The following is a 57,671-nucleotide window of genomic DNA, read 5'->3' as shown; positions in this document are numbered from 1 at the left end:
TGGCCGCTACACACCACACGGCCGGTACTCCATCGCCCCGATCCTCCCCCCGGCGAGCGCGTGGGAGGCCGGTGACCGCACCATGCTCTGCGGCGTACAGGTCACCGATGACGACGGCAGGACCATGACGACCCGGGGGCGTGCGGCCGAACAGGACCAGTCCCGGATCTTCCAGCCCGGCGAGTGCGTCAGCATCGACGCCGCCGGAGCGCCCCGCGCCGTGGACTGCGCGGAACCGCACCAGCTGGAGATCACCGCCGTCATCGACCTCAAGCCCATCTTCCCCGAGATCACACCGACGGTCGCGGACCAGGACGCCTTCCTCAAGGACGCCTGCACCCAGGCCGCACGCGACCATCTCGGCGGGGACGACCCCTTCTACTACTCGACCCTGGACTCCTTCTGGACGGCCATCGACGCCAACGCCTGGACCGGCGGCTCCAACACCGTGAACTGTGCCCTGTTCAAGGCGAACGCCGAAGGTGGTTTCGCCACCCTCGAGGGCGCCGCCACCGGCCCGTTCGTGATCGACGGCGTGCCACCTGAGCCCCAACCGGAACGCGACCCCATCCGCCAGTAGAGTTCACCGCACGCGACGAGGCCGACAATAACGAGGACGACAGGACCGTGATCGACGTTTCCGACGAACGCTTCAACGAGCTCGTGGACATGGGGTTCGAACGTATCCCGGATGTGTTCCTGGACAACCTCAGGAACGTCGCCATCCTCATCGAGGACTACAACCCCGACTCGAACACCATCCTCGGGCTCTACAACGGGGTACCCCTACCGGAACGGCTGGCCAACCACACCGGACTCCCCTCCTCGATCACGATCTACAAGGAGGCGCTGCTCGACCACTGCACCAGCGAGGAGGACCTGATCGAACAGGTCCGCATCACCGTCGGCCACGAGATAGGGCACCACTTCGGGCTCGACGACGATGAACTGCACGAGCTGGGGTGGGGGTGAAGCGTCCCGATGTCATCCTAGGTGACAGGACCAGCACGAATTTGCAGTAAGTCCATATCAATGCCACAAGCCATCATCGCATCAAGGCTCGAAGCCAACAAATTAATCCTACAATCGAATTCAAACACCAAGAAGGTGCCACCGTTGCTACACCCTGCCGATTGGCTCAATTCGATAACACACGAATCTCGCATCTTGGTCGCAGGACTTCCCGGCGCAGGAAAGACCACAATATCGAAGGCACTATCAACGTCCACCAACATAGTTTACGTTGAACTCGACGCGCTCTACTACCTGCCCGGATGGAAGCGATCGACCAAATTGAGCATGAGCGCATCCTCGGCACTAACTACACAAAGCTGGATAACGGATTTCCAACACTGGGAAATTTTGAAGCCGTCTTTTTCAAGAGCTACCCATTTACTCTATATCGACCTACCCAGCAGGGACCGCCTCCAGGCACTCCTAAAACGAACACTGGAACGCCGCAGAAAAAACGAAGAAATCTGGACCGGAGTGTACGAACGATCATTCGCGCACGCCCTTCTCTCACCACGGTCAACGTTGTGGTGGAGCATAAGAAACACGGCTAAATATCGGAAAGCAGTAGCGGAAACCCGGAAAAATATCCGCCCGATATACACGGAGATAAACTCCCTTGATCAACGGGACACATTCTTAACTTCCATACGAGGCAACGCAAACATCGTAGACCGCGGCGAAACGACCCAAAAGCAGTAGCCAAGAGATAATCTATAACCCGGACAAGCCAAGCAAGTCGCCCCCTGGGGCGAAAGTGAAATCCAACCTCGACAAGCCATCAACCACTGGCGACACCCCGCAACAAAACCCACCCACCCCCGTCGAGTTACAACGTGCACCATTCCACAAGTCACCACCCCAAAAAGATATGATTAAATATCATAACGGACACTCACGCCCACTGGTTACCTTTACAAAATCAACTGACATCGGTACACTCAATACACCTGCAACAATGAACCTCTAGGAGACTCCATGAACGTCAACTACATTATCGACAACACCGAGATGCTCGGCACCTGCAGTTTCGCAGACACCGAACACACGATTGAGTTCTAGGACTCGGCCCGACCCGTGGCCCCCGACGCCCCCAGCCGATACGGGGGTAGGGGTCATCGGCGTGGCCCTAGCTCCTTCAACCGTCAGATTCTGGAGCATCCACGACGGGGTTGGCGCCACAGTACGTCTAGCCCCAAAAGACGAGATCGACACAGCACGAAAAATCATGTCGGCTGTGCCTCACCTCCCCCCCCCTCTCTCCCGATACCCTTGGGAAAAAATCCTCACTCCCACATACATCGTCAAGCAAGAACAGACACCCCAGGGGAACGGTCCAACGCTCCACGCACCGACCTTCTCAATTGAGCTCGACGACGTACGAGCCGACCAGGTCGAAGTCGAGATGCTCAGAGCCCTGTCAGTCCTCCAGCCTGCACAACGCAGGGAGGCGTTCATCGGCTTAGTAGTCGGACGCCTCGAAATTCTCTACGAAGCGCCTTGGGGGCTGAACACCGCACAACCATGTCAGCTCGAGAATCCTCCGATCTTTCAAGCGAACACTTCCAGCGAAATAGGCCCTCTGGCAGCTGCGGCGAACTACCAAGAACATCTCCTGGAACTGTGTGGCGATCGCAGGTATCTCGGCGTCGCTCCTGTGACAGTCGCATCGGATGGAACATTCTCCCCTTACATCGTTGCTTCAGCATTGGATCAGACTCGAGAACTGGCCAAGATAAAAGCGGTCAGTGAAGCTGCAGAGCGGTCATCCCTCTATCCGAGCACGCTCGAACTCGCGCGCATGGAGGAATGCCCTCGCGCCAGACTGCAGCTTGGGTCTAGCTATGAAGACTATTACCATTTCACCGCCGACCAGATTCAAAGAGATCCCATGAAACGAAATGGCGATCCTAAAGACGACGTTCGGACCATTTTCACGGAAGACACCACCGGACCCATATTTCGCATATGCGATGAAGTACTTTTCCCAAGAGCCCGATTCCAGAGAGGCCGTAGGAGCCTTGTTAATTCTTCCGGAACTGCTGCCCATTTTACCTTTCGAGCCGCTTTTGAAGCCGCCACACGGGAACTTATTGAACGCCACTTCTTCATGAAGTGGTGGACCACCGGAATGGTGACGGGCGAGCTAATAAAATACGACCAGATCCCCTGCAAAACGGCTACCCGGGATAATCCCGAATTAATATTTCTCAATATCGGGAAAATCCGATCATGTAACGAAAGTATCATACTCTCTATCGCTTGGGACACAAACGGACTTGCGGCAGGATTGGCGTCTGGCAAAATCGACTCTCCAGAAGCCGATGAAACCTCCGCATTCCATATAGCACAAGAAGAAGCACTGTTAGGAATAAAGAGAATACCTCTAGACTACGATTTTTCACGCCCCCCAGAAACAGTCCGATCCTCACTCGATCATGCACGTTTTTGGAGAAATGCAGGACCCCGCAGGGTGGAGGAGATACTGAGAATCGTCGACGTTTCGTGCCGTACCCCGCCAAGCATCGAAAAGGCCAACCCGATCGCCGTGAACATACCTGGAGTACGGTCCAATCGCGTCTGCGTGCGGGCGATAGATATGAGCCTAATACCTTGTACATTTGGATATGATAATGCTACATTAGGACACTCTGAGATATTCGGCCAATATTCTCACGAGTCTATGTATGATGACCGAGATATCCTACTTCCCCATATACTGGGATAGGTCAAATTAAATGAATAGGTCGAAATACTTCTACCGGAACACTCATGACGAGGCTAATCGCCTCAATAGCTTAGCGACAATGTACGACCCTATATCCATCCGTCTAGTTTCTAATCTTCCTGACATAAAATGGGGACACTCAATACTCGATCTTGGGGCGGCCACCTGCTCCCTGAGAGACCCTCTGACTGATCTTGGATTAGCCTATTATGGTGTCGACATTCACTTTCCAAAGAAATCTCAATTCATCACCGGAGAAATACGGCGCCACGCGATAGCCGATGTGGAGAATTTACCAATAAAGTCTGGGACATTCCATATCATTCATGCACGACTCACACTTTCACACTGCCGTGACATCAGCAATGCAATATCGGAGATACGCAGAGCAATTCGCCAGGACGGCCACCTCATCGTTATCGAACTCAGCCACACAAGTAGAGAACCCTACTCAAAGGCTTTTGATGCGTATCGGCAGGTAATGAAGACTGTTGTTCAGGATACAAGCCCCTACTCACAGTTCAACGAACCAGTCTTTAAATTACTAAAACGGGATAAACTCTCTAGCTTTCGACAGGTACACCATCAGATCATCCCCCAGATTTCTACCTGTGCCGAAGATCCAGTCCGGTCAATTCATCGGATCCAGATATCTGACTTGACCCTTAAGGGCCTACTGGATCCGAAGACGGGTCGGCGCGCACTAAAAGATATATCCAGGAACGATCCCCTGATATCTTCATCGCTAGAAATCGGGGTATATTCACCTACCTAATCTATGGCTGCATTTCCATGGCTCCCACATCAACTAATTCAATAAGTAATACCCGTCAATGGGCAGATCGACCCCACCCTCTTGCATGTTACGGCGATTCACGTTCTTTCAACCAGTGACCGCAAGTAAATAAGTCGTCAAGCAGGTCAGCGTGTTTAAAATCAACACGGCAAATAATGACACCGCAGCAGAGTTGATATATAATCTTCTTATCCCCATTTTATTTTGCGTTTCAAGAAGTCTATCTAGGCGAAAGGCACGGATACATCCACCTCAAGAATAAAATTTCACTCAATCTATGGAGGCTCAAGTGGAGTACAATGATCCACGACATATCGAACCGCCAAAAGTAGTTCCGCCGGAATCAAAGATCATTTCCGCGATAATACTGATTGTAACGGCAGCATTTTTATATACCCCACTAAAACAGGGCTTTTACGGACTCCCCCCTTTGGTTCGGATTTTCGTCATCGCGTTGGCGGGGATCGTGATGTTTATTTTTATTCGCGGCGGGGACATAATCCAAGGTCTTTATTTCTCGTTTAAAAATCAGGAAACAACAAAAATAATCGACGCCTGGAAACGCTTCAAAAAGGAATGCTCAGATACGTTTTTTGAATCAAAAAATCGCTATTCTCTGCTAGAACCAGAGGCCTGGCTAGGAACCGCAATAATTGCCGCGATTTGTTCTGGAATTATTTTATTCATTACCGCACAAGAAAGGGGGCAGGATGGTATACTTTTCGGTCGAATCGCCGGCGGCCTGATCGGTGGTGGTGGCGTGATGATGTCTGTTTTGGTCGGACAACGCAGCAATCAAGCACGTATTTCTAATGAAAATCGGCGACACAATGAACATATCAAACAGGCACAACGAAGCGCCGAGATAGATAACTTTTTCCGTTACAGAATCGACTTGTCAAAACAATTGTCAACGGCAATAGAAGCCTTGGGGTCACGTTCTATACAGGTTCGATGTGCTGCAATCTATCAACTGGCTCAACAAATAGATAGTTGGTACAATTTAATCAATTCAGAAATTAATTTTTTGAAGAAAGAACCGACACCAGATTATCGTGGAGTAACGCCACAAGATCTGGAATACGAAAGCCGCCAGATTCGACAAGAGTTACTGAATATTATGCTGGAAACCTCACGGCCGGATAACCGACCCTCGGGCAGAAAACGGAAACTTTTGAATAAACTCAACAGGCCGACGGAAGAATGTGGATTAGGCCGATCGACGGCAGTCGAGGAGTCAGCCGCCATCTCCTCGGCGAGGGCGACCGTTTTGAGAAATCGGTTTGAATCGAACAGAAGTTCGGAATGTCACAGCGCGTCCGGCCCAGACGACGGAAGAATTAGACTCTCAAGTCTCGAGTCAAGACTCTCAAGTCTCGAGTCATTGTCTCTTGATAATTCTCGCCTCTTGAAAGCAAACCTTGCTTGTGTGATTTTCCCCGCTTCTACAAAGCTTCAGCACATTAACTGGAGAGGTTCTTTCCTAGCACTAGCAGTTCTAAAGAACGTCAGGATGGCCGACTGTAGGCTTCAAGATACAAAAATCCACGGCACTGATTTTACGGGATCGGATCTGCGTGGAGGTAAATTTGATAATTCAGACGGCTCAAGTTATCCCGTGGAGGGTACTGAAACAGGGAGCGCAATTTTCCGTAAGTGCTGCCTAGCGAACACCTCTTTTAAGGACAGTAGCCTCATAGGCTGCTGTTTCGATGAAGCCAAAATGGAAAAAGCCGATTTTTCCGACTCCGACCTTACGGATGCAAGTTTTCGGATTACCTACGAAGAAGGAGAAGACTCATCCGCATACCTTGCGGGAACGAATTTCACGAATGCAACCTTGAATAACGTCGATTTTCGGGGTGTAGATTTGTCGAAGGCAATCATGCGCAAATCCGACTTTTTGGCCGCCCGGACTGACAATGCTACACGCCCCCCAGCATCGTTCTTATAACCGGCGCGAAATTAAGTAACCCTCACCCTAGTTTTTAGGTTCTCCGAAGAGTGCGGATTTCCTAGTAACACGGTGGGAAGCTTCCTTGGTTTTTCGCGATCAAGTAGATCTTGTAGTCTGCTGGATGATGGAGAGGTTCATCTTTCCGAAATTCGTTTATTTTTAGGCTACAAGTTCCCGAGTAATTCTCAACCTAAGGCGTGATCCACCTCGTGACCACCGTGTCCCATTCCACCCCAACCCACCACGACGCCGTCCTCACCGCGAACCGGTTGACCAGGGTGTTCGGCACCGGTGACGCGCGGGTCACCGCACTCGATGACGTATCGGTGTCCATTCCCCGGGGGCGCTGGACAACTCTCATGGGCCCCTCCGGGTCCGGAAAGACAACCCTCCTGCACTGTCTCTCCGGACTGTCGGTGCCCGACTCCGGAACCGTGACACTCCACGGCACGGGTACGGGGAACCGACGGGAGCGCAACACCGCCCTGAGCTCACTGTCCGAGAATCAACGGGCGAAACTCCGGCGCACCCGGATCGGTGTGATCTTTCAGGAATTCAACCTCGTCCCCGTGCTCACGGTGCGCGACAACATCCGGTTACCGCTGCGCCTGGCGCATTCCCGCATAGACCAAGCCTGGTACGACGAAATCACCGGACGTCTCGGACTCGTCGGACGCCTGAAGCACCTCCCGCATCAATTGTCCGGGGGACAGCGCCAGCGTGTCGCCATCGCCCGGGCCCTGCTCGCCCGCCCGGACATCATCTTCGCCGATGAACCGACCGGGTCCCTCGACTCGGAGGCCGGCTCCGAGGTGCTCTCCCTGTTCCGTCAACTGGTCGACGAGTTCGGCCAGACACTCACCGTGGTGACCCACGACCCGGCAGCCGCTGAGTGCGGTGACCATCTGATCACCATGCGCGACGGACGCGTCACCGGTTCCCACGGCACCCGGCGCCCGGCGTCGTCCGGCCGCCCCCGGCACTCCGCAGACGGAGGTGCCCACGCGTGATCCGCCTCGCCGTCGCGCAGCTCCGCCACCGCGGACTGCGCTATCTCTCACTGTTCTTCTCCATCTTCGCAGCCGTCGCGCTCACGGTGGCGACCGCGGCGATCACCACGACGCTGCAGCGGACGGTCGGGGAGATCTTCGACCGTCCCTACACGAACACGGATGTCGTCGTCACCCTCCGGAACTCCGACGGGGACAACGATCCACTGGCGGCCATCCGCGCCGTTCCCGGCGTCACCGATGCGGTGTTCGACCGGACCTTCCGGGGTGCGGTCGCCGACACCGGCTCGGTGTACCGCTCCACCTACGTCCAGTCCGTCACCGACGGCCCCCTGCGGTGGCGCACCCTCACCGAGGGCAGTTTCCCGACCTCGGACGACGAGGTGATCGCCACCGGTGACGATCACCTGATCGGGCAGGAACTCTTCCTCGAGGCACCGGGGATCCAGGACCCGGCCCGGGTGAGGATCGTGGGACGGGCGGAGAGATCCGCCCAGGAACAGCTCATCGGCTCCGAATCAATCCTCGCCACACCGACCGCCGTCGACACCTGGGCCGGTGGTTCCCGTGTCGGGGAGATCCGCGTTGCTGCGGCACCCGGCACCACGCCGACCGCCCTCGCACAGGCGATTCGTGAAGCTCTCCCCGCATCAACGACCGACGTCACGACAGCCGCGGCACACACCGCCGAGCTCTCCGACCGGTACCTGTCCCAACGCGACCGCTACTTCCTGCTGCTCGCGGTGTTCATCGCAGTGGTCGCCGCCGTAGCCGGACTCGTCATCTTCTCCGCTTTCTCCGTGCTCACCGGCCAACGGCAACGCGAATTCGCACTTCTCCGGTCCACCGGAGCCTCCACCGCACAGATCCTTCTCTCCGTCATCGTGGAGGCCACGATCCTCGCGACCCTGGCGGGGGCACTCGGTGCGCCCTCCGGACTTCTGCTCGCCCGCACCGCAGGTGAACACGCCGACGCGCTCGGTGTCCGGGTGCCGCTCGCGGAGGTGACACTGCCCGGAACCTGGATGGTGTCCATCGTGGCTCTAGGGGTGATGACCGCCGTCCTCGCCGCGCTTCCTGCGGGCAGGTCGGCCGTCCGGCGCCCCGTCACTCAGTCACTCGCCGCACAGGCAGTGAGCCAGCAGGGTGCCCTCCGACGCGTATCCCTTCTTCTCCTCGGCTCGGCCACGACCATCGCCGGTTTCGCCGCCGCGACCGTGGTCCCCGGACTGACGGCGAAACGGGCGGTGATCGGTTCCGTGGGATCCGCCGGCCTCATCGCGCTCGGAACACTCATCGTGCTGGCGGTGGTACTACCGGCACTGGTGAACCGGCTGTCCCGCGTCATGGGGGCACTCCCCGTTCCGACGCTCCAGCTGGGTGCGGCCTTCGTCGGACGACAGGTCCAACGCTCAGGGGCGATCGTGGCGATCATCTTCGCCGGGGTCACCCTCGTCTCCGCCGTATTCCACGGTCAGGACATCATCCGGACCCACCTCACCGAAGGCGCCCACGGAACCGGAGACATCGACGTGACGGTGACGGCACTCGACGAATCGGTCCCTGACGGTCTCGTTGCCTCGATCAGAAACACCGACGGTGTCACCGCGGCGATCGCACCGGCCGCTGCCCGGGTGGTCAACCCCTGGGGTACCGCGGAGAACGTCCTCGCCCTCGACCAGACCGCAGGGGAACAACTGCTCCGAGGCGGAACGGGCGCCGCTCCCGGAGAGATCATCGTCGGTGACCATTCAGCGATCCGTGATCGCGTGAAGGAAGGGCACCAGGTCCAACTGACCATATTCGACGAATCGGTCACCGCCACGGTCCGGTACGGGTCCGGACGAACCACCTTCATCGCACCTGAGCTCGTCGACGCGGCCCGCACCCGTTCACTGGAGGACAAGGGCGTACCGGTGGATACCGCACCGCCGCTCCCCCGCCCGGCGATACTGGTCCGGATCGACGGTCCGGCAAACCAGCCGGCAGACGGCTCCGTACCCACCGCCGTCACCGCGACCATCGCCCAGACCGGGGCGCGGGTATCGGTAGCGGAGAGCTTCTCCGCCCGCCGGGAGATCGCCGCGACAGCTGACCGCATACTGACCATGTCGACACTGATGACACTCGTCGCCACGTTGATCGCGGGCGTGGGGGTCGCCAACACCGTGACTCTCGCGGTCCGGGAACGAAAACGCGACAGGGAACTCCTGGGAGCTCTCGGTATGACCCGTGGCGGACAGATCATCATGCCACTGACAGAAATCACCGTTCTCTCAGTCCCCACGGCATTCATCGCAGCCACCACCGGCGGGGCACTCGGTTTGTGGATCGGAACAACCGTCACCTCACGGGCTGACGGCACGTGGCCACTACTCCGGCCCGACACCGGCACAATCCTCGAGATCTGCCTCGCAGCGCTCCTCGTGACATGTGTGTTCACGCTCACAGCACTCCCCCGCCACAGGCGCTCCCCATGACGCGGTGGCGCCAACTCAAATGGTGGTCTGGAATTCGCGTCTTCCCCGGATCACCACCCCGGGCGACGCGCCGAAAACGAACCACCAGCGTCCCGATGACCGCCACGCCCCACACAGGGTCAAACACATCAAACGAATAGGATGAACACGGCGAGCACTGTAGAATTAAGTCTAATTCAAACCAATATCAGCAGTTTTGATTCCACTTAGTTTCTCAACGGGACCATCAGTGCTTCCAGCAGTCGCCGGGCACCTGGCCCCGCGTGAACCATCGCGCCCCCGGGACATCGACAAACCCCCTCTGAACGGAAAGCCCTGATCTGGATGCACATTCTACTCATCACCCAGTATTGGGAGCCGGAACAGGGAGTTGTACAGCGTCGCTGGCAGTGGATCAATAGAGCCCTCGTGAAAGCCGGGCATGAACTCACCGTCATCTGTCCACCACCACATTATCCGAGTGGAGTCCTGACCTCGAGCGCTCCCGAACACCAGAGTGGCGCGGTCGATCGCTCGACGCCCGGAGTGAACGTCTACCGGACCTCATTCCGCGAGCATGATTCTTCACTGATCAGCAGGATCAAGGACCAGTGGGTGATCATGGTCTCGCAACTCACAACATGCCGTACAGCCGTGCGGGACGCCCGCCGGAATGGCGCGCGGATAGACGTCGTATGTTGCACGGTGCCCGCATTACCCTCGGCGCCCGTAGCCTACGTCCTCTCCAGGGCACTCAGAATCCCACTGGTGGTCGAGCTTCGGGACGCGTGGCCTGAGATACTGGAATATCTGGATGAATGGAAGGACCCGCAACCACGAGAACTTTCAATCATGCGCAAGGTAAAAATAGCGACCTTCCATATGATTCTTTTGACCGCAGGCAGAGCGCTGGGTCACATACTCCGTAGAGCCGACACCATCATCACCACCACGGAATCTCTGGCGGCGATGAAGCGTACCACCGCAACCGGCCATGTCGTGACCGTCCGGAACCGACCCGACACCAGAATCCCCGACTGCTCAACCGAACCGACGCCTTCCGGCCCTCTGAAAGTACTTTATGCCGGAACGGTGGGAAGGGCACAGGGGCTTGAGAACGCCATCGAGGCCCTCAGAATCGCCCGCGAAAAGGGAACATCGTTGGAACTCCGAATCGCCGGCGGTGGTGCCCACCTGAAGAGAATTAAGGAGATGGCCCAACAGCATTCCCTACCGGTGGACTTCCTGGGACGGATACCGTTCGAAGAGGTTTCAGAGCAGTACCGGTGGTGCGACACCGCCCTGGTACACCTGCAGTCCTGGGCCCCCATGAGTGCGACCATCCCATCCAAGTTGTTCGAGGCGATGAAGGCCGAGAAACACATCACCGCAGCAGTTGCGGGAGAAGCCGCCCGGATAGTCTCTGAAGCGCAAGTCGGCCACGTAGTGACACCGATGGATCCGGAAGCGTTAGCCATGCTCTGGACAAAACTCTCCCGGAATCGGGATCTCCTGAGGACTTCAGGCAATGGAACGGCCTGGCTCGAGAACGAGCACACCAGAGAATCTTCGGAACAAGACTGGATCACCGCACTCGAGAGAACATTGAGATGTTGACGCCCCACACAACGCACCTAATCCAGAGCCTCTCCTGTTTTCTCGTGAGCAATGGATCAGCGCTGTATTTCGATCCGGGAGACACCATCTCCAAAGTCCACCAGAGGATAAGAATCGGACCTGTGTGGAAACGCGGAATTTCGCAGCCCACCCCATTGATTCCCAAATGGTTCGCCAAAGGAGTAAACCCCGGCAACCTTGGAATCAAACGGAATATCTTCGCCGGAAATAAAATCAAAACTGAGGTAGACAGCTACATCTTATCCGAAGGGGCGGGCAACAGAAGTGCTCTCGCAGAATGGAAAAAGGGAAACTGCGCCACAGCCATATCCGAATCATGCCATCTACATAAAAAAAAGTATCGCGATGAGTTCAAATTTCTCGAACATTCTGATAGAACCGAAATAGAACCACATGGCCAAACGACGACAACAACGGACGCGCTATACGTACTGACAAGCTGTCAGCCTTTCACCATGTCCGGATATACGATAAGAAGCCACAACATCCTGACATCGCTCCGAGCTGAAGGACTGAGCGTCGCGGCAGTGACCCGAGAATCATATCCGGCCAATATCGGTAAAGTCCCACGAACAAACCCGACGGTCCATGAAGGGATCAGCTACTTTCACCACCTTCCACACCTCCCCTCTAGTTTAACCAGCAAACAGACCCGAGAACACGCGGGAGCGATCATTAAGCTATCCCGGAGACTGAAGCCGGCGGTACTTCACTCAACAACCGACTGGAGAAATGGCACCGCGACCAGGCTTGCAGCGAGGTCATTGGGACTACCCTGGATTTATGAGATGCGGGGCGAGATTGAAAACACGTGGCTGTCAGGTTTTCCAAAAGAGAGCCAACGATCCGTCATGAGGTCAGATAGATACCTGAGTCTCCGAAGAATTGAGAGTGAACTGGCGACGTCCGCGGATGCCGTCATAGTTTTGTCTGAATACCAGGCAGAATCAATGCTGACCAGAGGGGTGGCGTCAAAAAAAATACATGTGCTTCCGAATAGTGTGTCAGAGCGAATAGCAGCAAAAGCCGTAGATAAATTCAGAAGCCAAAGAGAACTCGGTTTACGTCCCGGTTTCTGGATCGGAACCGTAACATCAGTGGTCGACTATGAAGGCCTGGAACTGCTCGTCGAAGCACTGTATCGACTCTTGAAATCCGGACACGACATCAACCTCGCCGTGGTCGGGAGTGGATCAGCGCTCAATTCCCTACGCGCAAAAGCCCGCGAACTGGAGGTGGAGGATCATTGTCACTTCCCGGGGAGAGTTCCGGAAGAAAGAGCACATGAATACTATCACGCGCTCGATCTTTTCTGCCTACCCCGAAAAGACACGGCAGTCACCAGAGTGGTAACTCCTTTGAAGTCGTTGCAGGCTTCGGCTCTGGGAATCCCTGTCATGGCATCTGATCTACCAGCACTGAGGGAAGTCGTTCCCGCCGACCACCTGGACCTGTTGGTCAAACCTGAGGATCCGGCCGCATGGGCTTCAGCCATCGGCTCAGTCAAGTCCGGGCGTATTCGGATCGATCCCGAAAAAGCGAGATCTTTCGCGCGTACAAGAACCTGGGAACACCAGGCGAAAAGGCTTGCTGCACTCTATTCATCTCTATCAGTTTCAGCTGGTTAGCCTGTCGCCGTCCACACCTCTCAGATTCACTGGAGGACGAAGCCGCAACCTCGCCGACAGCCTAACTCACATGGCTGGCCGGTCGGTACGAGTCTCACACTGACACCAGGCATCAGCCTACTTGGATTCTCACCGTGAATATTCAGCAGCGACTTCAGCGAGAAACTCGCTGCTCTTGTCCGAGTCTCCGGCCGAGTGTATTTTTGTCCATTTCTGATACAATGGAGAAATTTGTTTCGTCGGCCCGTCTGCCACGATGACACCTCGATCAAGCCAGATTATCCGGCTACACATCGACCTGACAGTTCCGATGGAGTGGGAAACAAGAAAAAAGGTTCCCGCTTTTTCCCTCAGAGAATCCATCTTCTTTTTGCTCTTTATTTTGAATGAGGCATCCCCGGTGGCCAAGGCCTCATCAATGAGGAGAATCTCAGGCGATGCAGCGGTTGCGATGGCAAATCTCAACCGGGCCGCCATACCTGAAGAGTAGCTGTTCATGGGATAGTCGATTGCTCCGCCGAGACTCGCCAACTCAACCACGGACGGCATGACATCTCTCACCTCCGAAGGACTGAGACCGATGGCAAGGCACCCCAGTCGCACGTTCTCCCTGCCGCTAAGAGTAGGGACCAGTGCCGCGGAAACCCCCAGAAGTACAGGTTGAGCGACAGCGGCCACCGACCCAGCACTTGGCGCCTCCAACCCGGCGATGACACGAAGAAGGGTCGATTTTCCGGAGCCGTTGACCCCGACCAGCCCTATAGCCTCACCGGAATAGCTCGCGAAAGACACATTCTGCAGTGCATTGACCCTCACACGGGGCTCTATACCCAGAATCCTGGAAATGCCGACTTTTCTATCCCTGTTTTCCTTTGACAGAACCTTGTAACTGACCGAGACGTTGTCGACCTTCACCGTGACGGCTGATTCAGTAGCTCCAGTAGATGCCTCAGACGCCACGACTGTACTCAACTTCCCTTGACCAAAAACAAAAGAACCCTACGAGAACCATAAAAAACGACCAAGCACTCAATATCAACCAGTAACTTGTCTGCGGAATTTCTCGGTATACCAACACATCACGAAATGCCTCAAGGAACATATACCCAGGATTAAGTTGAAAGATCTTCAAAATATCGGGATCCGTGACAAAGCGGTCAACAGAAAAAAATACTCCAGATCCGTAAAACCAGAACCGTACCCCGACCTCAATTATAGGCTTTAGATCAGGGACTATATGGGTTATCCAAGATGAAAGAAAGACGACTCCGGTTATGAAAATATAAAGCAGCAGGAACAAAGGTAGAAAAAGAATCCACGTAAGGGAAAGAATTTCACCTTTTGTGATTAGAAGTATCAGAATCGACGTTACAATAACCGGGGGAAGTGAATCGAGAAAACGTCGGACCACGAAAGCCAGGGGTATGGCAGCCCTCGGAAAAGCAAATGCCCTGATAAGGTTACGTTGCTGACGCATCAGTCCAATAGAACCGATAATCGATCTTTGCAGGAAGGAAAAATATGTGACGCCCACGATGAGGAACGGAATGAAATTCTCAATTCCACGAGAGGTTTTCAATAGCAGTCCGAATATGACTCCGTACACAGCGACATTGAGCAACGGATTCACTACCAGCCAAAAGTTCCCCAGCACCATATTCTTCGCCGAGTAAAAAGCCTTTGCCCGGCCCTCGGCGAGGATAAAATAGCGTCTCCGCCACAACTGGTAAGCATACTCAAAAGGGCTAGGTCGGGCGACGACGGGATTCAGGGGACGAGACGAAGTGGAAACACGATCTGAAGTGTACTTTCTTTCAAGCAGATCCTGAACGGCAATTCTCTTACCAGAATTTATACTGTGCTTCACTTTCCAACCTAACTTTACTAGCGATTGGCTTAAATAAGCCCCGCAGTCTAACCAAAACACTTCAAAGTATCATAATTCGCGACACCAACCTAAACAACCCGAACCTCAAAACACAGGGGCAGATATTTTCAGGGTATGGTCCCCACCAGAGAATTTGACAAAACAATCAATCTTTAGCGATCATCTCCGGCTCCAGCTTCGCCGGCAAGTCATCCAACCGATGAAGGAAAGAGAAGAGTATCCGAAGGAAAGCATTTTCCTTTAGCGGAAAATGTCCGCCTTTAATAAAATTCCATTGAGAATATTCGATAAAACGGTGCTTTTTAGGGTCATACTCCTGATACTTACTCAGTTCTGACCGGAAAGCGCAGCACTGAGGCTTATAGTGTTTCTCATCTAATGTATTCTGAAGAACGAGAAATTCTGGAAAGTTACCGGTCCGGACAAAGCGTGAAAGCACGTCAATTCTGTACCTAAGGCTGCTGTCTACCTCTGTGGGATCGTCAACACCGAAGCAGGCTTTAACCGCGAGTTTGACAAACTTACCGATTTCGCCGTCCGCAAGAAGCGTAAGCCGGGGGATATCGACAATAGCCCGGGAACCCGGTAGCTCCGCCGCCATCTGCATCGCGGAGAAACCACCAGCTGACATTCCCACGAAAACCACGTCATCGGGCCCGAGACCGAGTCGAACCATTGTCGTCATAACCATATCAACCGAATCTTGGACGTAGTCCCGCGATTCCGTGCCGATCCACCATCCCCCCTCAAGTTCATCATCCACATATAAGGTGGGGTCATTCAACACCATAACCGACGCGGGAATACGGTGCGACCACTTCCACCGGAAGAAGTAAGGTAGCGGTAACTTCTCTCTGTTGATGGCATCCTGGCAGAAAACGACGAGAAACGGCGACTGCGCACGCAAGTCCGCGAAAAACTCAAAGGGGACCCCACCGATGAAGTTCACCCCGGTATAACGCTCATCCAACGGTGGAAGGAAGACTTCCTGATCGGTCCAAGTATACTTGTTCTTCGGGAATGGAAGCCTGACAGGGGACGCTACATTTCCCTCCGGAAGACCTTTCATAAATCTGTCAAGGTGCGAACTTATCTTGAGAGTGAACTCCCTTTTACTCCTGGCCGGAACGTGGGTTACCGTAAAATTTTTACCTTTGCGGATTTTTCTCGCAAATGGCGAAAAAGCCCAAAGCGTCTGCCCCTCGGGGAGCGAGTTGGCGATATCGACGATGTCTTGATCCCCGTAAGAGTCTCCGTACACCCCTAACGACACTATCCCCTGATCGTCAGTGGCCCCATGGTCGTAGAGAGCCTGCGATTCCAGGCACTGGGAGATCGTTTCCCCTTTAACATTGGCGTTCCGGAATCCCCGAAAGTCTGCGTTACTGAATTTCATGCGGCAAGTATACCACCGGAATCTGCGGATATGAGCCAGCAATACTCGGAGGACACCCTCTAGAGAAACCCGGCGAGCCATCGTTGGCCTGTGGATCCTCGAGGAAACTGTAACCCGAGGTTTCTGTCCAGGCCCACCTCATCGAAGCGCTGATTCCCTTGAAGGGAATGACGAGGGGCTATCCCTTCAGCACCTGCACGAAACTACCGGTATCATAAAAATGTTCGGAATCAAAGATTCCGGAGGCTAAAAGTGGCGCGAATTCGCGATGGGGAACGGTACCTACTACCAGGAGATTAGCTAACCCTGGTAGACACTTGACCAAGTGTACATTGTCCAACCGGGCCAACTCATCCGGTAGTTTATTTACATGTGGATCAATAACGTACAGTTCTTCGATTTCGCTCATTTGAGAAAGTAGGGCGGCAATTCCGGTTGAAGGTGAACCTCTCAGATCATCGACGTCAGGCTTGAATGTGATACCCATTATCGCAAGATATTGGTAACCATTTTCCTGAACAATCTGGCGTATCCTCGCTACACACCATTCGCTTTTGTAATCGTTGACTTCTCTAGCCGTCCTGAGTAGCTTTGCCCTCGAAGGCAGAAGATTGATGAGAAACCAGGGATCGACGGCGATGCAATGTCCCCCAACCCCGGGGCCGGGGTGCAGAATATTTACACGGGGATGCATGTTCGCCAGTTCGATAACTCGAGTAAAGTCAACCTCCATTTCCGACATGAGCATCGAGATCTCGTTCGCAAACGCGATATTGACATCCCGATACGAGTTTTCAACTAACTTACACGACTCCGCGGTAATCGAATCGCAGAGTTCGATTCGACCCCGGGTCGTCTTTCGATAGAGACTTCGACATCTATCGGCAACCTCTTTGGAGTCCGCACCAATTACCCGGTTATTCTCGGTCATCTCCTCGAGCATACGCCCGGGGAGGACTCGTTCTGGAATGTGCGCGAGGGCGGGAGCGGACGATGGTTTCCCCGCCCTGCCACTGTAAGCGCTTTCGAGGAAAGACATCAGCTTACGGATGGTTCCCGGGGGTATCGTCGATTCAACAATGATGATCGAGTTACTTGGAGCAACGTCCGCAATGTTCGAGACTGACTCGTATACCTGTGTGAGGTCGGCTTCGTTACCTTCGGTCACTGGGGTGGGGACAGCTACAATATAGAACTCGGACTCCGGAAGAGCGGAAACAGGAACCAGCCTTCCGGTCCGCAGGTTCTCTTCCAGAAGCTCATCTAATCCGGGTTCCTCAAACGGGAGCCTGCCTTTCCGAATCCCGTCCAGTTTGGTTTCATCGATATCGTAACCGGCTACAACATAACCGGAGTGCGCGAAGACCAGTGCTGTGGAGAGACCGATGTATCCGAGCCCCACCACTGTCACTTCGTATCTACTCATGTTCCGACCCCCGGGACACACCGCCAACTAACCCACCGGTGGCTCCCTCGCTCTCATCACGATCGTGGACCAAGTGAGCGTTCCGCCCCGAAAGGAACGTACGCAACGAGTCAATGACCGCAGCTGTGGCCTCACCGGACCCGTAGGGGGAGAACTTGGTAGCCATACGGGCGTACAGATCGGGATCCCCTACAATTGACGAGAACTCCTGAACAATAGATTCCGCCGAGCTACCGACCAATCTCACGTTTCCCGATTCAACGACTTCCTCACGCTCGGTGTTTTCACGCATACAGATCAGGGGCACCCCCAGTGCCGGCGCTTCTTCCTGTACTCCGCCGGAGTCGGAAAGTACAATCCGCGCTGCCGACATCAGCTTTATGAAGTCCGGATACGGAACAGGATCCAGCAGTAGAATCCTCTCCTTCCCAGCCAGGCTCTCCCTCAGCTGTTCCTTCAGAACGGGATTCGCATGCATCGAAACGACGATACCCCAAGAGGAAAACTGTTCAGTAATTTGTCTCAGCGCCGAACAGATCTCTGAAACTCGCGACCAGTTCTCTCTGCGGTGCACGGTAACCAAAAGGTAATGGTCGACACCTTCCTCAAACAAGAAAGTATCGACGCGAGAATTCGAGACAGAATCGCTCTTCAAGATTTGATGGAGAGCGTCAATCCCTGTATTTCCGGTAATTGAGATCTCTTCATCGTCCACATTTTCCACGAGAAGATTCTGTTTCGCTCTCAGGCTGGGCGCTAAATGTAGAGACGCAACTTTACTGATTAGACGCCTGTTAGCCTCTTCGGGAAAAGGATCGTTCAGTTTTCGAGACCGAAGTCCAGCTTCCAGGTGAACGAGGGGAATACGATGAAAAAATGCTGCCTGAGCTCCCGCCAACGCAGTACTAGTATCTCCCTGCACGATTACCAGATCATATGAATGACCATCCAGGTAATTAGCCACCGAATTGTATATACTCCCAAAAGAGATGGGCAGCGACTTGATGGACGAAGACTGATCCAGATGCACGACTTCAGGCAGATCAAAAATTTCGTACAACCCCTGAACCAGATCGGTGTGTTGCCCGGTAGAAATCAGAGTCGGGCAAAAATCCTCGACCTGATCCAGTTGAACAGCAACAGGCGCTATCTTAATCAACTCAGGTCTTGTCCCGAAAATGAAAGCTACTTTGTAGACCATGTCCCGTCCTAATCGAGGGAAAAATTCAAGGATCTCCCATGCGGTATTAGATAACGGCGGAGATGATTTTCGATGCGAGGAAAATCCAGAACTGCCGTCTGGAGTGTTTCCAACGCTACCAAAGTCAAAGTTAATGGTAAAGTAGCGCAGTAGACGCAAAGTAGAAGCCGGCGAAAAGTATTGGGTTTGCTGCACCACTTGCGCCAGAGGAACGGATTATAAGGTTAGCCTTCCCTGATTGCTGAACTATCGGTCCGGGATCAGAGCGTGTCCAGTTGGGCCTGCACCTGGACGAGAAGATCCCGTTGTTTATTGACCGACCTACTGATAGTACGCATTTCAGTAATAGCCGTTTGATTCGACGCATTCTGCTCCACAAGAAGACAGAGTTTATTTATTTTGCTGGCCGTATGCGTGAATTCCTGATTCAACGAACGAACGAGATTTAGCTGCTTTGCGGACACCAGGCGGATCCTCCAGTATGTAATTGACAATAAAATGCCGAAGCTGAACAGGGATACCGAAAGCCCCAATTCAACCCCTCCAAACTTCGCCGCAGCAAAAACAATCACAGAAAATACGAAGGCCGCTCCAGCGATAACCACCGGTACGCTACGAAATTTTTTCATTTATGCATTCTCCCTGATAAGTCTCAGCAGCTGAAGATAAGTCTGCCCGGAGGTTCTATTTAATTCCGAAGAGGTCGCCCGCTCGACCCCCGACTGGCTGAGACTTCTCCAGACGAGAGGGTCATGGTAAATAGACGGCAGTATTAGCTCGAGATCTTCGGGCGTTGATATCGAGACACCGGAAAGTCCGAGGTATTCACTGAGCGACTGAGGCATGTCGGGGTACAACACCGGGATACCGAGTGCACTGACCTCCAGTGGAACCATTTCGAATGTAGCGTATTTGACCAGGGAAATCATCAATCTGGTACGGGAGATCTGCTCACCGAACTGCCCCTTGGTCAGGAAGGGCCAGATTTCATCGACGTCGAGCTTTTGATCAACTTTGGGCTTGTACTGCTTGACAGTGTATAGCGGAACGCCAGGGAGCACTTTCCTAATAGATGCAATCCATTCTCTTGCAGGTATTCCGCAGAGCGAATCATCATTGAGTTTTGCAATGTCCCCGAGGAATATGCCTTCCGAGTGATAAAAATTAGCCATTGGCGCATCGGGCAACTCAATCGTTTTCGGAATGACAACAATCGCCTCACGGATGGGCGCGAGTTGCGCGAGATTTTTGGCGGCTTCGGTAAAAACCATAAGACGAATAATATTGCCGAACTGGTTACGCCAACGTTTTATCATAGTGACAATAAGTTGGTTACGTCGTTCTTTTCCGTTCAAGGAGAGATTTATCACGACATGTCTCCCGAGACGGGCGTGGTGCGCGACGACTTTCTCGACCTCGGTGAAATCAGGGCGCTCAGGGTCACCGACATACACGAGAACAATCGAAGGTTCCGCACCGTTGAAGCCGATGGGATCTCCAACTTCTATGTCTTCAAGGAAGGTCTCGACTCCAAATCTCTTTAGCGCCTGAACCGTCAAATGTGACGATTTCAGAATTCCACCTTTCTTCCAGCGCTCCTTGGAGGTCCGGCCGACCAGCCCGACCGAGAACACCTCACGGTGATACTTTTGTTCCGCTTCAAGAGTAGACCACGGTTGGTTCTTCTTCACGATGTCAGTGACGGTCGCAGCAACATCAAGGCCTCCATTCTTGTCCACATCCCGGCCCAACGAGACCGTGGATATTGAGGGCCCCACTTCAATGGGTGTTGCGTCATCCTTTCCGTGCTTCAGAACGACCATCGGCACCCCCTGCTCCTTTGCCGCAACAGCCACGAATGCATCCGCCATGTTCGGATATATGAAGTCGTCCAATGAAATGCGCAGCGTGTCGGTGTGGAACCCGCACACGCCGGTTCCCAGAAGATGGACGGGAGTATCTCGGCCGCGAAGGAAGCGGAAGGACAGGACCTGCCGGGATTGAGCGTCGTAGAACTTCTCGAATCCGGGTTTGAATATCGACCCGTGCCACCCGACCACGGCTTCACGGTTGTACCGCTCGATGCCGTCGATCAGTGAGTCAACATGGAACGGTGCATACGCTATGTCATCGTCACAGGTCAGGTAGTAACCATTGAATCCCTCGAGGAAGGCGAATTTCCCGCGGTCCCCGAGGTCCGGCCCGAAAACGTACCGGACATTCGGGAAGCTGGGAAGGGCCGGAGGAATCTCTTCCATCCCATTGAGATAGACAAAGATCTCATCCGCCTGTTGGTGGAGGATGGAGACAACTGTGGCTAGTCCGGCTTCTCGCCCGGGCATGCTCGCGATCCCGACACGGACCCGGTCGCTTCTACGCCCGCGCGCTTCCATAGGAAGCCGGTACACCGTCGATCCGGGTTCCCCCGATACTGCTGATCCACTGGCGGACACAGGAGGTGAAGCGGCGTTGCCGTCCTTTTCCGATATCCTTCCCAGAGCTTCATCCACCAATTCCCCTGCACCGTCGCTCTTGAAAGCCCGCTTGAGCCCCTTGAGTGAGTGAAGGGTCCCCCAATCATCCGGGTTTTTCAACTCGTAACGATTGGAGAGGTTGACGTAGGCGTTCAGGGCTTTCTTCAGGTCATCTTCGATGAGCGCCGAATCCGAGGATGACGATCCCCCGACTCCAACCGGCGCGAGGGCTTCATCTAGTGAATCTTTGAGCTCTCGCAGGCACTTCTCGAGAATCGACGTGTATTCCGAAATGTTCTGATCCAGGTGGAGATCGGAGGAATCCTTTGATAGCAGACCAGCGTCGATAACCCTCTGGACCGCAGCCCGTTGGTCCTTCAGGAGTACCGCAACTTCACCGAGGGCGATGAGAACTTCGGGGTAACTACCCTCCGGAGAGTGATGGAGGCCCTTTGGTCTACCTGTGACCTGGTCCTTGGTCAGTCGGCTCGCCAATCTGTCGAGTTTTGCGCTGACCAAACCGATAGCGGTACCTACCTTGGCGAACTCACCGTCCTCTGCAACGGCACCGTACCCGGGACCAGCACAATTCGACACAACGTCACCGGGAACAGGTCGATGGGTGCCCCCGGATCGACTGCTCCGACTTTCCCGCTCTAGCTCCATGAGCTGTTCCAGCTGCTCATGAATCGACTGACTCTCCCTACCCAGGCCCAGAACCGCAGCGGATATCCGGTCGAGTTGTGCACTCACTTCGCTCAGACTAAATGCGTTTCTGGCGGTAGACGCTTCACACTTGATCAACGAATCTTCGAGGTCCTTGATGCCCTCGTGCAACTCCTGATTCTGCATTTCAAGATAAGAGAAGGGGCCGTACATGTCCTGTGAATCCAGCTGATTGAGGACAGTCTGGACTCCTGACTTGATGTCCCGCGCGACCTCGAGGAGACCATCGGAGAGGGTATCCCGTGCTTGCCTCAAATCCAGACGCACGTCCCCCAGCAGTATCTGGGTCCTTTTGCCTTCCAGCCCTAAGGTGTCCAGCCCTTGAAGCGCCCTGTCTGTTCTGCCACTCATAGCCACGATCTGTTTGATCGAGCTATCAAATTGATGCATGAGTTCTATAACGTTTTTGAGACTGTGCCCGTCAATTTCTTTCAAGGCCTCAGTCCGAGACGACACCGTGGTTAGCAACCCAATTATTCGACTTAAATCGCGTTTATTCTGACGCCTGTCTTCAACTTCAACTTTGCTTCCATGTATGGATACACGAGGATCCAAGCTATCGAGAGGAAGGCAAATATAGTTATCGGAACGTCCTCGGATCGCGTAAACTCCGTATTCCTGTTCCTCCAGAAACCGAACTACCTCGGCAGTCTGAGGGGAAGACTGTAACTCAATCGACAATACCGGCCTGCATCGGGAAATAAGCTTTTCCGCTCCCCGCAGAACCTCAATCTCCGAACCCTCGACATCTATCTTTATCAGTGCAATCTCTTCATTTTCATCAATGGCATCATCAAGTGCAACGACTCCGGCTTCTTCCCCTTCAGATCCAACCGTGAAGGTGCCACCGTTATTTTCAATGACTTGTTTGAAAAACAACTGCCGACCCGAACTCCAGCAGCCCCGAGCATGAATGGTGACCAAATCTTCGATATCGTTCGCTTGCACGTTTTTCTTCAGAACCTCAATGTTCTGCAGAACCGGCTCGAAGGCAACCACCTTTCTCGAGCAGATTTTACCGAAATAGACGGTGTGGTTACCTATGTTGGCGCCGACATCTATCACACTACCTTCAGGGCAGCTAAAGCTCTCCGACAGAAGCTCGAGTAAATCTATCTCGTAAAAATTCTTCGCTGATTTTATGGTTTTAAAGATGTACTCACCTTCGTAGCCGTAAATCTCGACATCAGCGCCCTGGTGCTTGAATTTTGTTTTCTGCATAGTCATGTCGACCGCTCTCTTTTAATTTGACATTCCAAGAATAACATTCTCGATGTATCTTGCAATCTGGTACGCACCGCGGGGTTCCGGAATCGGATTCACTACAGTGTCAGATTGCTGCGGATCCAGTTCTGCCTGTCGTAATAAACTACATAACTTTTCACGCAAGTTATCCTTCGAATCCACGTAGTCTATACCTTCAAACTTCGAGGAGTTGATCGCCCGTCGAAGTTGGTCGTCGGTTGCGGTGTCGAGGTTAGGAATAAGTAGAGCATTTAATCGGTGACTAACCGCTTCCTGAACCGAGTTGTATCCTGCAGCCATTACCACCGCATCAAAAGCCTTGTAAAAAGGAGAAATTGGATATTTATTGATAATAACAATGTCTCCAACTCCTGTAGCCTCAGAGTTACTCACAGGATTGTTTAGCATTACCGGATAAAATCCAGTCCCGGAAAGCTGATCTAGTATCACTGATATGTCGGACTGTATATCATTTATATTTCCGGCACCAAGTTGAATCAAGACATACTTTTTGTCCGCATCGAGCCCCAGTTCATTTTTGGCAGTCTGCCGGTCATATTGAGCGCTGGGCGATGAAACTATCACCGGATCGAAAAAAGCGGCAGGCACTCTGCAACTATCGAGTTCTACACGTTTCTCTCCATAATCTCCGGGGACAACAACTTCATCACAGTAACGATGAGGATTCCGGTACTGGTCGGAATTCGTCGCAACCTCTTCCTTCCAGCATCCACGACGCATCCAGACAAGGGTAGTCCGATTCTGGAAGCACTGAGAATAAACACCGTGGTAAATGAACGTACCGTCAAAAACCACGACTTTGGGTTTATAGACCTTCAGAATTGCGCCAAAGTGGTCAGTGAGAGCAGCATTCCATTCTTCTTTCCCCATACCGAGGGTTCCGTATGAGGGGAAATAAATTAGATCATCAGGGGGAAGATCCAGCTTTTTGAATCCAGAAGACAAGGTGTAAATTTTCGACCTCGCACCAAGCTCTTTCTGAATTGCACTTACTCGTGTCAAATGACCCAGGCCTGCACCGTTGCTCGTGACAAACAGAACGTCGACGTCGGTGTCAACTGAACACGGAGACCTACGGCCCCGTTTGAACAGCGGTATTCGGGAGAAATATCGGCGAAAGCCGAACCTCGACAAGAAAATATTCGGAAGCGCGTACCGAAGAAATGGCGCCCTCCATATTAATTTCATATCTGCCGCTTTCTGATCCCTTTCAGCCCACTCAGTATTACAGTCGGTATTCTGACGATTCCACGGCACCGCAAGTATCAAAGAATACTATTGAAGTATCCTTGATCCGTTGCACGTCGTATTCTGAGTGCGCCTGGAGAAGAACAACAATGTCAGCGTTTTCCAGTGCTTCATGAAGTTGAGAAACACGCTCGATTACGTCACCGTTAGCAAGTTCCCATTTTTCAACAAATGGGTCATGGTACTGCACCTCAGCTTGTTTCTTCAGGAGTTGTTCGGCGATCGGCTGAGCGGGAGACTGCCGCTGATCAGCGATATTAGGCTTGTAGGTAACCCCCAAGAGAAGAACTGTCGAACCGTTCAGAGGCTTTCTTTTTTCATTGAGTATTTCACCAATTCTGTCAACAACATAGTTTGGCATTGAGTTGTTTACTTCTTGGGCAAGCTCCACGAAACGGAATGGGTAACCAAGCTCTTTGCGAACTTCATAGGAAAGATAGTTGGGATCGATCGGTATACAGTGGCCCCCGACGCCAGCACCTGGATTGAAGCGCATGAATCCAAACGGCTTGGTGGCAGCTCCTCGAATTACCTCCCATATATCAATTTCAAGCTCATGGCATAATTTCGCCATTTCATTTACCAAAGCGATGTTGACGTGTCGGAAGGTATTCTCGAGAAGCTTTGCCGTCTCCGCCTCCTTGGTCCCCGACATCGACACCACTTCATCCACAAATGAAGCATAGAATTTCTTCGCTTCTTCCGTGGATTTCTCATCAATACCCCCTACCAATTTAGGAGTATTGCTTATTCCGAATTTGTTCGATCCTGGATCAACACGTTCAGGACTAAAAGCAAGGGAGAAGTCTTTCCCGGCCTGAAGCCCTGATTCTTTCTCCAGCAACGGCAGGCAAATTTCTTCTGTTGTCCCGGGATAGGTTGTCGATTCAAGGACTACCGTGGTTCCTTTTGCAAGATATTTTCCGGCCGTACTGGTCGCCTTCTCAATAAAGGAAAGCTCTGGCGTACCCCCTTCACCAAGCGGTGTAGGCACACAGATTACAATTATTTCCGATTGTTTGATGCATTCCGGATCCGACGTCGCTCGGTACCCGCCGTCAATCATGTTTTGAACATCTTCGTTTTCGAGATCATCGATGTGCGAGAGCCCGTTATTAAGATTGGAAACAGTCGATTCATTGACATCGAAGCCCCAGACCTTGTATCCGGAACGAGTTGCTTCCTGGGCAAGCGGAAGACCGACGTAGCCCTGACCAATGATCGTCACTGTACCGAGCATGTTGTTGACTCCTTAGTTTTTGACTTTGCAGAATATGTGGATCGGGGTTGAGATGCGCCACGACAGGCGATTGTTTCCAGCTTAACAATTTTTAGGGTGATTTTTTAATTTATGTGCAGTGCCTTTTTCCTGTCAAGGCCGACAGTTTGTCCCAGTCGGCCGATTTTCAGTTGCATACACGCCAGACCATCCATATGCCTTTACATGGCCGGCCATGACCCTAAATAGGTTAGCTCATCCGATATGGAGCCGAGTTCCTGAAACGCCGTAGCTACCATTGGGCTCTCAATGTGCCCGGATACTTCAACGTGGAACCGGTAGGTACCCAGAACGGTGCGGGTTGGACGAGACTCGATACGGGAGAGGTCTATTCCCCGCGAGGAGAACACCCTGAGCGCCGATACGAGGGCCCCGGGGATGTTGGGGAGGGTAAAGACAACGGCCGAGCGATCCGTCCCGGTCGGAGGAGGTGGACTGTGGAGCCCGCCCACGACCACGAATCTGGTCCGGGCCCCGGGTACATCGATCACTTCTCGGGCGATCGAATCCAGTTCGAATATGTCCGCTGCCCGTTGAGGCGCAATTGCCGCATCAGCACGTCCCTCGGCTACCGAACGGGCCGCAGCGGCATTCGACGACGAGGGGATGAACTCGGCAGCGGGGAAAGCATGCTCGGTCCAATTACGGACCTGCTGACGCGCCACCGGATGGGTGGTGAAGGTGCGGACGTCTCCGGCCGTGGTCCCCGGACGCACCATCACGGAAAAATAGACGTCAATCTCGGTTTCCGCGAAGATTCTTACGCCCCCACCGTCCGCAAGTGCGTCGAAGGTGTGCGTCACCGGACCGTCCACCGAGTTCTCGATGGCCACACAGGCGTACTGCGCAATACCGTTGCGCACCTTCCCCAATGCCTCATGAGGGCTTTCCACCGGGAGTTTCGCCACTTCACTTGTACCGAAGCATCCCTGCCGCTGAAAAGCCAGCAGCGCGGATTCAGTGAAGGTTCCTTCGGGCCCGAGATAGGCGACGACTGTTCTCATGTATCGGAGTCTAGCCGCCACTGAGGTTCAACCGACCCGGTCGGGGTACCCTGCTCGTCATGATCGACAGTTCTCTGGTTCTGCTCACGGAAAAACTCCACGCGACATCCTCTGATCTGGTTCGTGCTGTGGAGGGGAACCTGGAAACGATGGCGCCCTTGGTTTCTGCTGTACATGGTTTTGTCACGTTTGATTCCGATCTCGCGTTGGCACGGGCCCGTTTCCTCGATTCTGTTCCGGTTGACCGGCGGGGAAGGCTTCACGGACTGGTTCTCGCGATCAAGGATCTGATGCCTGTGGCCGGGTTCCCGTGTTCCTATGGTTCCGTCACACGGACGGAAGTGCCTGCCGTGACGGATCCGTGGGCGTTGCGGCTGCTGCGGGAGGGAGTCGTCATTCCGGGTAAGACCCAGACATCCGAGATGGGTATGACGGCCTACTGTGAACCGGTGGGGATGCCTGCCGTGGCGAATCCGTTGTGGCCGGGGCGGACACCGGGTGGATCATCGGGCGGTGCCGCTGCTGCGGTGGCGCTCGGCCTGGTGGATGTCGCCCACGCTTCAGACGGCGGCGGTTCCATCCGGGTTCCCGCTGCGGCGACGGGCACCGTGGGGGTCAAACCACCGCATGACAGTTCGGGTGGTTCCCCGACGGCACAGGGTTTCATCACCCGGTCGGTGGAGGATGCCGCGTTCGTGTTCGGTGTTTCTCCGGTGAAGCGGTCGCTGCGGATCGGTGTACTCGTTGAACCGCTGCACGGTGATGGATCCGTCGATCCGGTGATGGTGTCCACGGTGTGCACGGTGGCTGATCGACTCTCGGATCTGGGGCACAGGGTCCGTCAGGTGTCCCGTCCGTACGGGGGGCGCCCGTTCGCGGCGTTCGCTGATGTTCTGGCGTCCCGTTCGATCCACATCCCCGGCCCGGCGAGCGACATCATCGAGTGGCTGCGGGAACGGGGTTCAGCTCTGTCGGAGGATCGGCGCGCTGAAGCTGTCGCGGATTTCGGTGCCGTCCGACAAACGGTTCTGACCGCATGGGACATTGACGTGCTGCTGACCCCGACGTTGGCGTTCGATCCACCGGAGATCGGCCATTTCTCCCGGATGGAACCGCCGGAGGATTTCGTGGAGCAGACCCGGTGGACCCCGTGGGCGACGTTGTTCAACATGACGGGTGGGGCGGCGGTGAGTGTTCCGGTCGAGGTGCCCGGCCGGCCTCCGGTGGGTGTGCAGCTGGGGGCGGTGCGTGCTTCGTTCGGTGAGTTGCTCGGTGTGGCGTCGGAGGTGCATCCGTGACAACCCGTGGGGCGGGAACCCGTGTGCGTCTCGAGATCGGTGTCGTCCTGTTGGTGACCTTCGGGATGTCGGGTGTGCGTTCGGCGCTCCGGTTGATTGATGCGGCGTTGGCACCGGAGCCCTTGAACGCGCAGACGGTGACGTTGAATGCGCCGAAGGCGGATGTGCAGTGGCTGGATCTGGCGTTGCAGTTGTGTTCGGCGTCGGTGTTGACCGGGTGGGGTCTGCTGGTGCTGTTCCTGCTGGCCGGGGACGGGATCCGGATGTCGGCCCTGCGTGCCGGGGACTGGTTCCGGGGTGCGGGACTGGCCGCCCTGATCGGTGTACCGGGTCTGGTGTTCTATCTGGGGGCCGTGCATGTGGGGTTCAGTCGGCAGGTCGTGCCGACGACGTTGGATGCGGTGTGGTGGCAGGCTCCGGTGCTGCTGGTGTGGTCCTTCGCGAATGCGTTCGCCGAGGAGACCGTGGTGGTGTTCTGGTTGGTGACGAGGCTCCGGCAGTTGGGCTGGTCGACTCCCGCGGTCATCGGGGCGTCCGCGCTCCTGCGGGGGAGCTACCACCTTTACCAGGGGTTCTCCGCGGGTCTGGGGAACATCGTGATGGGGATCGTGTTCGCCTGGTTCTTCACCCGTACCCGTCGTGTGTGGCCGCTGATCGTGGCGCATTTTGCGATCGATGCGGTGGCGTTCGTCGGCTACAGCACACTTGTTGAACCACTGGGCCTGGCTGGACTGTTCGGTTCCTAGTCTCCGCTAGGGTGGTTTCCATGGATTCTCGAGGCCCGTCCCATCATGGTGATCTACCGGACGACATCGCCCGCGACAGTCGGGGCAGGCCCATCCTCGACAGGTTCGGTAGGCCGGTTCGTCGGCGGCGGCGCGACGCCCCCTCCGGGTCACGGCCGGAGGGCGGACGGCACGTCCCCGGGAGCGCGCAGCCGCGCGGGGAACGCCCGGGCCGACCCGTTCCACCGCCCCGTCGGAACCCCGAGGAGACGAGGTACACGCCACGGACGCCGGACCGTCCGCCGTACACACGCCCGACCCCTCCCCCGGAGCGGCCGTCCCGGTACCGTCCGGAGGCCCGGCCCGTCCCGAGGTACCGCCATGAGCCCCCTGCGCCACGACCTGAACGGCGCCCGGTACGTCCGGAGCGGCACGACGGTGAACGGCGGGACTTCGGGCCCGGCCCCCGGCCCCGCCGGCCCCGACGTCGACGTGGCTGCGGGATGGGGTGCATGACGCCGTTCCTCCTCATCATCGGGATGGTCCTCACGCTGACCGTCGTCATCGGGTTGTGGGCCGACGCGAAGCTGAACCGTGTCGAGGCGACGCCCGCGCAGCAGGTGGCGAACACCGCCGGCACGAACTGGCTGCTCGTCGGTTCCGATTCCCGACAGGGTCTCACCCAGGAGGAGATCGACACCCTCGGCACCGGCGGGGACATCGGTGTGGGCCGCACGGACACGATCATGCTGCTGCACTACGGACGTGGATCGAAACCGACGTTGGTCTCCATTCCGCGCGACTCTTACGTGAACATCCCCGGTTACGGGATGAACAAGATCAACTCGGCGTTCACGTTCGGCGGTCCACAGTTGCTCACGGAGACGGTGGAACAGGCCACGGGACTGCGGATCGACCACTACGCGGAAATCGGCTTCGGTGGATTCGCCGGTCTCGTCGATGCCGTCGGTGGGGTGGAGATGTGTGTCACCGAGGCCATCAATGACCCCCTGGCGAACATCGATCTTCCGGCCGGTTGTCAGGACCTGGCCGGCCCTGAGGCTCTCGGCTACGTCCGTAGCAGGGCCTTCGCGATGGGCGACCTGGACCGGGTCTCCCATCAGCGGGAGTTCCTCTCCGCGTTGATGGAGAAGGCCACCGATCCGACGACACTGCTCAATCCTTTCCGTCTCGGACCGCTGATCAGCCGTGCGAGTGGCACGTTCACGGTGGGCACCGGTGACCACATCTGGAACCTTGCCCGTCTGGCCCTGGCGATGCGCTCGGGTGTCGTCACCGAAACCGTTCCTGTCGGGGGTTTCCGGGACACCGCGGTGGGCAATGTCGTGCTGTGGGACGAGGCTGCCGCGCAGTCACTGTTCGATTCACTACGGTGAACAGGCAGTCATAGCGGAGACAGAGAAGGGCCCGGTCACCGGGAAAACGGTGGCCGGGCCCTTCTCTGTTTCCGCTCGGGTCCTAACGGATGGTGACCTGGCGGGACTTGATGTTGTCGAGCTGCTTGCGCTCATCCGCGGTGAGCGGGGCATCGTTGTCGAGTTCGCGGATGATCTTCTTGTCCAGCTCCTCGAGTGGTGTGACGAACTCGGTGGGAGCGGTCTCGCGGGGGAGGTCGAAGACCGGGACGGCGAGACCGTGGGTACGGAAGACCCCGGCGAACTTCGTTCCCTCACCGAGGGTCAGCTCACCGGCGGCCCCGATGCGGGCGAGCGCGGCGATGAGCTTGTCCTCGTTGCCGGGCCGGACCCACCGGACGTGGGCCTTCTCGCCCGGGTCGATCCACCACACGGTTCCCTCGACATCGGCGGGGACCGCCTCCGACGGCATGATCGCGGCGTTGGCCTGCTGGATGCCCTGCTGCATCATCGGGTCCAGTGCCGCGCCGTCGGCCAGCCACCAGTCGAAGGTGTCGTGGGCGGTCGGTTCCAGGGTCGTGGTCGGGTCGATGAGGTCCTTGATGTCGGGCTGGCTGCCGTCGGCGATCGTGGATTCGAGTGTCTGTCCGGACTTCGCGTCCCGCACCCAGTTGAGGGCGTGCGCGAGATCGCGTCCGGGGTTGTGGCTGTGCGCCTGAACCTGGAGGGCGACGAGACGCTCGAGGCCCCCGTCGGCGTTCTCCCGGACGACCGCGGCGACGGCACCGGGAAGAACCGTACAGAGGGTGACGGGGTGGTCGAGGCCCGTGACCTTGAGTTCAGCGGTCGCGGAGGGAACGAACTCCTGCAGTGCCACCAGATCCGCTTCCATGGCGAGACCGTCGTAGGGGCGGGGATCCCGGTCCAGTGCGGCACGTTCGGCGGCACGGGCGGCGAGCTTCGCCTGGCGGCGGCTCATGCCCTCGGGCAGATCTTCATTCTTCTTCTTTTTGGCCATACCTCGAAGATACCCGTAGCCGGATGACCGGGGTGCTACCGGCCGAGGATCCGCAGTGCCGTCCCCGGCCGGTTGGTGGCCATCCACCGCACGCCGTGCGCGGCGGCCCACGTCATGTCCTCCGGGTCATCGACGGTCCACATGTATCCGGGTAGCCCCCGGTGGCCGATCCGTGAGGGATCCTGCCTGGCACGGCCCACGGAGACACCCCATCCGGCGACCGAACCCCGGACATGCACCACCGGATCGTAGATCGGGCACCTGTCCCGGCGAAGGTGGATCCTCGGGATCTCCGGAGCCAGACTCCGCATCCGGAGGATCGACAGGGTGGAGAAGGAGATGACGCGGATACGGGGATCGTCGAGGAGACCGAAGTACCGGAGGCGGAGCGCGACCTGTTCCTCCAGTTCCCGGCCGAAACGCAGGGGATGCTTGGTCTCGATGAACAGTTCGCGGTCCGGATGGCCGCTGATGAGTTCCAGGAGATCATCGAGGCGTAGCGGGGGCTGCGGATCGACCGGGGTACCGAAGTTGAGGCGGTCGAGTTCCGCGAAACTCATGGCGGACACCCGACCGGATCCGTTGCTCACCCGGTTGACCACCGGGTCATGGATGCACATCACGGTTCCACAGGAACTCAGTCGGACGTCGCATTCGATGCCGTCCGCACCGAGTGCGAGTGCGGACTCGAACGCCGGCATCGTCATCTCCGGATGGTTCTCGCAGTCACCGCGGTGCGCGATGATCCGGGTCCGGGATGCCGCTGTCTCGGCTGGCACTGGCTTCACTCCCCACCTCCGACGTCGTGGCCCTCACGTGTCGCCTTCACGACGATACAGCGCGGGGCGGGCGCACCGTGGTGCGTCCGCCCCCTTTCCGTGAAGCCTTTCCCTACTTCTCCTCTGCCGGGAAGAACTTCTCCTGGATCGCCCGGAGAGTGTCGGCGGAGTGCTTGAAGCGTTCCTGCTCGTGGTCGGTGAGTTCCAGCTCGACGACGCGGCGGATGCCGCGACGGTTCACGATGGCCGGGGTTCCGATGTAGATGTTCTCTTCGCCGTATTCACCGCGCAGCAGAGCGGCGACCGGGACGGCGACATCCTGGTTCTGCAGGACCGCACGGCTGATGCGCGCGAGACCCATTCCGATGCCGTAGGAGGTCGACCCCTTGGCGTCGATGATCTTGTACGCCATGTCGCGGGTGTCCTCGAAGATCTTCTCCAGCTTCGGCTCGAGTGACGGGTCCTTCTCCAGCTGCTTCCGCATGGAGACACCGGCGATGGTGGCGGACGAGAGGACGGGGAGCTCGGTGTCGCCGTGCTCACCGATGATGTAGGAGTGCACGGAGGTCGGTGCGACCTCGTACATTTCACCCAGCATGTAGCGGAAACGGGCGGAATCGAGGACGGTGCCGGAACCGATGACCCGGTGGGCGGGCAGACCGGAGTACTTCCAGCAGGCGTAGGTGAGGATGTCCACCGGGTTGGAGGCCACCAGGAAGATGCCGTCGAAGCCGTTGGCCATGACATCGTCGACGATGGACTTCATGATCTTCATGTTCTTGTCCACCAGCTGGAGGCGGGTCTCGCCCGGTTTCTGGGCGGCACCGGCACAGATGACGACCATGGCGGCGTCCTCGCAGTCGGCGTAGGTGCCCTTCGTGACCTTGGTGCGGGACGGTGCCCAGACCACGCCGTGGTTGAGGTCCATGACGTTGCCCTCGAGCTTCTTCTCATCGATGTCGATGATGGCGAGGTGGTCACAGATTCCCTGGTTGACGAGGGCGAAAGCGTAGGCGACCCCGACATCGCCGGCGCCGATGAGAACAATTTTGTTACCGACACTGACCTTCATGGATACCTTCTCCCTGCCGGCCCCGGTGGTGGTACCGGCTGCTGGGCGCCGGTTGTCCGACGCTGTACGTTCTTCCACCACCAATCATGCCCGTTTATGTTGCTTCATGTGGAAAATGTGAGGAATCTTTCCCCCGTACCCGCCCGGGGCGACCGAAAAGCATCCTTGATGCCCGATCGGATCTCCGTTTTCCGGTACATTCAGGCGCCGACGGGTTCCGGCACATGCCACTTCCACAGCAGCCGGACGGTCACCTTTCCGTGGTTCGGCGCGGAGGCGGCCAGGCCTGCGGCACGCAGTGCGCGGGTGAGTTCCCGCCCGACCTCGGACTCGTCCTCGGAGACCCCGACGAAACTGATCGTCAGACGCCTGCGGTGCAGGAAACTCAGGTCCTGCCAGTCGTCGCGGCGAACCAGCACCGCCCCACGGTGTTCCGGCGTGATCTCCATGGCCTTCCAGTTGGTGAACAGTCCGGAGACGATCCCGGCGCGGTTCAGCTCGGCGAAGGCGGCGAGCAGCCGGTCGGGATCGGTGGTCTGGTCAGCCCACCGCCGTGCGGTCCGTGCGCAGTTGGCCCACACATGCCCGGCGAGCGCCCCGGAGATGTGTTCCACCGACCCACGGGCGTCCCGATGGTCGAGCCGGGAGTTCAGCAGCTGTTCGGTCAGGTGATCGGTGGCGTCGGTCAATTCGGTGACGGCTCCGTTGATGATGCGCTGCCCGAGTTCGTCCAGGACGTCATCGATCTCCCCGCTGTCGATGAGGTGCTGCGCCTGCTCGGCTGTTCGGTCGTTCACGTCGTCGCTTCCTCCGGCTGACTGTCCATGGAATCGGGTCCCGGCACCCGGCTCCGCAGCACCCCACCGGGGCACCGCCGAGCCACTGCCGCGGGACACCCTACCTGCCGTAACACTGAAACTGCTAGCCTTACGTGGCGTGGATTACAGAGCGATCATCTTCGATCTCGACGGCACCCTCATCGACCATGTCGCCGCCGCCGGACGCGCCGCCCGGACATGGTCCCGTGAGCTGGGCTTCACCGGTGATCAGACCGACCGCTGGTTCGAGATCGAACGACGGTGGTTCGACGCCTATGAACGGGGCCTGGTGAGCCATCCCGAACAACGCCGCGGGCGCACGAGGGAGTTCACCGGCGACGACACGCTGACCGACGCCGAGTGCGACGAGATCTTCGGCCGTTTCCTGACCCTGTACCGCGAGGCCTGGACCGCGTTCCCGGACGCGGAACCCGCGCTGCGTCGGGCGTTGGCGACCGGGGCACGGGTCGGGGTGCTCACCAACAGTGTCGCGGAGGTGCAGTCGGCGAAGCTCAGTCGTACCGGCCTGGATCTGCCCGGGGTACGGTTGCTCGCATCGGGCGACCTGGGGGTCGCGAAGCCCCGGCCGGAGTGTTACCGGAAGGCCCTGTCGATCCTCGGTGTCGCACCCCACGAGGCTCTGATGGTCGGCGACAGTCACGTCAATGACGTCGCCGGCCCGAGAAGTGCCGGCATGACGGCGGTGTGGTTGAACCGGGAAGGCCTGCCCGCCGTGGCCGGGGAGTCCGGGATCCGTTCCCTGGATGAGTTCCTCCGCACCTGACCCGGGCCCTGACGTGGCCTAGTCCGGAATACCGCAGGCCACACCTGTTGAATGGTGGGGGCAGTAGCCTCCGGGATTCTTGTGCAGATACTGCTGGTGGTGGTCCTCGGCACGGTAGTAGTCCCCGGCGGGGGTGTCCGCGAGCGGGAGGATCTCGGTGGTGACGGGGCCGTAGCCGGCGGCCGAGAGCCGTTCGCCGTAGTCGGTGACCATCCCACGGATCACGTCGGCGTCGGCGGCGGCGCCCTCCGGGGTGCCGGTCGTGTAGAAGGCCGAGCGGTACTGGGTGCCCACGTCGTTGCCCTGGCGGAAACCCTGGGTGGGATCGTGGGCCTCGAGGGCCGTGGCGACGATCGTCGTGAGTGTGACGCGTGTCGGGTCGAACACCACCTCGACGACCTCCGTGTGCCCGGTCCGGCCGGTGCAGACCTCACGGTAGGTGGGGTTGGGCGTGTATCCGCCGGCGTATCCGACGGAGGTGGATTCCACTCCGTCGAGCTCCCAGAAGATCTTCTCCGCACCCCAGAAGCAGCCGATCCCGATGAGGACACTGGCCTGCCCCTCCCGCCAGGGACCGGTGACCGGGGTTCCGAGGACCGCATGGGGTCGCGGGTCGTCCAGAACCGGGTGGGCACCTCCTCCGAGTGCCTCGTCGGCGGTGACCATCTCCGGTTTACGACCGATCAACCATCCCATGTGGGGCTCCTTTCCCGGCGGTTTTTCCGACCACCAGCCTAGACGGCGGGTGGGATGGATGTCCCCCTGACGGAGCCACCCCCATTCGGGTATTAATCGCCTAGCGGCAGGCGACAGCATACGGAGACAAATGTTCGCACACACGTACTTATAACAATTTCGTCCTAGATGTGTGACGTTATTCTGTCTTGACCTATCATGGGGCAACGACGCGGGCACGATCCGTGATTCGACTTATGCGAAAGGATTGTCACATGACCACCTACTACGAGCTTCCCGAGCTGGATTACGCCTACGACGCCCTCGAGCCGCACATCGCCGCCGAGATCATGGAGCTGCACCACTCCAAGCACCACGCCAACTACGTCAAGGGCGCCAACGCCGCCATGGAGGCGCTCGCCAAGGCCCGCGAGAACGGCACCATCGGCGATGAGGTCACCGCACTGTCGAAGAACCTCGCCTTCAACCTCGGTGGCCACACCAACCACTCCATCTTCTGGAAGAACCTCTCCCCCAACGGTGGCGGCGAGCCCACCGGCGAACTGGCCGAGGCCATCGAGCGGGACTTCGGCTCCTTCGAGAAGTTCAAGGAGCACTTCTCCGGTGCCGCGCTGGGCCTCCAGGGCTCCGGCTGGGCTATCCTGGGTTACGACCACATCGGCGGCCGTCTCGTCATCGAGCAGCTGACCGACCAGCAGGGCAACATCTCCGCGAACCTGACCCCGCTGCTCATGCTGGACATGTGGGAGCACGCCTTCTACCTCCAGTACAAGAACGTGAAGGCCGATTACGTCAAGGCCGTGTGGAACGTCTTCAACTGGGATGACGTCGCCGAGCGTTACGCCGGCGCAGCCAAGAAGTAGGACACCGGCAGTACGGGACCTTCAACCGCCCACCGGCAACGGTGGGCGGTTTTCCCGTGTCCCGGCACCTCCGGGTCACGACCGGGGACCGACGGCCGACACGAACTCCCTGAACCTGTCGACCGGTGGAGCGGGGGAGGCCCCCGCGCGCCAGACCAGCCCGAGTTCACGGTGCGCCGGCGGATCCAGGGGACGGAGCAGCAGTCCGACGGGGGTGAGGTAGGGATCGTCCATGGGCAGCAGCGCCACCCCGAGCCCCGCACTGACCAACCCGGCGACGGTGCTGAGCTCCATCGACTCGAAGATGACGTCCGGACGGAAACCCGCCCCGGCGGTGAGCTCGTCGAGCAGTTGCCGGGTTCCGTATCCGGCCCGCATACCGATGAACGGTTCCCCGGCGGCGGCGGACAGTGCCAGCGGTCCCGTCCCGGAGGCGAGCGGATGCCCGTCCGGGACGGCGAGTGCGAGCGGCTGACGGTGGAGCCGGAGCCAGCCGAGTGCGGCCCCCTCGCCACGGCTCTCCTCGGGTCGGGGACCGACGAGAGCAAGGTCGGTGGCATCGGTCAGGACCCGCTCCACGAGATGTCTGGCGGCACCCTGGTGGAGTTCGAACTGCACCGCCGCGTGCCCGGCGCGGTAGGAGCGGAGCAGTTTCGGCACCAGCCAGGTCCCCAGGGAGTGCATGAAGTCGATGCGCACGGTCCCCCGTTCGGGATCCATGAGTCGTTCCATGTCGGTCCTGGCGGCGGCGAAACCCGCACTGATGCGGCGTGCGTGCCCGAGGAACGCCCGTCCCCTGGCGTTGAGGGTGAGGGACCGTCCGGCACGGTCGAAGAGTGTGGTGCCGAGATCCCCCTCCAGTCGGGCGATCCGCCGGGAGAGCGTGGGCTGCGGGATTCCGAGTTCCCGGGCGGTGGCGGTGAGGTGTCCGCATTCCGCGAGGTGGATGAACGCGTCAACGTCATCGAGCCGTGGTGAGGAGCGGCGTGGCACCGGACACCCCTTTCATGCGTTTTCTGCATTATTTTCCTGTGTTATTCATATTTTACTAATTATGCGGTGCACGGCACGATGGTCACATGGGCACCACCTCATCCGCCGCCGACAACGCCTCCACCGCCGACCTCCCGGAGGGACTGCGGCGTGGCGACCCCGACTACCGCCGGGCCGTTCTCGCGATGCTCGCGGCGGGACTCGCCAGCTTCAACGCCCTCTACTGCACCCAGGCGATGCTGCCGACACTCACCACCGAACTCGGGGTCACCCCCACACAGTCGGCCCTGACCGTCTCCGCGACGACCGGCGCACTGGCGCTGGCGATCGTTCCGGCCTCCATCCTCTCCGAGAGGTTCGGACGGGGGCGGGTGCTCGTGGCGTCGGTGATCGCGGCCGTGGCGCTGGGGGCGCTGCTCCCCCTCGCCCCCGGCATCTGGTGGCTGATCGCCGGACGGGGGCTCCAGGGGGCGCTCCTCGCGGGTGTTCCCGCTGTCGCCATGACCTGGCTGGCGGAGGAACTGCACCCCGACCACCTCTCCCGCGCGATGGGCGTCTATGTCGCGGGTACGTCACTCGGTGGGTTGATCGGCCGGATCGTGCCCGCCGGGGTCCTCGAGGTCGCGTCCTGGCGATGGGCGCTCGGTGCGGATGCGCTCGTCGCCACGGTGTTCGTCGTCGTGATCCTGCGGATGCTGCCGGCCCAACGGCGCTTCACCCGGAAGGAACTCCACGTCCGCAGTGAGTTCACGGCGATGGTCGGACACTGGCGCGATCCCCGGCTCGCCGCACTGTTCATCACGGCATTCCTCGTGATGGGTGTGTTCGTGTCCTTCTACAACTACCTGGGTTTCCGGATGATCGACCGGTTCGGACTCTCCGAGGGGCTCGTCGGCGCCCTGTTCATCCTCTACCTCTCGGGCACCTGGTCGTCGGCCCGGGCGGGCGCCTGGGCATCCCGGTTCGGGCCGGGCAGGGTGCTCGTCGTGATGATCCTCACCGCCCTCGCGGGTATCGCGCTCACCGTGTCCGGCAACCTGGCGGTGACCGTCCTCGGGACCCTGTTGTTCACGGCGGCGTTCTTCGCCGTGCACTCCACCGCATCCGGGTGGATCGGAAGGCTGGCCACCTCGGACCGCGCCGAGGCCTCCAGCATGTACCTGTTCTGCTATTACCTGGGATCCTCGCTCGTGGGCTGGTTCTCCGGTCTCATCCTCGTCCGTCACTCGTGGACCGGTCTCATCGTCTGGCTGCTCGCCGTACTCGGGGTGCAACTGCTCATCGCCGTGGCGCTCACCCGGGACCGGATCCGGCGCCACCGCGGCACGGGGTCGGGTTTAACCTGAGGGCATGACCGCATCACACCCCGCTGACCGGGGGACTCCGGCCGCATGGTCCCGCCGCCGGTGGATGCTGTACGCGAACATCCCGGTGGCCTGCTGGTTCCTGCTCCTGACCGGTTCAGCCGCGGCAGCCGCAACAGGGCGGGTCGGCACCTGGATCCCGGTTCACGTCCTCGGAATCGGGGTGATCACGACCTCGATCATGGTGTGGTCCCAGTACTTCACGGCGCAGTTCACCGGGACCCGGCCCACCCGCGCACACCAGGTACGCCAGCTGTACCGGATCGGAGCCGTGAGCGTGGGTACCGTGCTGCTCCTCGCGGGCCAGCTCCCGGCAACCGCGTCCCCTCGACTGTCCCTGTTCGGTGCCGCCTCGGTCGCCGCCGGGGCCCTGCTCCACGGGATCTCCCTCGCCGCGCAGTACCTCGCCGCGGAGCGGACCCGACGCTTCCGGCCCGTCGTCGCCGTGTACGTGCTCGCCACGACCTGTCTGCTGGGCGGCGTCACCGCGGGCGCGCTCCTGATCGTCGGGGTACCCGGCGCGTGGGTGCCGCGACTGCACACCGCCCATCTGCTGCTGAACCTCCCGGGGTTCGTCGGGCTGGCCGCGTTCGGTTCCCTCACGCTCATGTTCCCCGCGGTCTGGCGCACACGGGGAGGGGTGGACCGTACGATACCGGCGCTCGCCTCCCTGGCCTGCGGCCTCGCCACCTCCGTGACAGGCGCACTGCTCGGGTTCGCACCAGCACTGGGGGCGGGTCTCGTCCTGTACGCCGTCGGGTGGGCCATCGCCGCGCTACCGTGGCTGGGGAACGTCCGCGACGTCCTGGCCGAGCCCCGGGACCGCGTCACCTTCGCGGCGGTCGCCGTCCTCGCCGCACCGGCGTGGCTGATCGTCGGGGTCCTCACCGCCGCCGCCGATGCACTGCGCGGGGGACATGTCGCCGTCTCCCCGCCGGTGGCTCCGCTTCTCGTGGGGTTCGGTGCGCAGCTGCTGATCGGGGTGCTGAGTTTCCTGGTCCCCTCGGTCATCGGCGGTGGGCCGGCCGCCGTCCGGCTGGGAATGGGCCTGCTCGACACCCTGGGTCTGCTGCGGTCCACTCTGCTCAACGGCTCACTCGCACTGCTCCTGCTCCCCCTCCCAGGCGATCCGGGGCCCGTTCCCGCCGTCTTCGTCGTGCTGAGCCTCGGAGCTTTCCTCCCGCTGGCGGTCACCGCCGTGCCGGTGCAGAGACACCGTCCGCGGGAGTCGCACGAACCAGGCACTCCGCCGACCGCGACGGGCGGGAACAGGCCGGCGTACGGTCAGGTCGTGGTGGGCCTGACCGTTCTCGGCGCGCTCACCGGGCTGATTCTCGCGGGCGCATTCAGCCCATGAGCGGTGGGGTGCCGGGCGCGCCGGCGGCCAGCCAGGCACGGACCACGGATGTCGCCCGGCAGTCATCACCGTTGTAGCTGAGGAGTCGATCACGGGCCTCGATCACCTCATCCGGCGCCGCATCCGTGTGACCTGCCGCGATCCGGTACAGATCGACGCTGGCCTCCCCGTCGAGATCCGCCTCCGCCCACGTGAACCCGGCCTGCGGCGCCACCGTCTTCAGCCCGAGACCACGGGGCCCCACGAGCTGGGACCGAACGGCGGCGAACACGTCGACCCACTCGTCGGAGGAGATGAACGCGGAGATCTCCGCCTCCGGGGGAACCCGGTGCCCGGCCGGGCTGACGTGCCCGGCGAATCTCCGGGCACTGGTGGACAACCAGTGGTTCTCCCCGTGTCGGGCATAGCAGAACGCGGCGAAACCGAGTCCCCGGGCGCGCGCGTCGTCACGCACCGAGTTCAGCCATGCCCAGAACTCCGCGAAGGTGTCCGCCTCGGCGGTGGTACCCAGACCACCCCAGGTGACGAACGGGCGGTAGTCGCGCCCGTCATATGTCCCCCAGAGATACGCCCCCTGATCCAGGTAGGCCTCCACGTCGATGTCGATCTCCACGTCGAAACGGCGTGCCGTCACACGGCCGACGCGCCGGAGCACCGGGATCCGCTCCCGCCACGCCGCAGCCAGGGCCGACGGTTCCCCGAGGTCCGCGTCGATGAGTTCCGCCACGGTGCCGATGCCACGCTGTCGGTACGGCTCCCCACGGTCACCGGGAAACAGCAGCGAGATGTCGTCCGCCGCCGTCAGCCGGGGTCCGCAGTCGAACCAGAAGCGGCACTCACCGCACTCCTTCAGGCGCCGCGGCCGGTCCGGTAGCGGCGCCGCGAGCGCCGTCGACAATGCAGCCTGGTAGTGGCCGGTGTCCACGAGGAACGCCAGTTCCCGGTCCTGACCGATGGCGGCACCGCGCCCACTGTCCAGTCCGAACTCGGCCAGCGCCCGGGCGGCCAGTCCCAGACGGTAACCGTCGACGGCGTGGTGCCGGAGCCGGTATCCGGCCGTGGAGGGCGTCCCGAGCCCCAGTCGGCACGTGGCGATGACCCGCTGTCGACGCCCCTCATCCGGCCGGGCTATGCGGTGGTTGGAGACGATCACCGGAAGATAGCGCCCCTCCGTGTCACGGATGAGCACGTCCGGTGTGGACCGCCAGCGCCTGCCCCCGGACACCCCGGTGAACACGGCGCCCGTGATGATCGTGGCCTGTGCCGCGAGAGCCTCCAGGGTCCCGAACTCGGCCTCGTCCCCGGCGCCGTCGACGTGCACGCGGTGGAACCGGGGCGGGTCCCACGGACGCGGCCCGTCGGGGAGGAGCGCGAGGACCCGGGCCTTCCCCGCTTCCGCGCGCTCGATACGCCGCACCGTCGCCTCGGTCGGTGCCCGGTCGGCGAACAGGTGCCGTTGCACCGCCCGGTACCGGCACCCGACGAGGTCCGACGGTTGCAATTCGATGTCCAGCTCCACAATGACAGTCAGCTTAACCCCGGCTGCGGGTAGGGTTGAAAAGAAACGACCGCGACAACGTTAACGGGAGATCTGACAGACACCATGGGCATTTTCGAGGCGATCCGGAAGAACCGCGCCAGGACCAAAGCGGAGATCAAGGCCGCGCAGGCCCGCGCCAAGTCCGAGGTCAAGCAGACCGCCAAACTCAACCACCGTCGGTCCAAGCTCCTCGCGAAGCAGGAGAAGTCACTGCTGAAGGCCGAGAAGAAGGGCCTGAAGGCGAAACGGCGGCACGAGAAGAAGATGGCGCAGAACCAGCTGGCCCAGATCAGGCAGGGACGTTTCAACACCCAGAATGTGCGCCGCTACGGTGCCGCAGCCCGGATGATCGTCCCGTTGGCCCTGCCGTTGATCTACCGGGGCGCCACCCTCGTCCGTGAGCAGCTCGAGAAGAAGCAGGCGCGCCGCCACGGTGTCACCACGGATCAGCTGGCCCGCCACTCCGGCCACGGCGCCCCGTTGAAGGCCCGCATCGACGGGATCCGGGAGAATCTCGATTCCGCTCCCGTCGCCGCCGGTTTCCGGATCGACGCGAAGGACCGGCTCGACGAACTCGTCAGTGCCGTGAACAACGCCGAGTACCTCGCACCGCAACAGCGGCGGCGGAGCCACAACAGCGTGGCCAGGGAGTTGGACGCCCTCGCGGCACAGATCCAGGACCGCCTGCAGAACAGGAACTGAAATCCGGGGTCGGGTTCTCTCGCACCGCCCGTCATCCCTCCGGCATCGTGTCGGCGGGGACGACGGGTCTTTTCGTTTTTACGCGGGGTCCGGGGTGACGGTGCGCCTCTCCGGGCCCCGCGACACCACAGCCGGGACGGGCACTTCAATTCGCCGTACATCTGTTTTAGATTCAATTCACAGCTGTCCTCATGAATTTTTGAATCTTTCTCAGCTACACCAGTCCCAGAATTGATTCTCGGAGATCATCAAGTGATTAGAGGTCGAGAATGTCCGGATTCCCGCTTCGCCTTCTAACTACCTGTCACATTGTGCAAATTACAGGAATCGTATATTCTTTCTCCGAAGCGGTGAGAAACGCTGTATGTCCACTCCACTTCCCAGAATCACCCGATCTCCGGATACGATCCAGATGCGGTATTGCCGTTTTCAGCCGGACAGGTTCCGGCTGAATCGGAACCGGGAAATCCGACAGAATGGATTCGTGTTTTTCCCCACAGTGGATCCCCGGATTCCATCCGGGCGGCCGTCTCCACCCACGTCTTCCGTGAACCAATCACGCAACACACCAATGAAGGAGCAGACACCATGGCACGACGGGAAATCACCCAGTACTTCGACGATCTGACCAAGACCCCGCTCAGCGAGGATGAGCTGCACGTCGTGCACTTCTCCCTCGACGGCACGGACTACTCCGTGGACCTGAACGAGGAGCACGCCAACGAGCTCCGCGAGTCTCTCCAGCGCTACATCGAGGTCGGCCGCAAGCGGACCGGCACGACACGCCAGCGTCGCCGTTCCGGCGGTGGCTCCCGGAGCCGCACCAAGGAGATCCGCCAGTGGGCCCGGGAGAACGGCTACGAGGTCGCCGACCGCGGCAAGATCCCGGACAACATCGTCGAGGCCTTCACTGCGGCGAACTGAGTTCCGTCTCCCGGTGGTGCCGGCGAGAGGCGAATGAACCGAATCCGGGTGAGCCGGGTGAGGCAAAAGCGGGAACACCGGTGGCTAACATCATCAGCCACCGGTGTTCCCGCTTTTCCGTGGACAGGACAACCGGAGAATTCGACACCGCCACTCAACCACCGGTGCCCACCGTGGCAAACACCCCGCCACACACTAATGGCGGCTGAGCATGTCACCCCGGCGCTACAGAACTCCCTGTTCCCGGGCCGCAGCCACCGCAGAAGTCCGTGACCGGACACCGAGTTTGTCGTAGATGTGCACCAGATGCGACTTCACGGTCGCCTCGGAGAGGAAGAGAACCTTCCCGATCTCCCGGTTCGACGACCCCGCAGCAACCAACTTGAGAACCTCCAGTTCCCGGGGGGTGAGAGACGTCCGGGGGGTACGCACCCGCGTCATCAGACGGTTCGCCACCACCGGGGACAACGCGGAATCACCCTCCGCCGCCGACCGCACCGCGGCCAGCAGCTCGGAGGGCGGGGCATCCTTCAACAGGTACCCGACGGCACCGGCCTCTATCGCACCCATGATCTCGGCATCGGTGTCGTAGTTGGTCACCACCAGAACGTTCGGCGGATTCTTCATCGTGCGCTTGATCTCCGCGGTGGCGTCGGCGCCGGTGGACACCAGCGTCCCCTCCGCACCCGCACCGAAGCGCAGATCCATCAGGATGACATCGAGGCCACCTGCCTGAGCGGCCGCGATCGCAGCTTCGGCAGTGGCGACCTCACCGACCACCTCAATGTCCTCGGCCTCCTCCAGCACGGCACGCAGACCCAACCGGACAATCTCATGGTCATCAGCGAGCAAGACTCTGATCATCGTCTACTAACGTCTCTTCCCTTGTGTTTTTCACGGGCGACCGGGGACTGCACACCGACACCGGTCCCGGCGGCCTCCGCTACCGATCGGTGTCCTCCGGTGTGCAACCGGGTTCATCGAACTGTGTGAGCGCCATGGCACGACGGGCCTGAACCGGTGCACCATCCTCCACGGGAATCGCGATGGACACCGCGGTCCCCTGACCCGGCGCGGATTCAACAGTCAGCGTACCGTGTTGCTCTGCTGCACGTTGCCGCATGGCGTCAAGGCCGATGTGCCCCAACCCACGCGGACGCTCCCCCACGGCCTCGGGATCGAAGCCGCACCCGTCATCCACCACATCCAGCCGGACCTCGTCCTCACCGTAGGTCAGCGTGACATGGCACCGCCCGGCGTCAGCGTGTTTCGCGACATTCCCCATCGCACCCTGCGCGATCCGCAGCAGTGACGCCTCCGTCCGCATCGGGAGCTGCCGCTCATCCCCCTCGACGGCGATCGTCACCTCGGTGCCGACGATACCGTTCGCGACCCGGTGCAGCGCCCCCTCCAGGGAGGTCCGCGACAGGGCCGCCGGTTGCAGTGCGGCGATCATCGCCCGGGCCTCACCCAGGTTGTCCGCCGCAGTCGTCCGAGCCTGATCGATACGCTTCAGGATCGTCTCCGCCTCATCATCACGGATCCCCGTCTTCTTCAGCTCCTGCTCGGCGACGTACAGCAGCATCTGGATGCTCGACAACCCCTGCGCCAGGGTGTCATGGATCTCGTGCGCGATACGCTGCCGCTCGGCGGCGATCCCCGCTGCCCGTTCGGTGTCCGCCAGCTGGGACCGGGTCTCCAGCAGTTCCGCGATGAGTTCCTCACGTTCGGCGGAGACCTTCCACAGCGTCTTGAAGGCGTAGTCGATGCCGATGGACACCAACGCAGCGACGGTCGGGCCGAGAATCGCCCCCGCCGTGAGATGCGGCCACTGCGAGAACACCGACACCGCTGTCGCCCCGATCACGGCAATGACACCACGGACGTCATCCAGTACCTGCAGATACAGGAAGTACAGCGGAAAAACCAGGTAGATGGCGGTCGGCTGCATCGGGATGAGGAGCACCCACAGCAACGTCAACGCCAGCAACCACACCTGACTCTGGCCGCCCGACATCCGGTCACGTGTCCGCGCCCCCAGAACGTAGGTGCCCGAGAACCCCGCACACAACGCCAGTGTGATGAGCAGCTGCACGGCCTCGGACTTCACCGCCGCGAACGCCACCACGAGCAGCAGCACCCCGGTGAGTATGTGGATACCCTGCCGTATGCTCCGCTCCCCGGGAGCACCCGAGGTGCGGTCGGCGGATTCGGTCCCTACGCTAAGTCCCATGCGCCGTACCTTACTTGCACTGTCCAGTCTGCTGCCGCTCCTCGCCCTCACCTCCTGCGGTGAGACCCCCGACGGGGAACCCGCACCGGACACCGCGATGTCCGCTCCCGCGCAGGACCAGACCGCAGCCGACGCTCCCGCACCGCCTGAAGCTCCCGTCCACGACTCCGGGCTGCCGACCGACGCGATGCCGGTCGTCCCCGGTGGGCGCGGCTCCTGGGTCGAGTGCCCCTACCTGGACACACAGTGGGTCGCGGACACCAACGGCCAGCGTGTCACCGGTGTCGGCGTCGACGACCGCTTCGACACACCCGCCTGCGTCTACTGGTCCTATCCCGAGGAACCCCAGCTCACCGTCATCGTCCGGCACATGGACTCCACCGACGCCGCCACCGCCGTCGTCGACTGGGCGGCCCCCGTCGCCTCCACCGACCCGGCGGAGGAACCCGAAGGCTGGTCCGGCGGCCGGTTCGGCGGCAACGGGCACGCGCTCTACGCGGTCCAGAAGGGCGCCACGGCGGTGGTCGTCTTCTCCAACCAGGAACAGTCCGTCAAACCGCAGATCGTCGCCGAGCAGGTGATCCGCCGACTCCAGCTGGGCTAGACCGCCACGTCGTTGTACGGCATCAGGGTGGACACCCAGGGGTAGACGACCTCCATCAGCAGGAAGAACACGGCGACCAGGAGAAGAACGGCCAACAGTGCCTTCACCGCGCGGGGTCCGGGCAGATGACGCCAGATGAATCCGTACATGTCAGTTCTCCTCCAGCTCCGCCGGACGGAAACCGTCCCGCTTCGTGTCCGTCCGTACCAGCATCGCGTGCACGATCATCCGCTGCGCGTTCGAGAACCTCGGATGACAGGTCGTCATCGTCATCAGCCCCTCCAGGTGCGGGTCGGCGACGACCCCGGGGAGCCCCGGGACCGGATCGATCACCGACACGTCACCGGGCACCGTTATCAGGCGTCCGTCGACACCGGCGTAGTCACCGACGGCCACACGCTCGACCTGCTCCGGTGTCAGACACTCCGCCGCCGCGGCACGTCGCTGCTCCCCGGTCGTCGCGTCAACGGGGAGAACACGGTAGATGTCCCACGAATCCCGGGTCTCCACCACGACCGGGTCACAGGTGCGGAGGTTCCCGAGATCGTTGAACGGGGCCCCCTTGCCGACGCGGTGCCCCGCCACCGCGAAGTTACCCGGCTGCCCCGGCATCTGGGTGTCCGTGTAGCGTCCCGGACCCGCCAGCAGATCCGCGTCCTCCGTGCCCTCCACGATCGCGAAATGGAAGTCCGGTCCGAACGAGGGAATGTACATGCGGGCGAATGCCTCGCCCAGAGCCAGCTCCCGCCGGACCCGGGGATTCTCCCGCTGCCCCTCCCCGGCGTCCTCCTGCGGCCCCGCCCACCGCTGCTCGAGGTTAGACGCCACCCGCTCCTGCTCACGGCTGGCCTCGATGTTCGTCCAGTACGACTCGTAGAACGCGAACAGGAGGAGAAGCGCACCCGCCGTCAACAGCAGTTCACCGATGAACTCCACGATGCTGAATCGGCGTGACGGCGGTTGTGGCGGCGACATCGGTGACGTCCGTGACGACGGATCTGGCGCGCGGTGACTCATGACCAACCATCATAGCTCGACCGCTTCCCCGACCACCGGACGCACCGGCCCCGCGCTGGACTACGATCATGGGCGGCCCTCCTGCCGAGAGGCAGGCCCCCGGACAGTACGAGGACAACCACCCGTCATGCTCGATTTCCTGATCTACCCGGTCTCCGGCGTGATGAAGCTCTGGCACATCGCGCTCCACTCCTGGATCGGGATGGACGACTCCCTCGCCTGGCTGCTGTCCCTCTTCGGACTGATCATCACCGTCAGGCTGATCATCCTGCCCTTCGCCTGGACCCAGTACCGTTCCAACCGCGTCTTCATCAATCTCCGACCGGAACTGCGTGCACTCGAGGAGAGGTACGAACTGCGCACGGACGCCGACGCGGACGACGAACTCACGGCGGAACGCAAGGAGCTCTACAAAAAGCACCGCTACTCGCCCGCGGGCGGTTGTGTCCCCGCCCTGATCCAGCTACCCGTGTTCATCGGCCTCTACCAGGTTCTTCTCCAGATGGCGCGTCCCTCCGGCGGACTCGACTCGGCACAACAACAACCCATCGGCTTCCTCACCTCCACAGACATCGAGGCGTTCCTCCACGGACGAATCAGCGGCGTCCCCATGCCCGCGTACCCGGCGATGTCCACCGACCAGCTCACCGCACTGGGCACCGACCGGGACACGGTGTTCCATTTCGTGCTCCCGTTCCTCATCGCGGCCGCCGTGTTCACCACCATCAACATGCTGGTCTCCATCTACCGCTCCCAGATCACCCTGGACCACGGGAGCGCGGCCGCCCGCAGGATCCAGAAGTTCATGATCATGATCGCCGTGGTGATCCCCGTCTTCCCGCTCGCGTTCGGTCTCACCGGCCCGGCCCCCGCCGCCATCGCACTCTACTGGTTCGCCGGCAATCTCTGGACCATGTGCCAGACCATCATCCTCAACGCCATCCTCGACCAGAAACATCCGCTGACCGAGGAGTTCAGGGCGTTCCGCGACGAGACGAAGCAACAGGTCAGCGGGCAGCTCCGTGAGGACCGCGCCGTCCGGCGAGATATCCGCCGCCGCCGACTGCTCATGGTGCTCACCCCCCACCGGATCGGCAGGCTGCACCGGATGAACGTCGATGCCCGGGCAACCCGGAAAGCCGAGATCGACGCCCTGAACGCACCGAAAAAGGAGGCGAAGGAGAAGCGGCGTCAAGCGGTCCGGGAACGCGACCGGGAGAAGGCGCGCCGGAAACGCGAGGAGAAGGCACGCCGGAAAAAGAACCCGGGTACCGGCGGGCAGTCCGATGAGGGAGCCGCGGACGCCGCCGGTACGGACACCGCCGGTACGCCCGAGACCCCGGACCACACCCCCGGGTCCGGGGATGACGGGAACCGTCCCGCAGATCAGATGGAGTAGTCGGCGGGGGGAACCATCAGGAGCTGCTTCGCCAGATCACGGGCGGTGCGGAGCGGTTCGACGCTACGGTTCAACCGGGCCCCCGCGAGGCCGCCGTCGAGGAAGATCAGCAGCTGATTCGCCTGCGCCGTGCCCGGATAGCCGTTGAGCTCCGTCAACAGATCCACCATCGTCTGCAACATCCACCGGCGGTGTTCCTGCACAGCCGAGACGATGCCCCGCTCACTCTCGGTCTCGGGGCGGGGATACTCATTCGCGGCATTCTGGAAGTGCGACCCACGGAAATCCTGGCCCGGCTCATCATCGATGGCCTGGTCGAAGAACGCGAGGATCCTGTCCACCGGATCCTTCATCCCGCTGGTCCTCCGCACCCAGTCCGCCCGGGACTTCTCGTCCAGATCCTGGAGGTAGGCGATGACCAGTGCATCCTTGGAACCGAACAGGGAGTAGAGCGATGCCTTCGCCACATCGGCCTCACGCAGGATACGGTCGATGCCGATGACCCGGATCCCCTCCGTGGTGAAGAGCTTGGTGGCGCTCGTCAGCAGACGTTCACGCGGACTCGGGCGATTCCGGCGGCGGCTGCCGCTCCGCCCTTTCGTGGTAGACCGACCGGTTGGTTTATCGGGCTTAGTTGTAGCGGCGGCGATGACGCCCACATCCTTCCTGCGCTCGTCAGCGATGTCCTTCCTCTCCGCCCGGCTGCACGGACGCAGGCGGCGGGACCCGGCACCTGTGGGGCTCCGGGTCAGACATGTCACCTCCACAATACCCCCTCGGTGCCGCGACCACGGACGACCCCGCGCACAAAAGTGGCCGGCACCTGAAAACAGGTGCCGGCCACTCTCCCGGAAACGGAGACCGGGAACTACTTGCGGACCGCCTGAACGATCGACAGCAGGATCACCGCGCCGACCAGGCAGGTGAGGAAGCTGAAGATCCAGCCGCCACCATCAATTCCGAAGAGGGTGAGCAGCCAGCCGCCGATGAGACCGCCGACGACACCGACGACGATGTTGAGGAGCAGGCCCTGCTGGGCATCGGTCCCCTTGATCTTGGAGGCGATCCAGCCGGCGAGTCCGCCGATGATGATCCAGCCGAGGAAAGAAAGACCGGGCATTGTAATTCTCCTTTTACAGATAGTCTTCGGTATTCATCCGGCATCCGGAAAACAAGAACATGACGCCGTTAAACCACCACAATGGTGTCCACAAATGAATATAGGTCGTGTCCGGCGGCAGACAAACCCCGGAGGCCCGTTGGACCCAAAGTGTTCCCCTACTGAAACCCGGGCGTTACCCACGCCACACGATCAGCAGGTTCGCGGTGCGATGCCGTCACCGGGGGCCGGGAAAACCCGCACACCCCCGGCGGCGTTCACCGTCAGTCCCCGACCTGTCCGCGCACGACCATCATCGGGCAGGGCGCCGACTGGAGCAGCGCACGGGACGTCGAACCGAGCAGCATCCCCTTGAAACCGCCACGACCGTGCGAGCCGACGACCAGAAGCTGGGCGCCCTGAGCCGCGTCCGACAACGCCCGGACGGGACGGTCCCGCGTGACGAGCCTCTTCACCGGAACGTCCGGGTACTCCGAGGCGAATCCGGCGAGCCGCTCCGCGAGCAGGGCCTCCTGTTCCTCCTCGATCGTGACCCACTGTTCCTGCGCCGCGGACAGTCCCGCGAGCGACGTCTGCACCTGCATGTCCATCCACGTGTGTACCGCGATGAGTTCCGCACCGCGTGCCGACGCCTCGGCGAACGCGTACTCGATGGCCTTCCGGGAGGTACCGGAACCGTCCACACCGACGACCACGGGACCGTACCGGGTCTCGTCCCGCACCCCCGAGTCCTCCCGGACCACGACGACGGGACAGTTCGCGTGGCTGACGACCGCCGCGGACACAGATCCCATGACCATGCCGCTCAGCCCCCCGAGACCACGGGAACCCATCACGATCATCGTCACCGACGGCGACATCTCCAGCAGCATGTCGATCGGGCTGCCCTCCGCCACCACGTGGCCGATCCTCAGGTCGGGCACCAGCTCATGGGCGATGGCCCGTGCCTCGTCGACCTTCTCCATCGTCTCCGCCCGGAGTTCATCGAAGATGGACTGCGGGGGAACCATCCCCTCCGCGTAGAGGAACTGGGGCATGGTGTAGCTCGCCGCGAGACGCAACGGGACACCCCGCTTGTCCGCGGTGTTCGCGGCCCACCTGACCGCGACCTTCGACGCCTCGGAACCGTCCACCGCGACAACGACGATGTCCTCACGCCCTGGTTTCCGTTCACTGGTGTGCTGGGTCATCCCGATCACGACCTTTCCCGCCGGACCTGATCCGGCCTCTGTCCGGTGTCCGGTCCGGACACCGTTTCCACCCCCCATTCTACCCACTCGACATCCGCGGGGAAGGGGATGAAAGGGCCGTCACATGCAGCAATTCCGCCGCCGTGCCCACTCGTCCCCGACGAGAGCGAGGGATCTCCGCCGAACCTCCGGGTCGTGCGCGTAGGTGACCGTGACGATCTCGTCCAACCCCAGCGGGACCGCCCAGTCGAGCAACTGGTCCACGACCCCCGCCGCCGTTCCACAGGCGGTCACACGGAGCGAGTGATGGACACGTGCCTCAAGGATCGGGTGCGGTTCCACGGTGTCCCCGGGCGCGACGAGCGGACCCCTCCGGCCCGTGAGCACACCGGCGAAGGAGTGCCGCAGCGTCAGAAGCTGCCGCTGAGCCTCCGCCACGGTGTCCGCGGCCATGACGTTCACGGCGGCGCTCACCCACGGCGCGGAGACCTGGGCGGTCGGGGCGTCGGGATTGAAGTTCCCCCGGTACACGGCGAGCGCCTCATGCAGCTGGTCGGGCGCGAAGTGACTGGCGAAGGAGAAGGGCAACCCCAGCTCCGCCGCCGCACGGGCCCCGCCCGTCGACGAACCGAGCACGAAGAGCCGCACACCGGCACCGCGTCCGATGACCTCGGTCTCCCCCGGTGCACCGGTGGCCGGGCCGAGATAGTCGTGCAGTTCCGTCAGGTCCCGGGTGAAATCAACCAGATCAGCCGACCCCCGCCGTAACCGGGCGGCGGTCCCCGGATCGGTCCCCGGCGCGCGCCCGAGCCCGCAGTCGATCCGGCCCGGGTACATGACCGCGAGGGTGCCCAGATCCTCCGCGACCCTCAGGGGAGCATGGTTAGGCAGCATGATCCCCCCGGACCCCACCCAGATCGTCTCCGTCGCCGCCGCCACCGCACCCATGAGCACGGTCGTCGCGGAACAGGCGAGCGCCGGTGAATTGTGGTGCTCCGCCAACCAGTAGCGGTCGTACCCGTGCCGTTCGGCGGTCTGCGCCGCCGCACACGCCGCCCGGATCGCCGCAGCCGGCCCCGACCCCGAGGAAACGGGGACGAGATCGAGAACGGAGAGACCGGGCGGGGCGGAACTCACTGGGCCGCGGTGGCTCCGGCCGCAGCCTTCGCGGCATCCGCGGCCTCGAGGACACGTGCCGCGTCAGCGTTCGCGGGGTAGAGGAAATGATAGATGACGCGCATCACGTCACCGATGATCTTGCCGATTCCGTTGCTGAAGAAATCAGCCAGCTGAGCCATGAGAGAATTGATGTCCATGGGCCAAAGGATAGTACAGCGCAGACGTCGTCAGGCACCTCTTCCGGTCCGCGACGGCCTGAATCCGTCCCGTGCACGACTCCCCGACGATGCTGCACCCGTGACAGCACTCGCGTTCGTCACCACCCTCATCACCACCCAGTCGCACCGTGCGACCGGCGACGACGCCCGAGCGGTCCGCGCACGTTTCGACGCCGGCGACGTCGTCGATCCGCAGGGCAGGCCACTCCCCCCGGACAGGGTACTGGCCCCCGGACAGGACGTCTGGTTCTACCGCACCCCCGCACCCGAAACACCCGTCCCCGGCGACTGCCGCATCATCCACCACGACGAACACCTCCTCGTCGTCGACAAGCCGCACTTCCTCGCGACGATGCCACGCGGACGTCACATCACCGAAACCGCCGTGGTCAGACTGCGCCGGAAGACCGGGAACCCCGATCTCACACCGGCCCACCGCCTCGACCGGCTGACAGCGGGGATCCTCGTCCTGACCTGCGACCCCGCCGTCCGCGGCGCCTACCAGCAACTGTTCGCCTCCCGCAGCGTCCGCAAGACATACCGGGCGACGGCCACGTTCCTTCCCGACCTGGCGACAGCCGTGGCGGAAGGCCCGGTGACCTGGGAGCACAGGATGCAGAAGACCCGGGGCAGGCTACAGGCCTACCTCGAGGACGGGGAACCGAACGCACGGACCACCGTCAGCTCCGTGTCCCCCGTCAACGACACAGAACAGGCCGCCCTCGAGTCCGTCCACGGGCCACTCCCCCGGCAGGCCCACTACACCCTCCACCCGGCCACCGGACGTACCCACCAACTCCGGTTGCACATGCTCACCGCAGGAGCCCCCATCCTCGGTGATCCGCTCTACCCGGACATCCTCCCCGAGGACGACGAGGACTTCCGGATCCCCATGCACCTCCGCGCGACCGCCCTCGCATTCACCGATCCCCTCAGCGGCGAACACCGCACCTTCACGTCGGACCGCCCCTGAACCGGGCGACCGCCCGGGCAGACCCGTGGACGGTTGCCCTGTACCTTTACCCTGCGGCAGGGTTTAGGCTTGGGGTGAGTCCACCCGGATGAACCGGAATGCCCTGCACAAACATGAATTTTCGAGGAGAGAACGTGACCTGTCCTGTTTCCACGACGCCCACCGACCCGACCCCGGACGGCACTCCCGCCGCCCGCGCCGAGAACCTGGTCAAGCGTTACGGATCCGGTGAGACCGTCGTCAGCGCTCTCGACGGGGTCTCCGTCACCCTGAAGAAGGGCCAGTTCACCGCGATCATGGGCCCCTCCGGATCCGGCAAGTCCACCCTCATGCACTGCATGGCCGGACTCGACAGCGTCACCGAAGGCGCGACGTTCATCGGTGACACGAACCTGGCGGGACTGCCCGACCGTCAGATCACCGCACTGCGGCGCGACCGGCTCGGTTTCGTCTTCCAGTCCTTCAATCTCGTCCCCACGCTCACCGCGGCCGAGAACATCACCCTCCCCGTCGACATCGCGGGCGGAACCGTCGACCGGGACTGGTTCGGGGAGGTGACCACCCGACTCGGCCTCGCCAGGCGACTCGACCACCGGCCCACCGAACTCTCCGGCGGACAGCAGCAGCGCGTCGCCGTCGCCCGGGCGCTCATCAGCCGTCCCGAGATCATCTTCGGCGATGAACCGACCGGAAACCTGGACTCCAACGCCTCGGCCGAGGTCATGGACATTCTCCGCGCCGCCGTCGACGATCTCGACCAGACCGTCGTCATCGTCACCCACGACGCCAAAGCCGCGAGCTACGCCGACCGGGTGATCTTCCTCGCCGACGGCAGGATCGTCAACGAACTCGACGATCCCACCGCCGAGAGCATCCTGTCCGTGATGGCCGACATCGAGAAACTGTGAGCCGCACCATGAGCACATCCACACACACCGGGCTCCGCAAACCCATGCGGACGATCTCCCGCCGGACGATCGCCGCCCACAAGCTCCGCCTCGCCCTGACGATCCTCGCCGTCGTCCTCGGAACCGCCTTCATCGCGGGTTCCTCGATGTTCACCGCATCCCTGTCGAGCAGTTTCGCCAAGATCATCGCCACACAGTACGACGACGTCGACATCGTCGTCTCCGGTCCGGACGGTGCGGGGCGCGCACTGGACGCCGACACGGTCCGCGAGATCCGTGAGCGGGACGACCTCACCGCCGCCGACATGATCGTCCAGCCCGCGCCGATGATTCTCGCCGGCAGCGACGGAAAAGCCATCCAGACCGGCGGTGCCCCCTCGGACGCGATCCCGTACAACCCGGACCAGGAGAACGCCGGCTCCCTCACCCTCGTCGACGGCGCATGGCCCGGGGACACCGACGAGGTGGCGGTCAACACCAGTGCCGCGGAACGCGGGGACATCACCATCGGTGACAAGGTCACCGTGGTCACCCCCGGCGATCAGTTCGAGGTCACCGTCACCGGCACCTACGATGTACCGACCGCCACCGGCGGGTGGATCGGCGTCCTCCTGCCCGAGGACCAGTTCCTGGACATCTACGCCCCCGACAACCTGGTGAACTCCGCGTCTCTCGTCCTCGCGGACGGCGCCGACCTCGACGGGGTCATCGACGATCTCCGCGCCACCTACCCGGACCTGTCCGTCGACGACGCCGATGTTCTCGTCGAACGTCAGACCAAGGAACTCAAGAAGGCCCTGAGCTTCGTCAACTACTTCCTGTGGGCGTTCGCGGCGATCGCGCTCCTCGTCGGAACGTTCATCATCTCCAACACCTTCGCGATGATCGTCGCCGAACGGACCCGCGAGTTCGCGCTGCTCCGCAGCATCGGCGCCTCCCGCTCCCAGATCACCCGGTCCGTCATCGGTGAGGCCGTCATCGTCGGTGTCATCGGCTCCGCACTCGGCATCGTCCTCGGTGTCGCCCTGGCCAAGGGGCTCTTCTTCGCCCTGAAGACCGGCGGCATCGGCATGCCGGACAGTGGCCTGTCCCTCACCCCCTCCACCATCATCGTTCCGCTGGTGGTCGGTGCGATCGTCACCGTCCTGAGCGCCTGGGCCCCCGCACGCCGCGCAGGTTCCATCCACCCCGTCGAAGCGATGCGCAGCGGAGACAGCTCCTCCCACAACTCCCTCCGCGCCCGCACGGTCATCGGTGGCCTCATCACCGGCGTCGGCGCGGCACTCTGCCTCTTCGGGGCGTTCACCACCAGTGTCGACGAGATCAAGTACCGGCTCATCTCCATCGGCGTCGGCGCGCTCGCCGTCATCATCGGCGTGTGGCTCATCGGCCCGGCACTGTCCATCCCGGTGGTCGGGGGACTCGGCCGCATCATCGGCGCACCCTTCGGCGCGGTCGGCAAGCTCGCCTCGACAAACTCCCGGCGCAGCCCCCGACGTACCGCCGCCACAGCCTTCGCGCTCACCCTGGGGCTGATGATGGTCAGCTCCATCGGCATGCTCGGCGCCACCATGCGCCACAGCATCGAGAGCATCGTCGACGACGTGTTCACCTCCGACTACGTCGTCACCGCACAGAACTCCAACGTGTTCAAGATCCCGTCCTCCGTACCCGACCGGATCACGGCCCTCGACGAGGTTGAGGCGGCGCACACCGTCTACCACGCACCGATCCTGGTCAACGGTGCACCGTTGTACCCGGCCTTCGGCGGGATCCCGAAGAGCCCTGTCTCGAACCTCAACCTCGACTCCGGTGAGGGACTGGCCGTCACCATCACCGAGGGATCCGGCAACCTCCGCGACGAACGTGGTGTCATTCTCTTCAGGGACATCGCCGACCGCTTCAACCTCCACGTCGGTGACACCGTCGCCCTCTCCACTCCCGCCGGATCCGGCCCCGTCGAGGTACCCCTCCTCGGCACCTATGAGGAGATGCAGGCCGGAGGCCCCGGTTTCATCAGTGTCTCCGCGGCGACGGAACTCCTGCCCCTGAATCAGATGGACATCGAGACGGTCCTCGTCGACCGGTCCGACGGAACCTCAGAATCCGAACTCGGTGACGCACTCCGCACCGCGATGTCCGACTACCTCGTCGTCCAGGTGATGTCGAAGGACGAGTACGCCAGTTCCCAGGCCAACCAGGTCGACCAGCTCCTGGGCATTCTCTACGGTCTCCTCGGACTCGCCGTCATCATCGCCGTCCTCGGAATCATCAACACGCTCGCACTGTCCGTCACCGAACGCCGCCGCGAAATCGGCATGCTCCGCGCGCTGGGCACCCAACGCGGCCAGATCCGCCGGATGATCTACCTCGAGTCCGTCGTCATCGCCCTGTTCGGTGCGCTGCTGGGCGCCGCGGTCGGTCTCGGACTCGGATGGTGCTTCACCCGAACCGTCGGTGAGGATTCCCTCGAGACCGTCATCGTTCCGTGGGGACAGCTCGGCATCATGCTCGTGGCGTCAGCCGTCGTCGGCGTCATCGCCGCCGTGTGGCCCGGACACCGGGCCGCGAAGACCAAACCACTCGACGCGATCAGCGATCGCTGAGCCCCACCGAAAGGGCGGGCCACCGGATTCTCGTTTCCGGTGGCCCGCCCTTTCTCTTGCTTCGGCTACAACCATCCGGGTGCGGTTTCCTCGGAACAGGGGCCCTCCCCGTCGGAACCGGCCCAGCCGACACGGGAGACATCCCGGGGAAAAACGCCACGGGGGTTACCGGAGGACCGCTTAGCGTCACACGCCCTCCGGTGGTCGACCGGAGCACAAAGGCACACGTGCCGCCGACCAGCGAAGCCGTTACCCCGTATCGACGGAAAGACATCGTCCGCAGGTAAACCATCAGCAGGTTCGGCGGGTCACACCGCAATCGGGCCAGGGTCCGTCGGACCCGTGGCCCCACCGCCGTCGGGGTGTCTCCGCAGCAAAGGTCAGTTACCCCACCTCGACAAGCTGCCGGCGATGGCCTCCCGGTGGCACCGGCACTGAATCGCCGGGAGGGCGGTCGACGAGATGAGCTCCGGATCACCCGGTGGCACCGTACTCCCGGAAATGTGGGGAGGATACGTTGACCACATCTGAGACGTGGTGGACGTATCCTTTTCTCCGTTCCGGCGTTCCGTCTACCGGAGGCCCGTCTACGGGGTACAAGCCGTACGTGTCCTACCTGCACATGGCCCGTGACTTCGGCACGGTCCGCAACAGGGGCAGTCGACACCGGGATGAGGACCGGTCCGGAGCAGGAAGGACATTCTGCGACGCATACGCCGGGACTTATCTGACCCGGGTGTGTTGTTCCCGGTTCGGTGGGACGCGGGCCACGGTCGACGTGGGGCGGTGCCGCGTGTCCGGTGGGGCAACGACGAAAAAGGGGGCACCACCCCTAGGGAA

At 60.6% G+C, this 57,671-nt stretch carries 51 protein-coding genes (1 of these 51 running past the window's edge); 24 read left to right on the top strand and 27 right to left on the bottom strand.

Going from position 1 to position 57,671, the window contains the following annotated elements:
• Together JIM94_RS11185 and JIM94_RS11180 are read left to right on the top strand one after the other, a co-directional pair.
• Positions 1–580, top strand: partial view of a septum formation family protein gene (locus tag JIM94_RS11185; protein ID WP_200253237.1) — the 3' portion only. Its footprint begins 440 nt before the window's first position; the window shows 580 of its 1,020 coding nt (coding positions 441–1,020); its start codon lies beyond the left edge, outside the window; the stop codon is at positions 578–580.
• 47 nt (positions 581–627) lie between these two features.
• On the top strand, positions 628–972 hold the full coding sequence (locus JIM94_RS11180; protein WP_200253239.1) for a metallopeptidase family protein: 345 nt from the start codon (positions 628–630) through the stop codon (positions 970–972).
• Positions 973–989: 17 nt separating this feature from the next.
• Here JIM94_RS11180 and JIM94_RS11175 read toward each other — a convergent pair whose 3' ends face one another.
• Positions 990–1,229 carry a hypothetical protein gene (locus JIM94_RS11175; protein ID WP_200253241.1) on the bottom strand — a complete coding sequence of 80 codons (240 nt, stop codon included), beginning with the start codon at positions 1,227–1,229 and terminating at the stop codon, positions 990–992.
• Between the two features lie 45 nt (positions 1,230–1,274).
• Between JIM94_RS11175 and JIM94_RS11170 the strand changes: the two genes are divergently transcribed.
• The 8 genes from JIM94_RS11170 (at position 1,275) to JIM94_RS11140 (ending at position 13,227) form a co-directional block, all read left to right on the top strand.
• Complete coding sequence (locus tag JIM94_RS11170; protein WP_200253243.1) at positions 1,275–1,565, top strand: hypothetical protein; 291 nt, start codon at positions 1,275–1,277, stop codon at positions 1,563–1,565.
• A 569-nt stretch (positions 1,566–2,134) separates the two neighbouring features.
• A complete protein-coding gene (locus JIM94_RS11165; protein ID WP_200253245.1) occupies positions 2,135–3,739 on the top strand; it encodes a YcaO-like family protein in 1,605 nt (534 codons plus the stop codon).
• A 10-nt stretch (positions 3,740–3,749) separates the two neighbouring features.
• A complete protein-coding gene (locus tag JIM94_RS11485; RefSeq protein WP_418904449.1) occupies positions 3,750–4,514 on the top strand; it encodes a class I SAM-dependent methyltransferase in 765 nt (254 codons plus the stop codon).
• Between the two features lie 310 nt (positions 4,515–4,824).
• A complete protein-coding gene (locus JIM94_RS11435) occupies positions 4,825–6,489 on the top strand; it encodes a pentapeptide repeat-containing protein (protein ID WP_200253249.1) in 1,665 nt (554 codons plus the stop codon).
• A 212-nt stretch (positions 6,490–6,701) separates the two neighbouring features.
• Positions 6,702–7,502 (top strand): ABC transporter ATP-binding protein, encoded by an 801-nt coding sequence (locus JIM94_RS11155; RefSeq protein ID WP_248703018.1) that lies wholly within the window; start codon positions 6,702–6,704, stop codon positions 7,500–7,502.
• A complete protein-coding gene (locus tag JIM94_RS11150; protein WP_200253251.1) occupies positions 7,499–9,982 on the top strand; it encodes an FtsX-like permease family protein in 2,484 nt (827 codons plus the stop codon). The genes JIM94_RS11155 and JIM94_RS11150 overlap by 4 nt, the downstream gene beginning before the upstream one ends.
• A gap of 324 nt (positions 9,983–10,306) precedes the next feature.
• Positions 10,307–11,578: a glycosyltransferase family 4 protein gene (locus JIM94_RS11145; RefSeq protein WP_200253253.1), complete on the top strand. Its 1,272-nt coding sequence runs from the start codon at positions 10,307–10,309 to the stop codon at positions 11,576–11,578.
• 44 nt (positions 11,579–11,622) lie between these two features.
• Entirely contained in the window at positions 11,623–13,227 is a 1,605-nt protein-coding gene (locus tag JIM94_RS11140) for a glycosyltransferase (protein ID WP_248703017.1), read from the top strand.
• A 129-nt stretch (positions 13,228–13,356) separates the two neighbouring features.
• Here JIM94_RS11140 and JIM94_RS11135 read toward each other — a convergent pair whose 3' ends face one another.
• The 10 genes from JIM94_RS11135 to pheA all read right to left on the bottom strand — a co-directional run bounded on the left by JIM94_RS11135 (position 13,357) and on the right by pheA (position 27,135).
• Positions 13,357–14,187 (bottom strand): ABC transporter ATP-binding protein, encoded by an 831-nt coding sequence (locus JIM94_RS11135; RefSeq protein ID WP_200253257.1) that lies wholly within the window; start codon positions 14,185–14,187, stop codon positions 13,357–13,359.
• Positions 14,177–15,094, bottom strand: a complete 918-nt coding sequence (locus tag JIM94_RS11130) for an ABC transporter permease (protein WP_200253259.1) — start codon at positions 15,092–15,094, stop codon at positions 14,177–14,179. Before JIM94_RS11130 ends, JIM94_RS11135 begins: the two co-directional genes overlap by 11 nt.
• 166 nt (positions 15,095–15,260) lie before the next feature.
• Complete coding sequence (locus JIM94_RS11125; protein WP_200253261.1) at positions 15,261–16,511, bottom strand: hypothetical protein; 1,251 nt, start codon at positions 16,509–16,511, stop codon at positions 15,261–15,263.
• Positions 16,512–16,689: 178 nt separating this feature from the next.
• Positions 16,690–17,937 (bottom strand): nucleotide sugar dehydrogenase, encoded by a 1,248-nt coding sequence (locus JIM94_RS11120; RefSeq protein ID WP_200253263.1) that lies wholly within the window; start codon positions 17,935–17,937, stop codon positions 16,690–16,692.
• On the bottom strand, positions 17,930–19,336 hold the full coding sequence (gene wecB / locus JIM94_RS11115) for a non-hydrolyzing UDP-N-acetylglucosamine 2-epimerase (RefSeq protein WP_200253265.1): 1,407 nt from the start codon (positions 19,334–19,336) through the stop codon (positions 17,930–17,932). Before wecB ends, JIM94_RS11120 begins: the two co-directional genes overlap by 8 nt.
• A 62-nt stretch (positions 19,337–19,398) precedes the next feature.
• The gene (locus JIM94_RS11110) at positions 19,399–19,767 is read right to left on the bottom strand and encodes a hypothetical protein (RefSeq protein ID WP_200253267.1); all 369 of its coding nucleotides are present in this window, start codon (positions 19,765–19,767) and stop codon (positions 19,399–19,401) included.
• Positions 19,768–23,565 carry an FkbM family methyltransferase gene (locus tag JIM94_RS11105; protein WP_200253269.1) on the bottom strand — a complete coding sequence of 1,266 codons (3,798 nt, stop codon included), beginning with the start codon at positions 23,563–23,565 and terminating at the stop codon, positions 19,768–19,770.
• Between the two features lie 15 nt (positions 23,566–23,580).
• A complete protein-coding gene (locus JIM94_RS11100; RefSeq protein WP_200253271.1) occupies positions 23,581–24,549 on the bottom strand; it encodes a glycosyltransferase family 28 protein in 969 nt (322 codons plus the stop codon).
• Between the two features lie 280 nt (positions 24,550–24,829).
• Positions 24,830–26,092 carry a nucleotide sugar dehydrogenase gene (locus JIM94_RS11095; RefSeq protein WP_200253273.1) on the bottom strand — a complete coding sequence of 421 codons (1,263 nt, stop codon included), beginning with the start codon at positions 26,090–26,092 and terminating at the stop codon, positions 24,830–24,832.
• A 200-nt stretch (positions 26,093–26,292) separates the two neighbouring features.
• Positions 26,293–27,135, bottom strand: a complete 843-nt coding sequence (gene pheA / locus JIM94_RS11090) for a prephenate dehydratase (protein ID WP_200253275.1) — start codon at positions 27,133–27,135, stop codon at positions 26,293–26,295.
• A 149-nt stretch (positions 27,136–27,284) separates the two neighbouring features.
• On the opposite strand from pheA, the gene JIM94_RS11085 reads away from it, so the two are divergent.
• The 3 genes from JIM94_RS11085 to JIM94_RS11075 all read left to right on the top strand — a co-directional run bounded on the left by JIM94_RS11085 (position 27,285) and on the right by JIM94_RS11075 (position 30,555).
• Complete coding sequence (locus JIM94_RS11085) at positions 27,285–28,433, top strand: amidase family protein (protein WP_200253326.1); 1,149 nt, start codon at positions 27,285–27,287, stop codon at positions 28,431–28,433.
• Between the two features lie 65 nt (positions 28,434–28,498).
• Positions 28,499–29,179 carry a CPBP family intramembrane glutamic endopeptidase gene (locus JIM94_RS11080; protein ID WP_200253328.1) on the top strand — a complete coding sequence of 227 codons (681 nt, stop codon included), beginning with the start codon at positions 28,499–28,501 and terminating at the stop codon, positions 29,177–29,179.
• Between the two features lie 20 nt (positions 29,180–29,199).
• Complete coding sequence (locus tag JIM94_RS11075) at positions 29,200–30,555, top strand: LCP family protein (protein ID WP_200253277.1); 1,356 nt, start codon at positions 29,200–29,202, stop codon at positions 30,553–30,555.
• 82 nt (positions 30,556–30,637) lie between these two features.
• Here the strand turns inward: JIM94_RS11075 and JIM94_RS11070 are convergent, their stop codons facing one another.
• From JIM94_RS11070 to JIM94_RS11055, 4 genes are all read right to left on the bottom strand, one after another.
• Entirely contained in the window at positions 30,638–31,552 is a 915-nt protein-coding gene (locus JIM94_RS11070; RefSeq protein WP_200253279.1) for a DUF5926 family protein, read from the bottom strand.
• A gap of 35 nt (positions 31,553–31,587) precedes the next feature.
• The gene (locus JIM94_RS11065; protein WP_248703016.1) at positions 31,588–32,331 is read right to left on the bottom strand and encodes a glycerophosphodiester phosphodiesterase; all 744 of its coding nucleotides are present in this window, start codon (positions 32,329–32,331) and stop codon (positions 31,588–31,590) included.
• Between the two features lie 112 nt (positions 32,332–32,443).
• Complete coding sequence (locus tag JIM94_RS11060; protein WP_200253281.1) at positions 32,444–33,403, bottom strand: L-lactate dehydrogenase; 960 nt, start codon at positions 33,401–33,403, stop codon at positions 32,444–32,446.
• Positions 33,404–33,603: 200 nt separating this feature from the next.
• On the bottom strand, positions 33,604–34,200 hold the full coding sequence (locus tag JIM94_RS11055; protein ID WP_200253283.1) for a DUF6891 domain-containing protein: 597 nt from the start codon (positions 34,198–34,200) through the stop codon (positions 33,604–33,606).
• 139 nt (positions 34,201–34,339) lie between these two features.
• On the opposite strand from JIM94_RS11055, the gene JIM94_RS11050 reads away from it, so the two are divergent.
• Positions 34,340–35,005: an HAD family hydrolase gene (locus JIM94_RS11050; RefSeq protein ID WP_248703015.1), complete on the top strand. Its 666-nt coding sequence runs from the start codon at positions 34,340–34,342 to the stop codon at positions 35,003–35,005.
• 18 nt (positions 35,006–35,023) lie between these two features.
• Here the strand turns inward: JIM94_RS11050 and msrA are convergent, their stop codons facing one another.
• On the bottom strand, positions 35,024–35,701 hold the full coding sequence (gene msrA / locus JIM94_RS11045; protein ID WP_200253287.1) for a peptide-methionine (S)-S-oxide reductase MsrA: 678 nt from the start codon (positions 35,699–35,701) through the stop codon (positions 35,024–35,026).
• A 254-nt stretch (positions 35,702–35,955) separates the two neighbouring features.
• Between msrA and JIM94_RS11040 the strand changes: the two genes are divergently transcribed.
• Complete coding sequence (locus tag JIM94_RS11040; RefSeq protein WP_200253289.1) at positions 35,956–36,564, top strand: superoxide dismutase; 609 nt, start codon at positions 35,956–35,958, stop codon at positions 36,562–36,564.
• Between the two features lie 75 nt (positions 36,565–36,639).
• On the opposite strand, the gene JIM94_RS11035 is transcribed toward JIM94_RS11040, so the two are convergent.
• Complete coding sequence (locus JIM94_RS11035) at positions 36,640–37,557, bottom strand: LysR family transcriptional regulator (protein ID WP_200253291.1); 918 nt, start codon at positions 37,555–37,557, stop codon at positions 36,640–36,642.
• A gap of 86 nt (positions 37,558–37,643) precedes the next feature.
• Here JIM94_RS11035 and JIM94_RS11030 point away from each other — a divergent pair, with 86 nt between their 5' ends.
• A complete protein-coding gene (locus JIM94_RS11030; protein ID WP_200253293.1) occupies positions 37,644–38,903 on the top strand; it encodes an MFS transporter in 1,260 nt (419 codons plus the stop codon).
• A 4-nt stretch (positions 38,904–38,907) separates the two neighbouring features.
• Positions 38,908–40,278, top strand: coding sequence for a hypothetical protein (locus JIM94_RS11025; RefSeq protein ID WP_200253295.1), 1,371 nt, complete (start codon positions 38,908–38,910; stop codon positions 40,276–40,278).
• Here JIM94_RS11025 and JIM94_RS11020 read toward each other — a convergent pair.
• The gene (locus tag JIM94_RS11020) at positions 40,268–41,797 is read right to left on the bottom strand and encodes a TM0106 family RecB-like putative nuclease (RefSeq protein WP_200253297.1); all 1,530 of its coding nucleotides are present in this window, start codon (positions 41,795–41,797) and stop codon (positions 40,268–40,270) included. The two genes, JIM94_RS11025 and JIM94_RS11020, sit on opposite strands and share 11 nt — an antisense overlap.
• 84 nt (positions 41,798–41,881) lie before the next feature.
• Between JIM94_RS11020 and JIM94_RS11015 the strand changes: the two genes are divergently transcribed.
• Entirely contained in the window at positions 41,882–42,520 is a 639-nt protein-coding gene (locus JIM94_RS11015; RefSeq protein WP_200253298.1) for a DUF6474 family protein, read from the top strand.
• Positions 42,521–43,108: 588 nt separating this feature from the next.
• Positions 43,109–43,444 carry a histone-like nucleoid-structuring protein Lsr2 gene (locus tag JIM94_RS11010; RefSeq protein ID WP_200253300.1) on the top strand — a complete coding sequence of 112 codons (336 nt, stop codon included), beginning with the start codon at positions 43,109–43,111 and terminating at the stop codon, positions 43,442–43,444.
• 225 nt (positions 43,445–43,669) lie between these two features.
• Here JIM94_RS11010 and JIM94_RS11005 read toward each other — a convergent pair whose 3' ends face one another.
• Positions 43,670–44,308 (bottom strand): LuxR C-terminal-related transcriptional regulator, encoded by a 639-nt coding sequence (locus tag JIM94_RS11005; protein WP_200253302.1) that lies wholly within the window; start codon positions 44,306–44,308, stop codon positions 43,670–43,672.
• Between the two features lie 79 nt (positions 44,309–44,387).
• Positions 44,388–45,677 (bottom strand): sensor histidine kinase, encoded by a 1,290-nt coding sequence (locus JIM94_RS11000; RefSeq protein ID WP_234039525.1) that lies wholly within the window; start codon positions 45,675–45,677, stop codon positions 44,388–44,390.
• On the opposite strand from JIM94_RS11000, the gene JIM94_RS10995 reads away from it, so the two are divergent.
• Positions 45,676–46,281: a DUF2020 domain-containing protein gene (locus JIM94_RS10995; protein ID WP_234039527.1), complete on the top strand. Its 606-nt coding sequence runs from the start codon at positions 45,676–45,678 to the stop codon at positions 46,279–46,281. The genes JIM94_RS11000 and JIM94_RS10995 overlap by 2 nt on opposite strands.
• Here JIM94_RS10995 and JIM94_RS10990 read toward each other — a convergent pair.
• Complete coding sequence (locus JIM94_RS10990; protein ID WP_200253304.1) at positions 46,278–46,430, bottom strand: hypothetical protein; 153 nt, start codon at positions 46,428–46,430, stop codon at positions 46,278–46,280. The genes JIM94_RS10995 and JIM94_RS10990 overlap by 4 nt on opposite strands.
• A gap of 1 nt (position 46,431) precedes the next feature.
• Positions 46,432–47,256 (bottom strand): class E sortase, encoded by an 825-nt coding sequence (locus tag JIM94_RS10985; protein ID WP_234039529.1) that lies wholly within the window; start codon positions 47,254–47,256, stop codon positions 46,432–46,434.
• Positions 47,257–47,425: 169 nt separating this feature from the next.
• Between JIM94_RS10985 and yidC the strand changes: the two genes are divergently transcribed.
• Positions 47,426–48,697 (top strand): membrane protein insertase YidC, encoded by a 1,272-nt coding sequence (gene yidC, locus JIM94_RS10980; protein ID WP_200253308.1) that lies wholly within the window; start codon positions 47,426–47,428, stop codon positions 48,695–48,697.
• On the opposite strand, the gene JIM94_RS10975 is transcribed toward yidC, so the two are convergent.
• The 5 genes from JIM94_RS10975 to JIM94_RS10955 form a co-directional block, all read right to left on the bottom strand.
• A complete protein-coding gene (locus tag JIM94_RS10975) occupies positions 48,685–49,347 on the bottom strand; it encodes a TetR/AcrR family transcriptional regulator (RefSeq protein ID WP_200253336.1) in 663 nt (220 codons plus the stop codon). The two genes, yidC and JIM94_RS10975, sit on opposite strands and share 13 nt — an antisense overlap.
• 218 nt (positions 49,348–49,565) lie before the next feature.
• A complete protein-coding gene (locus JIM94_RS10970; RefSeq protein ID WP_200253310.1) occupies positions 49,566–49,817 on the bottom strand; it encodes a GlsB/YeaQ/YmgE family stress response membrane protein in 252 nt (83 codons plus the stop codon).
• Positions 49,818–50,080: 263 nt separating this feature from the next.
• A complete protein-coding gene (locus JIM94_RS10965) occupies positions 50,081–51,007 on the bottom strand; it encodes a universal stress protein (RefSeq protein WP_200253312.1) in 927 nt (308 codons plus the stop codon).
• 120 nt (positions 51,008–51,127) lie between these two features.
• Positions 51,128–52,144, bottom strand: a complete 1,017-nt coding sequence (locus tag JIM94_RS10960) for an LLM class flavin-dependent oxidoreductase (protein ID WP_200253314.1) — start codon at positions 52,142–52,144, stop codon at positions 51,128–51,130.
• Positions 52,141–52,323 carry a hypothetical protein gene (locus JIM94_RS10955; protein ID WP_200253316.1) on the bottom strand — a complete coding sequence of 61 codons (183 nt, stop codon included), beginning with the start codon at positions 52,321–52,323 and terminating at the stop codon, positions 52,141–52,143. Before JIM94_RS10955 ends, JIM94_RS10960 begins: the two co-directional genes overlap by 4 nt.
• Here JIM94_RS10955 and JIM94_RS10950 point away from each other — a divergent pair.
• The 3 genes from JIM94_RS10950 (at position 52,322) to JIM94_RS10940 (ending at position 56,831) form a co-directional block, all read left to right on the top strand.
• A complete protein-coding gene (locus tag JIM94_RS10950; RefSeq protein ID WP_234039531.1) occupies positions 52,322–53,317 on the top strand; it encodes a pseudouridine synthase in 996 nt (331 codons plus the stop codon). The genes JIM94_RS10955 and JIM94_RS10950 overlap by 2 nt on opposite strands.
• Positions 53,318–53,430: 113 nt before the next feature.
• Complete coding sequence (locus JIM94_RS10945; RefSeq protein ID WP_200253320.1) at positions 53,431–54,225, top strand: ABC transporter ATP-binding protein; 795 nt, start codon at positions 53,431–53,433, stop codon at positions 54,223–54,225.
• A gap of 8 nt (positions 54,226–54,233) precedes the next feature.
• Complete coding sequence (locus JIM94_RS10940) at positions 54,234–56,831, top strand: ABC transporter permease (protein ID WP_200253322.1); 2,598 nt, start codon at positions 54,234–54,236, stop codon at positions 56,829–56,831.
• Positions 56,832–57,671 lie beyond the last annotated feature (840 nt).

The organism is Corynebacterium pygosceleis, from assembly GCF_016595275.2.
Taxonomy (GTDB): Bacteria; Actinomycetota; Actinomycetes; order Mycobacteriales; family Mycobacteriaceae; genus Corynebacterium; species Corynebacterium pygosceleis.
The sequence above is the reverse complement of the archived record's forward strand: the minus strand, read 5'-3'. Positions and strand labels throughout refer to the sequence as shown.

Coding starts and splice junctions, on each gene's coding strand:
- JIM94_RS11170 (WP_200253243.1), top strand. CDS start 1,275: ATGGAAGCGATCGACCAAATTGAGCATGAGCGCATCCTCGGCACTAAC.
- JIM94_RS11485 (WP_418904449.1), top strand. CDS start 3,750: ATGAATAGGTCGAAATACTTCTACCGGAACACTCATGACGAGGCTAAT.
- JIM94_RS11145 (WP_200253253.1), top strand. CDS start 10,307: ATGCACATTCTACTCATCACCCAGTATTGGGAGCCGGAACAGGGAGTT.
- JIM94_RS11125 (WP_200253261.1), bottom strand. CDS start 16,511: ATGAAATTCAGTAACGCAGACTTTCGGGGATTCCGGAACGCCAATGTT.
- JIM94_RS11120 (WP_200253263.1), bottom strand. CDS start 17,937: ATGAGTAGATACGAAGTGACAGTGGTGGGGCTCGGATACATCGGTCTC.
- JIM94_RS11110 (WP_200253267.1), bottom strand. CDS start 19,767: ATGAAAAAATTTCGTAGCGTACCGGTGGTTATCGCTGGAGCGGCCTTC.
- JIM94_RS11105 (WP_200253269.1), bottom strand. CDS start 23,565: ATGACTATGCAGAAAACAAAATTCAAGCACCAGGGCGCTGATGTCGAG.
- JIM94_RS11095 (WP_200253273.1), bottom strand. CDS start 26,092: ATGCTCGGTACAGTGACGATCATTGGTCAGGGCTACGTCGGTCTTCCG.
- pheA (WP_200253275.1), bottom strand. CDS start 27,135: ATGAGAACAGTCGTCGCCTATCTCGGGCCCGAAGGAACCTTCACTGAA.
- JIM94_RS11085 (WP_200253326.1), top strand. CDS start 27,285: ATGGCGCCCTTGGTTTCTGCTGTACATGGTTTTGTCACGTTTGATTCC.
- JIM94_RS11080 (WP_200253328.1), top strand. CDS start 28,499: ATGTCGGGTGTGCGTTCGGCGCTCCGGTTGATTGATGCGGCGTTGGCA.
- JIM94_RS11075 (WP_200253277.1), top strand. CDS start 29,200: ATGGATTCTCGAGGCCCGTCCCATCATGGTGATCTACCGGACGACATC.
- JIM94_RS11070 (WP_200253279.1), bottom strand. CDS start 31,552: ATGGCCAAAAAGAAGAAGAATGAAGATCTGCCCGAGGGCATGAGCCGC.
- JIM94_RS11060 (WP_200253281.1), bottom strand. CDS start 33,403: ATGAAGGTCAGTGTCGGTAACAAAATTGTTCTCATCGGCGCCGGCGAT.
- msrA (WP_200253287.1), bottom strand. CDS start 35,701: ATGGGATGGTTGATCGGTCGTAAACCGGAGATGGTCACCGCCGACGAG.
- JIM94_RS11040 (WP_200253289.1), top strand. CDS start 35,956: ATGACCACCTACTACGAGCTTCCCGAGCTGGATTACGCCTACGACGCC.
- JIM94_RS11030 (WP_200253293.1), top strand. CDS start 37,644: ATGGGCACCACCTCATCCGCCGCCGACAACGCCTCCACCGCCGACCTC.
- JIM94_RS11025 (WP_200253295.1), top strand. CDS start 38,908: ATGACCGCATCACACCCCGCTGACCGGGGGACTCCGGCCGCATGGTCC.
- JIM94_RS11015 (WP_200253298.1), top strand. CDS start 41,882: ATGGGCATTTTCGAGGCGATCCGGAAGAACCGCGCCAGGACCAAAGCG.
- JIM94_RS11010 (WP_200253300.1), top strand. CDS start 43,109: ATGGCACGACGGGAAATCACCCAGTACTTCGACGATCTGACCAAGACC.
- JIM94_RS11005 (WP_200253302.1), bottom strand. CDS start 44,308: ATGATCAGAGTCTTGCTCGCTGATGACCATGAGATTGTCCGGTTGGGT.
- JIM94_RS10995 (WP_234039527.1), top strand. CDS start 45,676: ATGCGCCGTACCTTACTTGCACTGTCCAGTCTGCTGCCGCTCCTCGCC.
- JIM94_RS11000 (WP_234039525.1), bottom strand. CDS start 45,677: ATGGGACTTAGCGTAGGGACCGAATCCGCCGACCGCACCTCGGGTGCT.
- JIM94_RS10990 (WP_200253304.1), bottom strand. CDS start 46,430: ATGTACGGATTCATCTGGCGTCATCTGCCCGGACCCCGCGCGGTGAAG.
- JIM94_RS10985 (WP_234039529.1), bottom strand. CDS start 47,256: ATGTCGCCGCCACAACCGCCGTCACGCCGATTCAGCATCGTGGAGTTC.
- yidC (WP_200253308.1), top strand. CDS start 47,426: ATGCTCGATTTCCTGATCTACCCGGTCTCCGGCGTGATGAAGCTCTGG.
- JIM94_RS10970 (WP_200253310.1), bottom strand. CDS start 49,817: ATGCCCGGTCTTTCTTTCCTCGGCTGGATCATCATCGGCGGACTCGCC.
- JIM94_RS10965 (WP_200253312.1), bottom strand. CDS start 51,007: ATGACCCAGCACACCAGTGAACGGAAACCAGGGCGTGAGGACATCGTC.
- JIM94_RS10950 (WP_234039531.1), top strand. CDS start 52,322: ATGGGCCAAAGGATAGTACAGCGCAGACGTCGTCAGGCACCTCTTCCG.
- JIM94_RS10955 (WP_200253316.1), bottom strand. CDS start 52,323: ATGGACATCAATTCTCTCATGGCTCAGCTGGCTGATTTCTTCAGCAAC.
- JIM94_RS10945 (WP_200253320.1), top strand. CDS start 53,431: ATGAATTTTCGAGGAGAGAACGTGACCTGTCCTGTTTCCACGACGCCC.
- JIM94_RS10940 (WP_200253322.1), top strand. CDS start 54,234: ATGAGCACATCCACACACACCGGGCTCCGCAAACCCATGCGGACGATC.